Raw genomic sequence first — 56,341 nt, forward strand, 5'->3', positions numbered from 1 at the left:
CGTGCCCCGACGCCGGCGCGGCCACCACGATCCGCGGGAGGTCGGTCACCATTCGATGCCCCGCTGACCCTTCTGCCCGGCGTCCATCGGGTGCTTGACCTTGGTCATCTCGGTGACCAGGTCCGCGACCTCGAGCAGCCGGGGGTCGGCATCGCGGCCGGTGATCACCACGTGTTGCCGGCCGGGGCGGCTGGCGAGGGTGGCGACCACGTCGTCGACATCCACCCAGCCCCATTTCATGGGATAGGTGAACTCGTCGAGCAGGTAGAGGTCGTGCCGCTCGTCGGCCAGGCGGCGTTTGATCTCGGCCCATCCTTCGGCGGCGTCGGCGGCGTGGTCGTCCTCGGTGCCGTCCTTGCGCGACCACGACCACCCCGAGCCCATCTTGTGCCACTCGACGGGCCCGCCCTCGCCGGTCTCGGCGTGCAGGCGGGCGAGGTGTTCCATGACGGTCTGCTCGCCGATGCGCCACTTGGCGGACTTGACGAACTGGAACACCCCGATGTCCCAGCCCTGGTTCCAGGCGCGCATCGCCAGGCCGAACGCGGCGGTGGACTTCCCCTTGCCGGGCCCGGTGTGGACCATGACCAGCGGCCGGTTGCGGCGTTGCCGGGTGCTGAGCCCGTCGTCGGGCACGATCTCCGGCTGTCCCTTGGGCATCAGGCCACCTCGTTCCGGGGGTCGACGCCCCGGGGGCGCGCGGTGCGGGCGCGGGCTGTGTGAACGCCGACCGTGTCGGTGAGTCCCTCGGCGGTGACCTCGCCCAGTGGCACGTGCTCAGCGCCCAGGTGCCCGGCGAGCTCGGAGGCCAGGCCCATCCGGAAGCGGCCGGTCTCGCAGTCCACCACCACCGAGGCCACGCCGAGGGAGGCCAGCCCGGTCGCCGCGGTGCGGGACCGGGCGAGGGCGTCCGGGCCGTGGGTGGCGCGGCCGTCGGTGACGACGACGAGGAGGGCCCGCCGCCGCGGATCGCGGACGCCTTCGATGCGCAGGACCTCGGCGGCGGTGAGCAGTCCCTCGGCCAGTGGGGTCCGGCCGCCCGCCGGGAGTTCCGCGAGGCGGGTGGCCGCGATGTCGACCGACGAGGTGGGCGGCAGGGTCACGTGGGCCGCGGACCCGCGGAAGGTCACCAGTCCCACCTTGTCGCGGCGGCGGTAGGCGTCCAGCAGTAGGGAGAGGATCGCGGTCTTGACCTGCTCCATCCGGGTGCGGGCGGCCATAGAGCCGGAGGCGTCCACGCAGAACAGCACGAGGTTGGACTCGCGGCCCTCGCGCACCGCCGAGCGCAGGTCCTCGGCGGCCAGCCGGAGTCGACCGCCGTTGCGGCCGGCCTCGCGACCCCGGGCGGACTGCTGCGGCGCGGCGGAGCGGATCGTGGCGGGCAGGTGCAGGTCGGCCCCGGTGAACGCGCCCGCGCCGATGCGGCGGCCAGTGCTGGTGATGGCCCTCGACCGGCGGCCGGCCGCGCCCTGGCCGGTACCGGCGACGGCGAGCAGGCGGGTGCGGTACGGCGCCGCGGCCGCGTTGACTGTGCCCGGCTCGGGCGGGATGGGCCCGGGTGCGTCGGACCGCGAGCCGTCGCCGGGGGTGTCCTCCGCGGCGTGTCCGCCGGGCAGCTCGTCGGCTCGGCTGTCGGCGTCGTCGTCCGAGTGGCCGTCCGCCTGGTCGGTGCCCGCGGTGCCGGAGGCGTCGGCAGCGTCGGGGCTGTCCTCGGTCTGCTCGGTCTGCTCGGGTGCGTGCTCGTGCCCGGCGTCCTCGGCCGAGGCCCGCGCCGGGGCGGACTCGGCATCCGAGGTGTCTGCCGACGCGGACTCGTCTGCGGACTCCGACTGTTCGGCGTCCTCGGCCGGCGCGGTCTCGTCCCGGGGGTCGGGATCGGGCTCGTCGTCGTCGCCCAGGAGCCGTTCCAACAGGTCCTCGTCGAGGCCCGGCGCATCGAACGGGGCACGACGGCGGCGGTGGGGCAGCGCCATGCGCGCGGCGACGCGGATGTCCTCGCGGGTGATCCGGGTCCGGCCCTGCCATGCGGCATGGGCGGCGGCGGTGCGGGCGGTGACGATGTCGGCGCGCATGCCGTCCACGTCGAAGCCCGCACACACCCGGGCGATGGTGGACAGCGCCCAGGGGGTCAGTCTCACCCGGTCGAGTACGCGCCGCGCGGCGGCGATCCGCTCGCGCACTGCGGCCTCGTCGGCGGCGTGGGCGGCGACGAATCCCGCCGGGTCGGCCTCGAACGCGATCCGGCGGCGCACCACCTCGGCGCGCGGCTCCGGGTCCCGGGGCGCGGCCACCTCCACGGTGAGGCCGAAGCGGTCCAGGAGCTGGGGCCGGAGCTCACCCTCCTCGGGGTTCATGGTGCCGATCAGCACGAAGCGCGCGGCGTGCTCCACCGAGATGCCGTCGCGCTCCACGGTCACCCGGCCCATCGCGGCGGCGTCGAGCAGAAGGTCCACCACGTGGTCGTGGAGCAGGTTGACCTCGTCCACGTAGAGCAGTCCGCGGTGTGCGCGGGCGAGTAGGCCCGGTTGGAACACGGTCACGCCATCGGCGAGCGCACTCTCCAGGTGTAGTGATCCGGTGATGCGGTCCTCGGACACCCCGATCGGCAGCTCGACCAGGCGGACCGGCCGCCGCTCGGTGGGCGCGTCGTGGGGGATACGCCCGTCCGGGGTCTCGGAACCGCGGTCGTCAGGTGCGGAGGAGAAGCGGTCGCCGGTGACGACCTCGACCTCCGGCAGGATCCCGGTGAGGGCGCGGACCATCGTGGACTTGGCCGTGCCCTTCTCGCCGCGGATCAGCACGCCGCCGACCGCCGGGGACACCGCGGTCAGGGTCAGGGCCAGCGCCATGTCGTCGGAACCGACGACAGCGCTGAAGGGGTAGTGCAGTGGCATGGGGGCTCCCGCTCTCGTCTGCCAGGCTGGTCAGCGCGAGGCCGGTCTCCGGACTTCCCGGCTCATCTCGGATGTGCGCGCGGGGCGCGATCGCCTGAGAGGCCGGGTTACCGTAGCGGGCCCTGTGCCGGATTCTCACCGGCTTCCCTGATTCTCCCCTCCGCCCGCTCTCGCGGTCGTGGGGCACCTCGTGCTGTGGGGTCTGTTCGGTTGTGTGGTGCCGAGGCTAGCCCAACGGCCTGTCCCGGGGCGCCTCAGGTGTCGCGGTAGGGTTCCGCGTCATGAATGCACGGGTGGTGGTCGTCGGCATCGGCGGCGACGGGTGGGCGGGGCTCGACGAGGCCCGCCGTCGCGCCATCATGGGCGCCGATGTGGTGCTCGGCGGCGAGCGTCATCTGGCGATGATTCCGGGCGAGGTGACGGCCGAACGCGTGCCGTGGCCGCGGCCGCTGCGGGACGGGTTGCCGGAGCTGCTCCAGCGGTGGGTCGGGCGGTCGATCGTGGCCCTGGCCTCGGGCGATCCGCTGGTCGCCGGGATCGGCACCACCCTGATCGAGCTGCTCGGCGCGGACGCGGTGGAGGTGCTCCCGGCGGTGTCCTCGGTCGCGCTGGCCCGCGCCAGGATGCGGTGGCCGGCCGAGTCCGTGGCGGTGCTGCGCGACCACCGCGCGCTGCCCCGTGAGCTGGCGCCGGGGCGGCGGGTGCTGGTGCTCTCGGCGGATCGGAACACGCCGGGAGAGGTCGCCGCGACGCTCCGGGGCGCCGGATACGGGGGGAGCGAGATGACCGTGCTCGCCGATCTGGGGAGTCCGACCGAGGCCCGGTTTTCCCGCGCGGCGCGCGACTGGGCTGTCGATCACGAGGCCCCCGCCCTGCACGTCCTGGCGGTTGAGTGCGTGGCCGACGCGTCCGCCCGACCGCTCGGACTGGTGCCGGGCCTGCCCGACGACGCCTTCGAGAACGACGGCCAGCTCACCCGCCGCGACCTGCGGGCTTCCGCCCTGTCGCGGCTCGCACCGATGGCCGGTGATTTGCTGTGGGACGTGGGCGCCGGCGCCGGGTCGGTGGGCATCGAGTGGATGCGCGCCCACCCGTCATGTCGGGCGATCGCGGTGGAGGCCGATCCCGAGCGGGCGGCGCGTGTCGCGCGCAACGCCGTGCGGCTGGGGGTGCCGTCGTTGGAGGTCGTCCACGGACGGGCGCCCCAGGCTCTGGACGGTCTGCCGCGGCCGGACGCGGTGTTCATCGGTGGAGGCGGCACTGCTCCTGGCCTGCTGAGACAGTGCTGGGACGCACTTCGTCCCGGCGGACGGCTGGTCGCGCATGCGGTGACTCTGGAGACCGAGCGCGTGGTGGTCGACGCCCGCGCCGAGTTCGGCGGGGAGCTGACCAGGATCCAGGTCGAGCACGCGGACTCGATCGGCCGGTTCGCCGGCTGGGCCCCCGCCCGTGCGGTGGTGCAGTGGGCGGCCGTGAAGCCATTCGTCGCTGCGGCTGATACTTCGGAAACAGGGGAGAGCTCGTGACCGTTCACTTCGTAGGAGCCGGCCCCGGCGCCGCTGATCTGCTGACGCTGCGCGCGGCTGCGTCCCTGCGCGAGGCCGACGTCTGCCTGTACGCGGGGACGTACCTCGACGACGGTGTGCTCGACCACTGCCGACCCGAGGCCCGGCTGGTGGACACCCAGCATCTGGACCTCGACGGGATCATCGGCGAGATCGTCGCCGCTCACGCCGATGGGCTCGAGGTGGTTCGGCTGTGTTCGGGTGACCCGTCGCTGTACTCGGCTCTCGCCGAGCAAACTCGCCGGCTCGACTCGGCTGGCGTGCCGTGGGACGTCGTTCCTGGTGTTCCGGCCTATGCGGCGGCCGCCGCCGAGCTGGGGGTGGAGCTCACGGTTCCCGAGGTGGTGCAGTCGGTGGTGCTCACCCGCGTTCAGGCTCGGTCGACGGCGATGCCGTCGACGGAGTCACTGGAGAACTTCGCCGCCACCGGCGCCACGCTGGTGCTGCACCTGGCGATCACCCGGATCCGTGAGCTGGCCGAGCGTCTGGTGCCCACGCACGGTGCCGACTGCCCGGTGGCGGTGGTGGCCAACGCGAGCCGCTCGCACCGCGTGGAGCTGCGCGGCACTCTCGCTGACATCGCGGCAGCGGTGGAGGCGGCTGGCCTGCGCCAGGCAGCGGTGATCCTCGTGGGACCGGCGCTGGTGCGGCCGGGCGAAGCGGAATCGTGGTTGTACGCGTCGAGCCCGGAGCGAGAGTCGAAGCGGCGGGGCTGAACGGATAGGCCGAAGGCAGCGGGCAACAGACAGTGTCCTCCGGCCGCCAGGAAGCCCGAACCGACGCAACGGTATCGGCGAAGGGCCGCGTGGCTCGCCAGGAACGCCAGCTGCGAGACCCGTGAGGATCGGAGAGGCTTCAGCTGCGCTCGCCAGCATCGAGGCGTAGTCACGTCCCCTGTGGGGTACACCCTTACGACACGGTCGAGGATTGGGCATTGATGTGGACTTGATCGCTTTGTGGCGGTCTTCTGTGGTTACTTCTTGGCGGCGACGTACCAATCGGGCGTTCTGGCCGGAAGAATTAGAGCGAGTCGGCGGCTCACGGGTGCGTGGTGGGGTTTGCGTCGGTTCTGTCAGAGTCCGAATGCTCCGCCGCTGATCAGGATGAAGGCGCCCAGGCCGATCAGGACAGTCGGGAACAGGATATGTTCCCAGCGCTCTAGTGCTTCGGCGATCGGTCGGCGGGTGGCGACGAACTTGGCCAGGCCCACCAGTCCCGCCACCAGCACCAGGAACACGATGCAGTAGGCAACTACGGCTCCCGTGCCCACGTTGAGAAAGACGGGGACGTAGACGCCGATGTTGTCGCCGCCGTTGGCGAACGTTACGCCGGCCACGGTCCACACGGCGACGTTCTTGCCCTCGATCTTTGCGTCGTCGTCGTCATCATCGTCCCCGCGCCAGGCCTGCCACGCGGCCCGCAGTCCCAAGCCAAGTGGGATCAGCCCGAAGTAAGGGATGGCCCCCGGGGGCAGGAAGGCTCCCGCGCCCAGGGAGACGAGCACAGCGACGCCGAGGATGCCGACGAAGCCAAGATACTGGCCGGCCAGAATGCGTGCGGTGGTTCCGCGTTGGCCTGCTCCGCGGGCGAAAAACAGCGACAGGACGATGATGTCGTCGATATTGGTGGCAATGAACAGGCCGATCGCCTGCAGGGCCGAGGACAGGATCACGCCTGCACCTCCGTGGCGTGACAACCCGGCACTGAGCAGTCGGGCTCCAAGCATGGGGCGTTTTCGTTGACCGCGAGGGTGACCTCGACCAAGGAGGATAGCGACCGCGCCAAGTGCGGGTCTGCGATCTCGTACCGGGTCTGGCGGCCTTCGGGCCCTGCGACAACGATCCCGCAGTCGCGCAGGCATGCCAGATGGTTCGACACGTTCGACCGTGTCAGCTCCAAATCGCGGGCCAGCTCCGCCGGGTAGGCCGGCTGCTGCAGCAAGGTCAGCAATATCCGGGACCGCGTCGGGTCGGCCATCGCCCGCCCTAACCGGTTCATCACATCCACACGCGAAACAATAGTCAGCACTTGCTGAACTATACAGCGTCTGCTGAACTGTTGTGACAACGCCTTAAAAACCTAAAGGTTAATGAGACATCAGGTGGGACCCGATAGCTCGAGACCGTTTCATGGGCCGATGGGCGCCTGTCGCGTCTCGTGAAGTCGTCTCAATGCAAAGTGTCGCAGGGTGGTGCTCGGTAGGGGTTTGTGAGTCATAATCGAGTCATGAGGCTCTTGGGGTACACCCGCGTGAGCACCGCGAGTCAGGACGCGCAATTGCAGTTGGACGCACTCGTGGATTCCGGAGTGCAGAAGCGGGACGTGTTTGCGGATGTGACCTCGGGGAGCCGGACCGCGATTGAACGCCCGGGGATGAAGCGGCTGTTGGACTACGTCGAGTCCGGTGACACGGTCGTGGTGTGGCGCATTGATCGGCTCGGCCGATCCCTGATCGATGTCCTCAACATCGTGAACCTGCTTCGGGACAAGGGCGTGAAGATCCGGTCGCTCTCGGACGGCATCGACCCGGAGACCACTTCCGGTCGGCTGATGCTGGGCATGCTCGCGACTCTGGCCGAGTACGAGCGCGAGTTGATCACCGAGCGAGTCAACGCCGGCATCGCTGCGGCGAAGCAGAGCGGCACCCGCTTTGGCCGGCCACCTGTTGACCCGGCGGTGATTGCGGAGAAACTCGACATCGCCCGAGACGCCCGAGCCAAGGGCCGCACCGCCGAAGAGGCCGCCCGGCTGGTTGGGTGGTCTCGCGCCACGCTGTACCGACACCAGCAAGCTGCCCGCCATCGCGACATGGCCTCCCAACAGGTGTGACATGGACGGGCCGCAGCGGTGGCGCATACTCCGACTTCACGTCGAGGACGGCATCTCGCTGACGACCCTGGCCCGCGATACCGGTACCGGGCTGCGCACTCTGCAACGCTGGCACCAGCTCTACAAGACCGGCGGCATCGCGGCGTTAGAGTCGCGACCACGACGCGATGCTGGGTCCCGGCGCACCCCGACGGAATTGGTTGCGTTCCTCGAGCGCCTTGCGCTTACCCGCCCCCGCCCTGGGATCGCCACCCTGCACCGCCTTGTCGCGGCGGAGGCGGGGCGCTTGGAGTTAGCGGCGCCCAGCTATGCCACGGTCCGGGCCATCGTCCACACTCTGGACCCTGGCATGGTGACGCTGGCCCTGGAGGGGCCAGCTTCCTATCGGGACCGCCACGAACTGGTGTTCCGCCATCGCGCCGAACGCCCGAATGCGACGTGGCAAGCCGATCACACCGAACTCGACATCCTCATCACCGGCGCCAGCGGCACCCCCGAGCGACCCTGGCTGACGGTGGTGATGGACGACTACTCGCGCGCTGCCTGCGGGTACATGGTCTTCACTGGGTCGCCATCGGCGATGAACACTGCATTGGCACTCCGGCAGGCGATCTGGCGCAAGACCGACCCGGCCTGGTCGATGTGCGGATTACCCGACGTCCTCTACGTAGATCACGGTAGCGACTTCACCAGCCGCCACCTCGAGTACACCGCGATATCGCTAAAGATCCGCCTCATCTTTTCCACCGTCGGGCGCCCGCAAGGCCGAGGCAAGATCGAACGGTTCTTCGGCACAGTCAACACCGAGCTCCTGGCTGCCCTGCCCGGACACCTCGCACTAGGGGCAAAGGCACCGGAACCATCTCTGGATCTACTTGCGCTTGATCAAGCGATCGGCGGTTTCATCGCCACCTACAACGAGCGGACCCACCGGGAGATCGGCACGAGCCCGAAGAAAGCGTGGATCGGTGACGGGTGGATGCCACGCATGCCCGAATCCCTCGATGAACTCGACGGATTGCTGTTGACGGTGCCCAAACACCGCACAATGCAACGCGACGGCATCCACTTCCAAGGCCGGCGCTACCTCGCACCAACACTGGCGCCCTTCGTTGGCCGCCCGCTGACGATCCGCTACGACCCGCGCGACATCTCCGAGGTCCGCGTCTACGACCATGACACCTTCCTCTGCGTCGCCATCGACGAAGCGCACCCGAACCAACGGGCAAGCCTGCAAGAAGTTGAGGCTGCACGCCGAGCCCGCCGGCGCCAACTGCGCAAAGACATCAACGACCGCGTCCCACGAGTCGCCGCCCGAACCGAACCGCGCACGACTGCGCCGAGCGCTCGCCGGTCAAAACTGCGCACGTACGAAGAGGACGAATGATGGCTCCAAACTTCATCGTCACCAAAGAGCACCGCAGGTTCGCCGAGTTCGCCAGTGCGGTACGCAAAGAACACACGATCGGCATCTGCCACGGCGACGCCGGCGTCGGCAAGACTCAGTCAGCACGCCGATACGCCCACTGGGACACCATCGAACCGTTCATCACTGAATGGGGACCGCGAAGCGACGATGACGCAAAATACTTCGCCACCGCGAACCGCTCCCGCACGGTGTTCTATACCCCCGAAGTCATCTGCAGACCCAAGATCCTCATGCACGAGATCGACCACCTACAGACCAGAATCGGCATCTGCATCGACGAACACCAGCGCAGCATCGGCAAGGCCACCAACTCCCGAACGTTCAAAGTCAGCAGCTGGGTCGAGCTGCTCATCATCGACGAAGCGGAACGACTCACCGCAACAGCTCTGGAACTACTCCGCGACGAACATGATCGCCGCCACCTGGCAATCATCCTCGTCGGAATGCCAGGCATCGACCAACGCTTCCGCCACTATCCCCAGCTCTACAGCCGCCTCGGCTTCTCACACCGCTACCGAGCACTTGGCAAAGACGAACTCCTCTTCGTCCTCGATCGTCACTGGAAACGCCTCGGCCGCACTCTCGACCCCGACGACTTCACCGACGCCCAAGCCATCGCCGCCATCGAACGAATCACCCGCGGGAACTTCCGACTCCTGGAACGCCTCTTCCCTCAAATCACGCGCGTTCTCAGAATCAACCAACTCGAGACCATCACCGACGACGTCATCGAGGCAGCGGCCAGCATCCTCGTCATTGGCAACTGACTCCAACGACAATCTTCCGACAGGTTCATTCAAACCGTCCCGCACCCAACGAACTGGGACGGTCACCGCGGCACTTGCCTAGCAGGGGCTACCTTCGGATTGATGGAGAAAGAAGACCGGAACGTTTTGATTAGCTCCGGGCTGTCAGTCTTGATGGCTCCGGTAGCGGCGGGCGTGGTGGCTTGGGTGTGGAAGTTCCCGATCGTCATGGTGGGCATCAGCGGCGGCACGGTTGATGATGCGGTCTCCGCGGCGTTCTCGATGTTGCTGTTCATGACGGTGTTCTCGTTCTTTATTGGCATTGTGGTGATCGGCCTGGCGGGAGCCGGGGCGGGTGTCCTAGTGCGACGTGGGGCCGTGTTGGACGCTGTTGCCGCTGGTCTCGCCGTGGGCGTGCTGGCGGCACTGGTGGTCGGATTCGCAGGGGTGCTCCTCGACTGAGTCACTGCGCTCGGGTTCCGTGCTCGGAGAGCCGTCGCGGCGGTCTAACCCCCGTTCCCGTCGCTGACAAGTCCCAGCCCGTGCGGGATACTCTCGGCTGATGCGTGTCTCGACGGATGGAACCTTCCACGGGCTGCGTGCGTCGCACCTGTGTCGTGCGGCGTGCCGGGTTCCCGTAGACCCGGGTCCGTTCAACCGCCGCCTTCTCGCGCTCCACCCGGTCATCAATTACCGGCCTTACATCACCGCCTCCCCTGACGTGTTCCCTCCCGGTCATCCGGGGTACGACCAGGGGGTGGCGGCAGATCTGCAGATTCCGCAGGCTTTGCGCAACGAGATCGAAGACTGGATCGACCAGTTTAAGACTCACTTCCGTCACCTCGGTGACCGTCCGGTTGATCAGCCCGTGTGGACGAACGGCTTCGACGAGATGGACTGGCTCGACCGCGGCCACGCCCTGGCCGAGCGCCTCGGTCAGCACTTTCCGGAGCATTTTGTGTTCTGCTGCGCGGAACAGTATGTGGTGTGCGAGCTCGCCGCCGATCAGCTGGGCTACGTCTGCGCAGTGACCGGTCAGTTTAGACGTGAGCACGGCTGGCGGATGCCCGGCAATGAGCCCGATCCGGATGTGCCGGGGACGCTAAAGCTAATGCCTGAGTACGGGGTCGAGTGGGGCCTGTGGGACGGGTGGCTGCCGTACCACCAGCCCCCTCGGCTCCGCACAGGTCCGGGTCCCGGGGGTTTTCCGACCCCGCGCAGCCTCGGGCTCACCTCGCAGCTCGAGGACCGGCTCCGGCAGTGGAACGAGGAGTGGCACCGTGGCTTCCTCGGCTACGGACGAGATGACGATGGGGCCAGCGCCGATCTCGGCCTGCCAAATGGAGGCTTCGCCTTGCCGGAGTGGGCCGACGATGTGGACCCGGTGGCCTGGTACCGCGAGGGCCACGCGATCGCCGCAAGCCTTGCCGATCAACTCCCGGGGGTCACGGTGCGACTCAGAGCGATCCGATATGTGTGCGCGCCGCGTTTCCTTCACCTCACTAAGGTCTTCGGTGACGACGAGTTCTTCACGCCACTATCGAGGCGACGTTCGACTATGGCTACCGCGACAGGCTATAATTGACCTTACGGCGGCAGCTATGGCTGCCGGGACGCCTAGAGCTACCACGACAGCGAGCCAGGCCCGATACATAGCTGCCACTATTATGGCTGGAGCTAGAATAATCGCGCAGAATACTAGCGCAGTGGTCAGTGCTGTTATCCGCACTGCACTTGGTCGGATGGCAGCTGCTGTCAGTGTGAACCACGACATTCCAACAATGGCAAGCTGTGTAACGTCGAGAAGGCCGAGCTCGGAGTCTCCGACGTCGACTAATGTTGGAAGAACCGTTTGAAGGGTTGCCATAGCGATGGCGAACGCGGCTAACGCCAGCGTGAGTACTCCAAGGGGTGAGCGCTTCGGGGCGCTAGCACGGGAGTGTTCCACCAACCTCATGTCGTGATTGTGTCCCACAGATCCCAAGTAGTTGTCTTCCACAGACCCCTTCCGGCGCGATGACTCTCCGAGGCGCAGGCCACGGCAGTCGGCCCGCGAACCGGCTGCGGGTTGGCTCGTCCCATCGGCGTTGCATAAGACTGTAGGTTTTTAAGGCACATTCACGGCGCCAGGCGGGCCGCCGCGGGAGCCCTCGTCCACCCCGCTGGGGCCGCGGGTTTCAGGCGCAGCATGACGTCGGCATCTGGTTTCGGAAGAGGCCGGCCACGATGCGCAGGCTTTCGCTCATGGTCAGGTACGGCGCCCAGGTGTCGGCCAGATCGTCGACGGTCATGCCGCTTTTGATGGCGTAGGTGGCCGCCAGCATGATCTCCCCGGCCCCGTCCGCCAGAGCGTGCACGCCCAGAACCTTGCCGCTCACGGCGTCGGCGACGAGCTTCACCGCCCCGCGGGTGTCGTGCTGGACGAGCGCCCGGGGGACATCGGACAGGTCCAGGACGCGGCAGTCGCACGCGTGCCCTCGGGTGAGGGCCTCGTCCTCGGTCAACCCCGCCGAGGCCAGCTGGGGCCGGGTGAACACGACCGCAGGAAAGCCGGCGTAGTCGACCCGAGCTGCCGGCGGGTACCTGTCCTCGGTCAGGGCGTTGAGCGCGGCGGCCCGACCGCCGGCGGCGGCGGCGTAGACGTACTGGGGAGCCCCCGAGACGTCACCGGCGGCCCAGACGCGCGGGTTGGAGGTGCGCTGGGTCTGGTCGACCACGACGAAGCCGCGCTCGTCCACGTCCACACCGGCAGCGGCCAGGTTCAGGCCGTCGGTGCGGGGCAGGCGTCCGGTGGCCACCAGGACCTGCGCGCCGCGCACCTGTTCGCCCGAGTCCGTGGTCACCACCACCTCTCCTGCGGGGCCTGGTTCGCGGGCCACAGTGGTCGCGCGCTCTTCGACCACGGTGATGCCGTCGTCGGTGAAGACTTCCCGAAGTCTCTGGGCCAGCTCCGGCTCGGCGTGCGGCGCCAGACGCCCGACCACAGAGACCCGGGTGCCGAGGTGAGCGAACAGCTGGGCCTGCTCCATCCCGACGTACCCGCCACCGATAACGACCAGGGACTCAGGCAGCTCGGTCAGCTGCATCGCGGTGGTGGACGTCAGCCGGTCCACAGAGTCGAGACCGACCACCTCCGGGATGGCGGGGGTGGCACCGGTGGCGACCAGATAGGCCCGGGCCCGCAGCGCCTGGCCGTCGACGGCCAGGGTGTCCCCGTCCAGGAAGCTGGCCTGGCCTGGGCGGACCTGGAAGCCGTAGGCAGCGGCCACATCGGCGTACTTCGCATCACGCAGGCGCTCGATGAGTGCGTCCTTCTGGGCCACCAGATCGCCGAGGTTCACCGGTGCGGCTGACGTTGGGGCACCTTTGAAGGGATTGGTGAGCGCGGCGTGCCGGGCCCCGGCGGCCGCCAGGAGCGTCTTGGACGGCACGCAGCCGATGTTCACGCACGTCCCGCCCAGAACACCGCGCTCAACCAGCACGACGCTCTTACCGGCCTGGCTGGCCGCGATGGCGGCGGACATCGCCGCGCCTCCTGAGCCGATCACGGCCAGATCGACGTCGTAGTCCACACCCATTTGCCCACCTTCCTTCGCGTGACCCCTCTTCAGCGTCCATAGTGGACGTTCCAGCGCAGGGGAAGGTCAAGGCGAACATGGACGAGAGCCGAGAAAGGGGCCACTGTGCGCATCGGTGAGTTGGCCGTGGCCAGCGGCACCACAACCAAGACGCTGCGCTTCTACGAAGAAGCCGGCCTACTACCTGCGCCTGAGCGCACCGCCAACGGATACCGCGACTACACCCCTGCGGCCCTGGCGCGCCTGGACTTCGTTCGCCGCGGCCGCACCGCTGGGCTCACCCTGGCCCAGATTCGCGAGATCCTCGACATCCGCGACGCCGGAGTCGCACCCTGCCAGCACGTGCACGCCCTGCTCGAAGCCCACCTGGGCGACCTGGACCGCCAAATCGCCGACCTGCAAGCACTGCGACACACCGTCGCGCACCTTCACCACAGTGCCACCACCAGCGACCCCACCAAATGCGACACCACGACCGTCTGCCGCTATCTGTGACCAGACCGGTGCTCGCGTGTATCGCCATGAGCAGATGCCGCCACAGAGCGTCGACAGAACCCCGCCATATAACGGCGAAAGCCACAGGCATTGACGCTGTGTCGCAGGGTGGGTATGCCTAATTATGACACGCGGTCCCGTACAATCTAGAGTCTATTGATACACAGACTCGGCGGAGGGGCCTTTTGATAGCGGAGCGGATTGGGACGCTGCGGGGGCGGTCGGGTGACGGTGGCGAAGAGGTCCTCATCGTCAGCCGCGGGAAGGTCCAGACACGGTTCCGTCGCCGAGACGAGTTGGACTGGGGCTTGCGCGTGGAGACGACGGACTCGGAGAACATCGTCGAGGGGAAACAGAAGCCGGCCCGCCGATCGTCACGGCCACGCGGACAGCGGGTGGCGTACGTGCGAGTGTCCGCCGCCGACCAGAACGAAGCTCGCCTGCTCCAAGCGGTGGGGGAGTGCGACCGGATTTATGTAGAAAAGGAGTCGGGGCGATCGCGTACTGGCCGAGAGAAGCTCGCTGAGTGCATCGGGTACCTGCGAGACGGTGACGAGCTTGTTGTTGCTTCGATGGACCGACTCGCTCGCTCCCTGGTCGACCTCAAGCAGATCGTGGGTGAGATCACCGCCAAGGGCGCGAGCGTGGAGTTCGTCCACGAACGGGCCACCTACGCCGCCGGCGGTGGTGCTGGTGCTGTTCATCGCCGCTCACTCGATGCTCGGTAGGTGGCTATACGGACACCCGCCGACCGGCGTGGATCCGGCCAGCGCGCGGATTGGCGCGCAACTGATGTTCTACGGCGGCGAGGTCATCGACTTGGCTCTGCTCATCCTGCTGTTCAGTGGCTGGTATCCGCGAGCGAGCCCTCAACGCGGGCTACTTGTACTGCCCACGCAGGTTGTGTACGCGGTCTGCGGGTGAGGCGCCTCGTAGCGCGGTGTGGCCGCGGTGGAAATTGTAGTGGTGCAGGAATGCGGGTAGGCGAGCCGCGCGGTCGGATTCGCTGACGTACGCGGTGGCGTAGGCCCATTCTTCGAGCATGGTGCGGTTGTAGCGCTCGACCTTGCCGTTGGTCTGCGGGCGGTACGGGCGGGTGCGCTTGTGTGTGATATTGCCTCCGAGGGCCTCGGCGAAGGCGTGGGAGCGGTAGCAGGAGCCGTTGTCGGTCAGCACCCGCCGCACGGTGATCCCGGCGTCGGCGAAGTAGGCGTGGGCCCGGTGCCAGAACGCGGCCGCGGTCTCCTTGCGCTCGTCTTCTAGAAGCTCGCTGTAGGCCAGGCGTGAGTGGTCGTCGACGGCATTGTGGATGTACCAGTAGCCCATCCCGCGTTTGCGGTCACGCTTTCCCTTCACCCGGCCCAAGACCTTGTGCCCGCCTCCGTCGGGGATGCGGCCAAGTTTCTTGATGTCCACATGCACCAGATCGCCCGGCGCCTCGTGCTCGTAGCGACGCGGGCGCCGCGTGTGCGCCCGGACGGGCGCGCCGGTGGCCGGGTCGGTGAATGCCAGCCTGACGCAGCTGTAGCGGGACAGGATCTTGTGCACCGTGGACGGTTGCATGCCCAGGTGGTAGGCGATCCGGGCCGGGCCCCACCGGCGGGATACGCGCAGACCGAGCACGCGGCGTTCCCGCCGCCGCGGCGTCTGGGTCGGGTTGTGGTGCGGGCGGCTGGAGCGGTCGACCATGCCGGCCTTGCCCAGCTGCCGGTACCGGCGGGCCCACTTGCGGGCGGTGGTGACCGAGACACCGAACCGCTCCGCCGCTCGCCGCGGTACCCAATCGTCGACGACGACACACCGAGCCAGACGCAGTCTTCCCGTCGGAGTCAGCGGGGCGTTAGCGTGGGACACGAAGACCTCCGTTGTGGATGTGTTTGCTTGGTCGCTTTCACACCTCACACGGAGGTCTTCCTCATGTCAGCCCGCCATGCCGACCGGTGACACAACGTCCGTGGTCAGTACAGCTACTGTCCCGCAATCCTTCTCGTAGTTATCCCTTCCCACAGGCCCGCATATCCACAGCATCGAAGGAGTGAGCAGTATGACCCAGAACCGAGCAGTCCATGTTGCCCGAGCGGCCGGAACCGGAGCGGTGGCCGGCTTAGTAGGGGCCGGATTGATGGTCATCGGCGAGAAAGCCGAACAGGCGATCACGGGCAGGCCGAACTCGTACGTCCCGGCGCGCGCCCTGCTCACGCTGTTGGGCCAAAAGCCTGGCGACGACGACCGCCCGGACGGGTGGAACCACCTCATGCACTTCAGCACCGGCGCGGCGCTGGGTGCTATTCGCGGCGTGTGGGCGGCCACCGGGATCCGAGGAGTTCATGCGACCGTGTGGCACACCGCCGTCCGGCTGGGATTTGACCAAACCGTGGAAAACGCCACCGGAGTCGGAGCGCCGCCGTCGACCTGGCCCGCGAGTGAGCAGGCCGTGGACATCCTTCACAAAGCCGTCTTCGCCGCCATCACCGGCGCGGTCGCCGAACGGCTGCTACCGCCCACCCTGCAGTCACAGCGTGGACGCATCAGCCACTGACCCCCGCCCTGAAGATGGTGGGTATCGCTAGCCACAGCAGCGCGACCGCCGAGATTCTGCACTCGGGAAGTGACCGCGGTTCTTGCTGACCTTGCGCAGTTTCTCCAGGCACGAGTCAGTGCAGCCGGAAGCCGGACGGGCCACCTATCCGACGCTGTCCCGGTGTGCCGGTGCTGTGGAACTGGCCGTGGTCTTGTGGTCACGCGGAGCAGTGCCCGGGGCAAGGATCGCTAGCAAGACTGCGGCTGCGGCGGTGAGGATTGCCAACGTAAGTGTGGCCTGACTGCTGCCGTTGACAAATGCCTCTTTGGCGTAGTCGACCAATGGTTGCGCCATTGGTCCGGCTTGTGCGGCGATCTCTAGGGCGGCGGCCAGGGAGTCGGAGACCGGACCGCGGGCAGGTTCGGGTAACTGAGGCAGGGCGGGTTGGATGTGGCGGGTGTATCCGGCGGCCAGCACACTGCCGGCCACTGCGATCCCCATCGCAGCGCCGATCTCGCGGGCCGCATCGTTGACTGCGGCGGCGACCCCGTGTTTGCTCTCCGGAGTTTCGGCGATGATCGCGTAGGTCGCTGGGGCTGTGCATAGTCCGAGCCCTGCGCTCATGATCAACAGCGGCCATAGCAGGTCGAGGTAACGTGCATCGACGGTCATCCGGCTGACCAGCATCAGGCCAACTGCGATGGTCGCCAGACCGGCGACGGTCATCACTCGTAGTCCGAATCGCTGTGACAGTCGGGGGGCGATCACAGAGATCACGATCAGGGGGACCGTCATCGGCACCAATCCCAACGCCGAGGCCAGCGGTCCGTATCCCAGGATCAGTTGCAGGTACTGCACCAGGAGTAGGAATACCCCGAAAGTGACCAAGAATTGGATGGCCACCGACAACGAGCCGGCGCTGAAGCCGCGCTTGGCGAACAACCGAACATCCAACAAGGGGGCCGAGGATCGCAGCTCAATCAGGATAAAAAAGGCTGTCGCCAACATGCCGGCCCCGGCGCTGGCGAGAACGATCGGGTCGGCCCAGCCCCGCGCGGGAAACTCGATCGTGGCGAATACGATTCCCGCAACCGCGACTGCAGCTGCCGCCGCGCCCACCCAGTCCACGGGAGGGTGATCATGCTGGCTGGACTCAGCGATCGTGCATGCCAGCGCGGCCAGTAGGGCTCCCGCTGCGGTCAGTCCGACAAATACCGACACCCACGACCAGCGCTCAAGCAGCACCCCGGCGCCGAGGATGCCTAACACTGCTCCGGAGCCGGCGACTCCAGCCCACACACCTACTGCTCGGCCGCGATGAACGGCGGCGAAACCAGCAGTCAGAATCGATAGCGTCGAGGGCATTACCAGTGCAGCGCCCGCCCCGGCAATCGCTCGCGCAGCGATCAACCAGGCCGGGTCAGACAGGAGCAGGGGAAGTGCGGATGCCATGGTGAATATCGCCAGGCCTATTACGAGAACTGCGCGTCTGCCATAGCGGTCACCGATCGCTCCAGCGGGCAGGACCAGGCACGCCAGTACCAGCGTGTAGCCGTCGACGATCCAGGTCAGCTGGGCTTGCGTCGCTCCAGTCTCTACCGCAATCTCCGGTAATGCCGAATACAGCGCGGCCATGGCCGCGACCACCAACGCCACGGCTAGGCACGACACCGTGAGCATCCACCATTCGGCTCGGGTCCACCGGGATGACTCGGTGATGGTCTGTTGGGGTGAGTGCATCGCCGGCCCCTTGCTGTGAGATGGTCGGTCTTGGTCTGAGACAAGTAGTATCACAGTATCCGGCTGGCTGGACAGGTTAGCTTGGACGAGAAGTGACCGTCGGCCGAAGGGGAGAGCGTGAACGACTGGAGTGCTGACCGGCCCGCTACGGACGACGATCAGCTCGATCCGCGACTGCTGCGCTCACGAAAACGATTGCTCGACGCTGCCACGCATCTCCTGAGCACTGGCGGTGTAGAGGCGGTTACCGTCGAGGCGGTCACTCGAATGTCAAAGGTTGCGCGGGCCACGCTCTATCGGCATTTCGGCGGGACCGCCCAGTTGCTTGCGGCGACCTTCGAGCGGCTGTTGCCTCGCGTCGAGGTCTCTGCCGACAGTGGGTCGGTACGCGACCAACTCATCGCGCTTCTCACGGCCCAAGCCGACCTGATTGACCAGGCGCCGCTGAACATTACGACTCTGGCTTGGCTGTCAATCGGATCAGTCGGCGGCGATCCTGCCGATTCGGCCGCGATCACCTCACTGCGTAGTCGAGTCATCGAGGAGTACCGGCAGCCCTTTGACCGCATCCTCACACATCCTGACGTTCGAGCACAGCTCGGCAACGTCGACACCACCTTCGCGATCGTTCAACTCCTGGGTCCCGTCGTGTTCGCTCGCCTTACTGGGCTCTGCACGGTCGACCACGACGGATGCGTGCAACTCGTTGATGATTTTCTTGCTGCCCGCAAGCAGGGAGGCGAACCCATCCAGGCCGAGTTCGGCCACGATCTGAACCGCCCTGGCGCCGTCGGATCTCGCTAAATCGGGGCTTCTTCTTGTCGGATGGGTGTGACCGCTCGATCGCCGAGGTCGCCGGGGAGGTGGCGAGGCAACCCTAGAGCCCGGTCGTTTCGGTGCGAGCGGCGGCGAGCCATCCGCTGCAGTCTGAGTGCGGCCGGAACTTCTACCGTCCAGTTTTGACTTCCCGATTAGTCAGGCTGCTGCAAGCGATCGCGAAGCTGACTCCAGAGCTTCAGCCAGTTGAAGCTCGAGCGTGGGCAGGAGGCTAACCGCCGAAGCCACACGTTCCAGCCGAGTACGCACATCGACCTCGTGCTCGATCCCGGCTCGGCCGGCCTCCGTCCATGTCTGTGCACAGTGTCTGGCGGCTACGGCGAGATCTTCGGTCGCGAGGTCACCGGTCAAACGTGCCACGTCCGCGCAGCCGTCAGCGAGCAGCTTTCGGAACAGGCCGCCACCGGTGCCGGCCTTCTCGATGAAGGCGCTCAAGCTGAATAAGAGGATCTCGAGTTCGTCAGCCGGTAGATGGGACCAAGTCCGGACATCAGCGGCGAGCTGGGCGACCGCTGCTAAGCCTTCGGAACCGCTCACCGCGGTCGTGAGATCAACGACTCCTGGCGGAGTTGGGTGGCGCATGTTCGCTGCCGATTGACGGAAAGCCGCTGCGGCAACCTGCGCAAGGTCTGGTAACTCATGCGGCCAGGCGATGCGGTACGTGGTGTGACGTGTCGGTTGTGGGAATGACATCGACGACCGTGCTCGAGCGAGAGCGTCGAACGGAACCTTTTGGACCTCGGCACGGTCGTTGTCAACAACGAAGGCGATCCTCTCCGCCTCGTCGTAACCAATTACCACGATATCGTGGCGACTCATTTGGAGCCGAACCCGCAGGTAGGGCAACTCCGCGATGTCGCCCCATATCAGGGCTGGCCTTCCGGCATCGACCTCCTGGCTAATCCACGACCATCCTTCTCGGGGATCGTCGGTCGTGAGCACTTGGACCTGTGCGCCCAGTAGATGGGGGAGATTTACTTCGAAATCGGAGTCTCTCCCTACCAGATAAAGCGGCGGGAAGAGGTCGCTCGAGCGCAAGTAGGACAGGCCAAGTGACCCCCCGAGGGTGAAGACGAGACCTTCATCGGGCGGTTCTTCCCAGCCGAGGCCTTGCCAGTGCAGGAGGTCTCGCATCGCGGCTGAGCCGCAGTGCCCCCCGACCCGATGTGGATAGTTCTCGATGAGCGTCTGGCGAGTCATCAGAGTTCCTTTCTGAACGGCAGGCGGGCACGAACCGGGCTCTCTTGCTGCGCCAGTGGGATGTCAGCGCCGTTCGTCGAGGCTCCGCCGCTGACCGTGCGAGTCTCGCTCGGGACTGGCTTACCCATTGCGCAAGGAATCGGGAGAACCCGTATGGGCGAAATCGGTCCGGACGAAAGGACGCTGCTGTGTGATGACCTGTTTGCTGAGCATGAAATCACGGGGACGATTGATGCAGTCTGCAGCAAGGAGTTCGCCATCACGGAGGTAGAAGCAGCTGAAGTCGCGGTCCCGGGTGGGGTCACCGCTGAGGACGACTTCGTCGTAACCGGTGTTGAGACCGGCGATCTGCAGCTTGAGATCGTATTGATCTGACCAGAACCAGGGCAGCGACACTGCGCTCTTGGACTTCCCGCAAAGGGTAGCCGCGGCGAGTTTCGCCTGATCGGTTGCTCCGGGTACGCACTCCAGCCGGACTCGGCGACCGTATCGAGAGATGTACTTGCTGGCACAGTCTCCGGCGGCAACGATGGCTGGGTCACTGGTTCGGGCGTGCTCGTCGATCACCACACCATCGTTCAGGGTCAAGCCCGCCGCCTCGGCGAGTTCTGTTCTCGGTTCAACACCGATACCCACGATGACCAGATCAGTCGGAATCGACTCGCCAGTAGATAGTGTGACCTCCCGGACGCAATCGTCTCCGACTAATGCTGCGACTTTGGCGCCCGTTCGGATATCGATGCCCTCCTCTCGGTGGATCCGCTCGAAGAACGTTGATACGTCGGGAGCAGTGACCCGCTCGAGGACGCGAGTGGTCGCCTCGAGCACGGTGACTTCCAGGCCCAGTGCCCGTAGTGAGGCGGCCGTCTCAAGTCCGATGTAGCCGCCCCCGACGATCACCACCCGCCGCCCGGGGGCGGCGGACGTGCGGATCAACTCGACGTCTGCGGCGGTACGAAGGTAATGGACCCCGGCGAGATCGGCCCCAGGAACGCGGAGCTGACGAGGGCGGGCTCCCGTGCACAGCGCGAGCTTGTCGTATGTCAGTGTGTCGCCGGTGCTCATAACGATGTGCCCAGCCGAGCGGTCGATCGCCTCCACGTGCGCGTTGAGAAGCTGGATTCGCTGCTTGGAGTAGAAGTCCGAACTGCGGATGGTGATCTCGTCGAGGGTGGTTTTCCCGGCGAGATACGCCTTCGACAGTGGCGGGCGCTGGTAGGGCACCGTGGGCTCCTCGCCGATGAGGACGATCTCACCGCTCCACCCGTCCTGCCGTAGGCTCGCCGCGAGTTGGGCTCCGGCATGGCTGGCACCGATGATGAGGGCTCGCTGCGATGTCATGTGCCGGATTTCGGGGTGAGGCGCACCATCATCTTGCTGATACCCCGCACGAAGTTGGACTGCACGTACTCGGGTTCGCCGACGACCTCGATGTTCTCGAAGCGGGGGAGCAGCTCTTCCCAGAGGATCCGCAGCTGCATTTCGGCCAGTCGGTTGCCCATGCACCGGTGTACGCCGAACCCGAAGGAGATGTGGTTGCGGACGTTGGCCCGGTCGATGATGAAGTCATCGGGCCGCTCGAACACACGCTCGTCGCGGTTGCCTGAGGCGTACCACATCACGACCTTGTCACCCTTACGGATGAACTGACCGTTCAAGATAGTGTCAGTCTTGGCGATTCGGCGCATGTAGGCCAGCGGCGTTTGCCACCGGATTATCTCGGAGACCATGTTGGGGATCAGGTCAGGGTTGGACTTGAGCTTTTCGAACTGGTCTGGGAACCGGTTCAGCGCCAGAACGCCACCACTCATCGAGTTCCGGGTCGTGTCGTTCCCTCCGACGATCAACAGCACAAAGTTGCCCATGAATTCCATCGGGCGGTCGATCAGATCCTTGGTGTTCTCGTTGCTCTGCAGCATGGTGACCAGGTCGAAACCGGGTTCCTCCCCCTCTGCTAACCGAGCCTTCTTGTCGTACCACAGAGAACTCAGACCGCTCGCCATCTCGCGCATTCCGTCGAACGTCTCGTCGAGGTCCGCAGGACCACCGTTCGCTTCCTCGAACGAAGTTGCAATATCTGACCAGTACACGAGTTTGTGACGTTCCTCGTATGGGAAGTCCAAGAGCGTCGCGAGCATTCGAGCTGTCAGTTCGATCGAGACAGCCTGGACCCAATCGAACGGCTGATTCACCGGCAAGTCGTCTAGTACCTCGCGAACCCGAGACCGAATGAGCGTCTCCATCTCGCGCAGGTTCTTCGGCGCCACCACCCCCTGCACAGCTGCTCGCTGCACGTCGTGGCGCGGTGGGTCCATCGCGATGAACATCTCAATATCGAGAAAACGAGGCGGGGCCCCGATCACTATCATCGGCTCGGCGGAGAAGACCTCATGGTTCTTATCGACCGCGATGATGTCTTCATGTCGGGTCACTGACCAGAACGGCCCGAACGCACTGTTGGGCTGAAAGTGGACCGGAGCCTCGTTTCGCAGGCGCTCATAGTAGGACTGCCAGCGGCCTTGGCGATAGAGAAAGGGATTACTGAGGTCGATGTCGGCGAGCTCGACATCCTCGACGGGAGGAATGGGACTCTCTACGAAGAGCTTCTTCCCATTCGTCCTTGTCACCCAGCGCCGAGTCCTGTCGTACAGATGGGCGCCCCGGATCTGAAGATCCATCGGGATGGCCGACCGGATTCTGTCCCCGACTTCTACATGATTGCTTGACACGACTCTTGATCCCTTCGTCGTTACATCTGGAACTCTGGCACCTGGACGACCAGGCCGTCCCAATCCGCGGACGCGGTCATCTGGCACGACAGTCGAGAGGTCGGCAGCCTTTCCGGGTTCATTGCGAGCATTTCCTCTTCACTTGCTCCCGAGAGGCCGACCTGTTCGGACCACTGCGGATCAACGATGACATGACACGTGCCGCACGCGGCTTCGCCTCCGCAGTCAGCGTCAATCCCGGGCACCGCGTTGTTGACGGCGATCCGCATGAGTGACTGCCCCTCCTCTAAGGGCACCACGTGCTTCTCTCCCTCATGTGAGACGAAGGTTACGACTGTCATCGCTGGCTCCTGCATGGTTGTTCGGGTAATAGCTGCTCACAGCATTGCTAACAACGACGACTGCGGCTAGGTTGATTGAGGGCAGAAGCTTGTTAATTTGGCTCAGAAGGCGGGGGCGATGAATCTTGATCGCGAGGGCGTGCCACCGCTCGTGTTCGCGCAGTTACTTGAGAGCCCAGTTCTGGAGCAAGACGCCGTTGCACGGTTTCGCGAGATCATGGATCGTGAGCGAAGCGACGTCGAGTCACTTCTCGCCATCAACGCCCAAGTTCCCCTGCGGTGGATCAGGGAAGCCTTGCCCGACCTCGACGTTGACCAAGCAACGACCCTCGGTTTGGCGTTCGCCCAGCATGCTCATCTGACGTCCTTCGGACCATTAAGCGTCCCACTGGTAAGCGCAGGTTCCGCAGGCGAGATATTGGAATTGCTTGTCTACCTGCCGCTAATAACCCCAGCCCTGAGTGCGCAGTTCTACGCAGGTGGACACGGAGTGTCTGTCGCGCTCAATGGGCAGACGGGCGATCGAGTCCTAGACTCCCTAGTGGTCACCTACTGTGGTGCGGTCCTGCTGAGGCTGCTGAATATACTCGTTGGCGATGCACCAGACATCACACTCTCACTGGGTTGGCCCGCTCCGGAAGGTCTGCCCGTGGATCAGGATCGGTTAGCTGGTCGCCTGGTATTTGACGCTTCACTGTCCATTCTGCATTTTCCCGTTGACGCGGTCAATCACGTCTGCCGGTTCTCTGACCCCGTGGCGTATCGACTCGCTATCAGTGACTTGCAGCGAAGGCTCGACGAGCGGAGTAAAATCGCCTCGTATTCGGACAAGGTGAGACGTCTGATAGAGAAGCGTCCCGCAGATTGTGGAAGTCAGTGGATTGCAGACGAACTCTCCATCTCTACGAGCACACTTAAGCGGCGCCTCTCTGAGGAAGGGATGACCTATCGCGGACTGCGCCAGTCGGTCATTCGTGAGTACGCGATTCTTCGTTTACTGGACGGATCTGTGTCCGCGAGCGAGATCGCCACGGACCTCGGATATAGCGACCTCGCCAGCTTTTCACACGCTTTCAAGCACTGGACCGGCCACCCGCCGACGGGGTTCCGTCGTAGGTAGCGCTGCCACTTGGTTGACTCGTACAGGGCAACTGGCAATGCACGGTGCCTTCAGCTTCGCCCTTTCTTTGGGCGTGGCGTTCAATAGCTTCAGGCTCCGCCGACACCCTCGACGTATTCGGGCCTGGTGCTCGCGGCGGTGAGTTTGGCCTAAGTCCTCGAGTTTCTCTGTGACTGCAAAAAGTGTTCAACCTCGACCACGATGAACAGGGCAGTGGCAGTAATAACAGTGCGGCCCTCTGCATCCTCCATCGTGGACTTGAGGTCCAATTTCCGGCCATCGCGAGACCGAACTGCAGCGCGCAGGATGTAGGGGGTGTCGAGTAGTGCTGGCGCAAGATAGTCGAGCTCGAGACGGCGCGTCACGGCGAGCTCGCCGACCGAATACAGCAAGAAGCCGAATAGGTCGTCAATCACGGTCGCTACCGCGCCGCCGTGTGCAATGCCCGGTGCCCCGACGTGGCGCTGGTCGAACTGGTGGTGTGCGACGACGCCGTCTCCGTCACGCCGTACCGAGAGGAAGTGACCATTCGGGTTCTCTGGTCCACAGCCAAGGCAGTTGGGGTGGTGGGGAGGAAGCTCGGAGGAACCGGATTCCATGCGCGTGAACGAGGCCACCCAGTTGTCGATATCGGTACCTATCGGCTCGCCGGCCTTGTCGCGAAATGTGTCCATGTCCAGACCTTCCTGTCGATGAAGTTGTACTGGGTGCGATACCTCGGCTTGTGGCGACGGAGATATCGCCGACACCCGCACGTCCGACCCGTGACCCAACCTTTGACCGGGACGTCCAAGGGGCCCTGAGGCCCGATGCGGGTGGCCTGAGCAACTGGCTGTCGACGGCACGATAGTCAGGTCGACAAGGCCGACTGAGCCGGGACACCTTGTACTGTACGAACATACAGTAAGCGGTACCGACGTATAGTCTAGTTTGGGGTCCGTAGGCTCGACCGCAACTGAAGGGGAACCGCGTGAATCGTTCCGCACCAGGCGCCGCGGGCCAGGATCTCACTGCCAAGGCGCGCATCCGCAACGCCGCACTGGATCTCTACGCCGCCAACGGCGAGGACGGCACTTCGTTGCGAACCGTGGCAACCGCGGCCGGAGTGACGGTGGGTCTCGTGGTCCATCACTACGGCACGAAGGACGGCCTTCGCGAGGCGGTCGAGCGACTGGTCGTAGAGCATTTCGCTACCGCACTTGCCTCGGCGCCCGTGGACATCCCAGGCGCCGACATCGCCCGGATCCGCAACGACGCGGTTGCCGACATGCTGGTCAGGCGTCCCGAGGTGGTGAACTACCTGCGCCGCGCGTTGCTAGATCCCGGCGGTCAGCGAGGTGAGTTACTCGAGCGACTCACCGAGCTGACACACCGGGAAGTGGCGGCTATGCGGGAATCTGGCGCGGCGTCTAGGGTCCGCGCCGATGCTGTTCAGGTGGTCGACGTCATCGTCACTCAGCTGGGCCGTTTGTTCCTCCAGCCGCTCGTGGACTCGATGTGGTCCCATCTCGGGACATACACCCACACCGAAGGCCACGACAAGCCGGAACTGAGTGTTCGCGTCACCGAGACATTGGCACCGCAAGGAACGCCGCAATGACCTTGGTCATGGAAAGTCGCTGGTTTCGAGGCCGGACGATGCCGCGAGCCGCCGAGAATCGTTGCCGCGTGACGGCCACAGTGGACTCCACTTTTAGGGGCAAGAAAACGAGATCCTGTGGCACGCCGTTGACTATCTGTCGCAGGCGAACCCGCCAGACGACGATATACCCGTGTGGGGCAAGAAGGTCGGCTGGGCGCTGATGATCGCGGGCCTGGCGTGGCTGATCGCGGTGCTGGTGGCGTGGCGATTCCGGCAGCTACGAACGTGGTGGCTCGGGGCCCCTCCGGCCCTTTTCGTGGCTGGTGTGGCCGTGGTGCTGGCGATTGGAGCAGCGGTCCCAAAAGGGTTCGATTCCTCTCGCTCAGAGATGGAGAATGCTGTTGCGCAGGCTCGCTCCCATCCGCCGGGTTGGTCGGAGCACTACGGCTTCGACACCCCACGGCAAGTAGGGCACGTGGAGGTCTGGAAGCTCAGCCACCGAGAGGACGGGGTGGTCGTGGTCAGCGATGCCGACTTCGTCTTCGGATTTCACATGCGCGGGTGGGCACATTCCCTATAGGGGCCTCCCACGTTCGAACCTGGAGTAAAAGATCTGCAGGTAGAGCACCTCGGAGGGCCGTGGTACTCCTACAGCTACGTGCTGTAGCCGCCGTCCGGAGCGGGCCGAACGAAATTCGTGCCGGTTCGCGGACGAGAGGAGTGGCGACCTTCCAGACGTGACTCAGCCTGGTCGGGTTGACATAAAACCTGGATATCGGCGGGTGGCCCAGCCTGGTCGATTGTCGTGCGACCGACCAGGCCGGGCAATGATCGTTAGCTGATCGCGGACAGGAGTTCGGTGCAGGCCTGTTCGCATTTGCGGCAGGCTTCGGCGCAGACTCGACAATGCTCATGCATGTCCTCGTGCTTCCTACACTCGGTAGCACATTCTGCGCATGCTGTCCGGCATGCCTCGAGCGCGGTCTTGACCGTGGCGAGGTTCTGCCCAGTGCGACGGCTGAGGATATTGCCGGTGGTTGCGCAGAGATCGGCGCAGTCAAGGTTGAGGCGAATGCAGTTCCGTAGGTCTGCGACCATCTCTTCGGCCAGGCAGGCATCAGCGCACGAGGTGCAAGTCTGTGCGCATTCGAAACACGCAGCGATGCAGTCGGCAAGCTTCTGCACGTCTATGCCGGAAGCGTCGTTGGGGTGGGTTTCGATCATTGAAGTGATGTGAGACATCGATGTGCTCCCTTCTTCTCCGAGTCGTCGCTGGAGGCGCCCAGCTGACGCCGACGCTACTGATGCGCAGTGCTGGCTACAGTCCCTCGGGCCGACCTTCGCAGAATCTTTGTAATAGCAAGCGTCCAGTACCCGTTGTAGCTGCTTTTGGCAGGGGGGCGGATCATTGTTCCGAGCGGTGACGCACGGTGAGCCACTGCGCTGCGATGATGACTAGGGCCACGATGGCGGTGATGCCCAGCGTGAGCGGGTCTGATTGCGCCTTGAGGAGGAGGAAGGGTACGAGCACTGCGACGTCGAGGACGATCGCGACCCACGGGATCCACGCCTTGGCATTGACGTCGTCCTTGAGGCGTCGGACGATCCCGTAATGGATGGCGATGTCCATTGCCAGGTACAAGATCGCCCCCAGGGAGGCGATCTGTGACAGGTCGAAGAAGGCTGCCATGAGGATCGCCAGGCCGGCTGTGATGTAGAGCGACTGGTGTCCGCCAGCCCCGGGTAGTCCCGGCACCTGGCCCATGTCGCGGAGCATGTCGTAGAGCTTGGAGACAGAGAACAAGCTCGCGATGAGTCCTGACAGCGTCGCCACCACCGCGATGATCACGGTCAGCGTGACGCCCCAGGATCCGAACATCGGCTTGGCAGCCTCGGCGAGGGCGTAGTCGCGGGCCCCGATGACCTGCGGAACGGTCAGGCTGGCGGTTACTGCGACGGTGATCAACAGGTAGAGGACGGTGCACAGGGCGATGGAGATCATGATGGAGCGGCCGATGTTGCGCTCCGGGTCCCGTAGGTCCGCGCCCTGGTTGGTGATCGTGGTGAAGCCCTTGTAGGCCAGGATGCACAGGGTCACCCCGGCCAGAAAGCCCATCCAGCCGTGCTCCGGTGGGGTGCGTTCGGCGACGGTGAACAGTCGGCCCAGCGAGGACACGCCCGCGGCCAGGATGCCGGCGATCGCCAGCACCGCGATGCCCACGATCTTGAGCGCCGCGGTGGCGGTGGCTGACCGCTCGACCCACTGGTTGCCCACCAGGTTGACCAGCGCGGCGGCGGCGATGGCGAACACTGCCAGCACCGGCACCCACAGGGAGGAGTCCTGCATGCCGAACGGCCGCAGCACGTAGGTGCCGAAGGTCCGCCCCAGCAGGGACTCGGCGAGGATCATCGACACGTACATGAACAGGGAGAACGTGCCGGCCGCCACCCCGGGCCCGTAGGCGGCTTTGAGCAGCATCGCGATCCCGCCCGAGGACGGGTTGGTGGCCGAGTACCGGATGTAGGAGTAGGAACTGAACGCCACCACCACCGCGCCGGCGAGGAACGCCCACGGCACCCAGCCGCCGGCCAATTCCGCGACCTGGCCCACCAGGGCGAAGATGCCGGCTCCGATCATTACCCCGGTTCCCAGCGCGACGGATCCGGTGAGAGTGAGCTTGTCTTGGGACTGTGTGCTGTGGTCCATGCTGACCGCACTACCTTCCTGCCGGTGGGTGGCCGCGTCGGTGGCGATATCGGCGCGAGTGGGGATGTCAGGCGAGTTGCATAGTGGTCAGGCAGGTGAGGTCGTCGTCGCCCGTGGAGATCGGAGCGGTGGCCGTTCTGCCGTCGTGGTCGATGGTGAGCGTGGCCGTGATGCCTCGCGGTAGCCAGAGCCCGAGGAAGCCGTTGTCGTAGGTGGTGCGCGGTTCGTCGATGAGGGTGTCACCGGAGGCGTTATCGGTGACTGTGACGTGCACCTGTTCGTTGGCGATCTCGCCGAGGCAAGTGGTCAGGCTGTGGAATCGGCAGGGGTGGGTGCTCGTGTAATACGGAGCCACTGACAGATAGAACTGGTCCTCTGGAATAGGAATCGTCTCGAGGCTCTCATCGCCACTGGTCAAGACCAGCTCTGTCGGCTGCACCGAGGCGATCAGATCGTTCGGCCTGTCGGCCACCGGCATGGTGTCGAGCGTGTTGATGATCTGGGGTGCGTCGAGGCCGGCGAGGTCGTAGTGCTCCAACGACGCGGGAGGCCAGTTGGGTACTGCATTTTCGGCGGGCCCGGGCGAGCAGCCGGTCAGGGTCAGGGCAGCGGCGGCAACGAGCGCGATCGCGGCTCGTCTCCGAGTGGAGTGGGTGGTGTTCATCGGATTCATCCTCGTTGCATCGCTGTGGTGACGGTGTCCGGGCGGAGGTCGAGACGGCGCAGCAGCTGCGCGTTGAGAGCAACGACGACGGTGGAGGCGGACATGAGGATGGCGCCGACGCCCATGGGCAGTACGAATCCGATCGGGGCCAGGACACCTGCGGCCAGGGGCACGGCGGCGAGGTTGTAGCCGGCGGCCCACCACAGGTTCTGCTTCATCTTGCGGTAGCTCGCCCGGGAGAGTTCGATGACCGAGAGCACAGAGCGGGGATCCGATGAGGCCAGGATGACGCCGGCGGAGCCGATCGCCACGTCGGTCCCGGCGCCGATGGCGATGCCGACGTCGGCTTGGGCCAGTGCGGGCGCGTCGTTGACCCCGTCGCCGACCATGGCGACCTTCTTGCCTTCGGACTGCAGTTCGGCGACTTTGGCGGCCTTGTCTTCTGGCCGGACCCCGGCGAAGACCCGGTCGATGCCGAGTTCGGCGGCGACGGTGTCGGCCACGGCGCGAGCATCGCCGGTGATCATGACGACTTGGGCTCCGGCGGCATGCAGGGCGTCGACGGCGTCCCGGGATTCCGGCCGGATCTCGTCGGCCAGCCGCAGCGCGCCGATCACCCGGCCCTCGGCGAGGATGTGCAGGATGATCGCGCCCTCGCCTCGCCACTGGTCGGCGATGGGGAGTTCATTGCGTCCGTGCTGATCGAGCAGGTGGGGGCCGCCGACTTCGACCACGGTGCCGTTCACCGTGGCCTTGACGCCCACGGCCGGGGAGGAGGAGAAGTCGGTCGCCTTCGACACGGTCAGGTCGCGGGTCTGTGCGGCCCCGACCACGGCTCTGGCCAGCGGGTGCTCACTGTCGGACTCGGCGGCTGCAGCCAGGGCAAGCACCTCGTTGGCGGTGTGCCCGTCTATTGATTCGATTCCGGTGACGGTGGGTTCGCCCTTGGTCAGGGTGCCGGTCTTGTCGAACAGGACGGCGTCGACGGTGCGCATCGACTCGAGCGCGAGGCGGTCCTTGATCAGTACGCCGCCGCGGGCGGCGCGTTCGGTGGCGATGGAGACCACCAGCGGGATCGCCAATCCCAGCGCGTGGGGGCAGGCGATGACCAGCACGGTGATCGTGCGCACCACACCCGCGTCCGGCAACCCGAGAGCGCTCCAGATGATCGCGGTGATCACGGCCGATGCGAGGGCGAACCAGAACAACCAGCCGGCCGCGGTGTCGGCGATGCGCTGGGCCCGCGAGGAGGATGCCTGTGCGTCGGCCACCAGCTTCTGAATTCCGGCCAGAGCGGTGTCGTCCCCTGTCGCCGAGACCTTCACGCGCAGGCCGGAGTCAGTGGCCACGGTGCCTGCGACGACCTGCTCGCCGATGCCGCGGCGGACCGCCTTGGATTCGCCGGTGACCATGGATTCGTCCATGCTGGCCGAGCCGTCGATGATCGTGCCGTCGGCGGGCACAGAAGCACCGGGGCGGACGATCACCACGTCGCCGACCACCAGGTCGGCCGGGGAGACGATGACGACGTCGTCATCGTCGACCTTCTCGGCCTCATCCGGCAGCAGCGCCGCCAGGGAGTCGAGCGCGGAGGTGGTCTGCGCCAGGGAGCGCATTTCGATCCAGTGGCCCAGCAGCATGATCACCACCAGCAGGGCCAGTTCCCACCAGAAGTTCAGCTCATGATCCAGGATGCGCAGGGTAGCGCCCCAGGAGGCGATGAACGCCACCGTGATCGCCAGGCCGATCAGGAGCATCATGCCGGGCTGGCGAGCGCGGAGCTCGGACAGCGCGCCGGTCAGGAACGGCCGACCGCCCCAGAGATAAATCACCGTGCCCAGGGCGGGGGAGACCCACCACACCCAGCCGGCCTCCGGCAGCTGGTAGCCGATGAGGTCGGCGAACATGTCATTGAAGCCGACCACCGGCACTGCCAAAACGAGCATGATCCAGAACAGCCGCCGGAACTGCCCGACGTGGTCTGCGTGCCCCGCATGACCGCCGTGGTCTTCATGACCGGAGTGATGCTGTCCGGTGTGGCCGTGGCCCGCCGCGTCGTCAGCTGCGCCCGGGTGATGATGTTCGGCTACCGAGGTGGCCATCTCGTCGGGGCGGCCGGCCGAACCGTCACCGGGTCCGCCGCGGCGATCATGGTGGTGGTGATCGTGTGGCTGACTCATTTGGCTACTTTCGTGTGAGCGCCGGCGGCCACGGCGGCGTCATCGTCAGCCTGCGGACGGCCGGTGGCGGCGATTCGTTCTAGGTCCGTGGGCGTGGAGCAGCACGAACACGCTTCCTTGACGGCCGTGAGCGGGAGCGCAGAGCGCGTTGTGGAGAACATGGATTTTCCTCTCCGCGTGGTGTGGTGTCTCGGGTGTCGTTCCGGGCCGGTGTGGCCCATGGCGATCGGGTGGTTAGAGCGAGGTGAGCAGGTCGCGCATGGTGTCGATCTCCTGCTGCTGGGTGTCGATGATGGTCTGGGCCAACTCGACCGCAGGCTGGTAGCGGCCACCTTCGACCTCCTCCTCGGCCATGGCGATGGCGCCCTGGTGATGGGCGATCATCTGCTCCAAAAACATCCGGGCGGCGTCGGCTCCCTGTGCGTCGGACAGCTGTTCTAGTTCGTCGTCGGAGAGCATTCCCTCCATCATGGACATGTCGTGACCGCCGTGACCATCCTGCGGTTCGGTCGCCTCGCCCCACTGCTCCAGCCAGTCGGTCAGCTGCGCGATCTCGGGGCCCTGGGCAGCCTTGATCTCCTCGGCGAGCGCCGCGACGTCGGCGGGGATGTCGTCCTTGGCCAGGATGATGTCGCTCATCTCGATCGCCTGCTGGTGGTGCGGGAGCATCATCTGCGCGAACATCACGTCGGCCTGCGAATGCTCCTCGTCCTGGCCAGAGGCAACGGTGCCGGCCACGGATGTGGTGGCGCCGGCCACGGTGGTGGGCGCGGCGGGCGAGGCTTCGGTGCTGTCGGTGCTGTCGGTGCAGGCGGACAGCGTCAGGGCAACGGCGGTCAGGGCTGCGGGCAGGAGCAGAGTGGTGCGGGTCATCGTGGTCGATGTCCTTTCGGGTCGGCGTCAAGATCGGGTGGTGTGTCGATCGGGTGGTGGTCAGGCGAGGTAGGACAAGGTGGTCATCATTCCGGCTTCCTGGTGGTAGGCGTTGTGGCAGTGGAAGGCCCATTGGCCGGGGTTGTTCGCGTCGAACTCGATCTCGATAGTCCGCATGGGGCGGATCGTGACGGTGTCTTTGCGCAGCCCGCTGTCGGCGAGGGCGAAGGTGTGACCGTGAAGGTGCATCGGGTGGGCCATGTCGGACATGTTGCGCAGCCGCATCCGGACCCGGTCGCCGCGGGAGACCTCCAACGGCGTGGTGTCGGGGTGGGTTTGCCCGTTGAGTGTCCAGCGATACGGCATCATGCTGCCGCCCATGTCGACGCTGAGGTAGCGGTCGTGCCCTCGGCCGGGCAGTCGAGAGTCCGGCGCTGGGGTCAGATCCGCGGCCAGCAGCACCGGTCCGTCGAGTTCGCCGGGGCGCGGGTCGGCGGGTAGCTCGCCGGCCCCGGTGCGCACGAGGGCGTACCCGTACCCGTTCTTGCCTTCTGCCTCGGCGAAGAGGGGAAACACCCCGTCTGTCAGCGTGACCACGGCGTCGACCCTCTCGCCCATCCCGAGCAGGATCGCCTCCGTCTCCTGGGGAGCGGTGGGAAAGCCGTCGGTGTCGGTGACGGTCATCGTGTGTCCGCCGAGGGCGACGCGGAAGAACGTGTCCGCCCCGGCGTTGATGATCCGGATCTTCGCGCGTTGGCCCGGGCTGGCAGTCCACGAGACCGGATCGGCCGGGACTCGGCCGTTGACCAAGTAGTGCGGATAGTGGACGTCCCCGGCGACACCGAGCAACCGGGAGGTCATCATCGGGTTGCTGGACCGTGCGCCCCCCATCTGGCCGTGCCCCATTCCGGCCATCGGCCGGCCCCGAGCGCCGGGGGCATCCATGCCCACTCGCCCGGCGGCGTCCTCGGGCGTGCCGTCGATGCCGTCGATCCAGTCGTCGAGGACGACGATCCATTCGTGGTCATAGTCCCCGGGGTCGGCGGGATCGTCGATGATCAGCGGACCGTACAGGCCCCGGTCGAGCTGCAGCCCGGAGTGTGAGTGGTACCAATGAGTCCCGGCGTGGGGGACTGTGAAGTCGTAGGTGAACCGGGCGCCCGGATGGATCGGGTCCTGGGTCAGACCGGGCACTCCGTCCATATCGTTGCGCAGGGCGATGCCGTGCCAGTGCACGCTCGTCTCCTGGTCGAGCTGGTTATCCACCTCGACTTGCAGCAGATCTCCTGCCCGGGCCCGCAGGACCGGACCCGGAACAGTGTCAGCAAATGCCCAGGTCGACACCACGAGACCACCGAGATCGACCTCCACCGGGCGCGGGGACAGCCGAGCGTTCACCACCTGCTGGCCTGGTCGCTGGCGCTCGGCCTCCAGGTCCCGGATCGCCGGATCCGACGCCGACACCGGCACCCCCGAGGGCGCCGGCTCGCTGCAGGCGGTCACCGCACCCGCGCCGGCCAGGACCGAACCGATGAGAAATGCCCGCCGTGACAACTCCTTCACCGGTCGTCCGCCGAGGGCGACGGCCCGAACAGGGCAGTGACCAGGAGCAGGGTCGACGCCCACAGTGCGGTGACGACCACGGCGCCGACCGACAATGCGACCCATCCGAGCATGAGGTACCTCCCGTGTCCGACTCGACCGCCCATGGTGACCGGCCACCCGAGCGTTCTGGATGGAGATCGTGTGAAGATTCGGTCAAGGCGCCCACTCGGGTGAAGGATTTCCAGGAGTTGCGGCGAAGATGGCCTGCATGCCCCCTTCCGTTTCTGGCGCTCGCAGTTCGCATCCCCAGCAGCACGCCGGTCCGCGGGCGCTGGTGGTCGATGACGAGGAGCCCCTCGCCGACCTGGTCGGGTCCTATCTCGAGCGCGACGGGTTCGATGTCACGATCACCGGGGACGGACAGGAGGCGGTGGGTCTGGCTCGTCGAATCGATCCCGATGTCATCGTTCTCGACCTGGGGCTGCCCGGGCTGGACGGGATCGAGGTATGCCGTCAGGTCAGGACGCACTCCGACGCCTACATCGTCATGCTTACGGCCCGGACCGAGGAGGTCGACACGCTGATCGGCCTGTCCGTCGGCGCGGATGACTACATGACCAAACCGTTCAGCCCGCGCGAGCTCTCGGCCAGGATCCAGGCGATGATGCGCAGACCTCGAACCGGCGCCACCGAAATCGACCACGGCAGGTCGCCGGAGCAGGTACGGACCGTCGGCGACCTGACTATTGACACCGCGGGCCGAGAGGTCACCGTCGGCGGCGCCGATGTCGCGCTGACCCGCACCGAGTTCGACATCCTCGCCGCGCTCGCCCGCGACCCTGGGGTCGTCTTCAGCCGAGCCCAGCTGATGGCCGCCGTGTGGGGCCCGAACTGGGTGGGTGATGACCACTTGGTAGACGTCCACATCGGTCACCTTCGCCGCAAGCTGGGCGACGATGCCTCCCGAGGCCGTTTCGTACGCACGGTCAGAGGAGTTGGTTACCGCATGGGAACCGGCCAGTGAACGACATACCATCGCCGGACGCGACTGAAACTCGGCCCCGCACCAGCCGACGCGTCGCTGGGTTCAGCTTCGGAACCCGCCTGCTTCTGGCCATGTCCAGCGTGGTCGTCGGGTGCGCGGTCAGCGCGTGGCTCGTCGCCTCCGCCCTGGCCCCGGGCATTTTCCACGACCACCTCGGTCAAGCCGGCATCGACCACGATTCGAACGAAGCAGCCCACGTCGAAGAAGCCTTCACGGTCGCCATAGTCCTTGCTTGGGGGCTGGCGGTGGCCATCGCGGTCCTGGTGGCCTTGCTCACCAGTTGGTACCTCACCCGCCGGGTCCAGCGCTCGGTCACCATGGTTACCACTTCGACGGCAGACATAGCGCGTGGGCACTACGAGACCCGGATGGCGAGTCCGAAACTTGGCCGGGAGTTCGACGATCTGGCGACCAGCGTCAACGAACTGGCCAGGCGTCTCGATGCGACAGACGCCACCAGGCGAAGGATGCTCGCGGATCTGGGCCACGAGCTGCGCACCCCGCTGGCCACCATCGACTCCTACCTCGAGGCCGTGGACGACGGAGTCCGTACCTTCGACGACTCCACAAGGCAGGTGTTGTGGGCGGCCACCCGGCGGCTCGAACGCCTCGCGTCGGACATTGTCGACGTCTCCGATGCAGAAGAACACCTCACACGACTGCAACCAGCCCGAACCACCACTAAAGCTCTGGTGGAAACGGCAGTCAACGCAGCACGCGAACGCTACTCGGACAAAGGTGTCCAGCTGCACATGGGTGAGATCGAACCAACCGACGTCACTGTGGACGTCGAGCGAATAGGACAGGTACTGGGAAACCTCCTCGACAACGCCCTACGACACACACCGACCGGAGGGACCGTCACCCTCAGCGCTGTTCGTTCGAGAACGAACACAGCCGCGATCACCGTCTCCGACACCGGGGAAGGGATCGCCGCACAGCACCTAGATCATCTCTTCGACCGCTTCTACCGAGCCGATCCCGCCCGAGGCCGAAACGCGGGCGGCACCGGAATCGGCCTGGCGATCACCCGAGCACTGGTCGAAGCACACGGAGGACGAATCCGAGTAAGCAGCCGCGGCACAGGCCACGGAGCACAATTCACCCTCGAACTCCCCTGCACGGCAGAGACGCCAGGAACGAAACTGCTTTAGCAAACTTGCACCTCCCCGTCATCTGTCCGCCCAACCCCGCTGCACTCCCCGCGCACGTCAGTGCTTGAGTGGTCGGTCTAGTCCCAGGGTGTCAGTCTCGCGGCCGCGGACAGCGATTCTCCGGTGTGGTGGCAGCAATCAAGCTGAGCCTGCGGCGGCGCTGCGGAGCGGGAGTGCGGAATGGTTGGTCAGCTCGAGAACGGTCTCGCCGCTGGTGTCGGCGAGTTCTGCGGTTATGGTGACTTTCGCATCGCCGCGTTCGGGTCGTGGAGTCGTTTCTTGCATTGTCAGGTGTCCGGTCAATGTGGTGTCCGGCCGCACCGGCCGACGGAACTGAATCTCGAAACTGCGTCCCACCCCTCCCGTGAAACGGGACCAGAAGGCGGGCACGGCCAAGCGCTGGTAGATCGCCAAGGTGTGTAGTCCACTGGCGATGACGCCACCGAGCGGGGTTGTCGCGGCCGCGGTCGGGTCGGTGTGGATGAACACCGGATCCCACTGTCGTGCGTAGGTGACGATCTCCTCCTCGGTGATGGTGTAGCTCCCGAGTGGGATTAGTTGGCCGGGTTCGAGATCGTCCGCGTAGTAGATGTCGGTCATGTCGCCCTCCCAAGTAGTCGGCCCAAACCGGCCTCAGATCGCGGGAGGCCTCCATGACTTCCGAGCTTTGGCGAGCCAATACTGGCTTCGGGTCTAGCCGATGCCCGAGTGATCAGAGTTCACGACGTCACAAACCTCGGACTCCACACGCGTCCCGACTCCGTGACCCGGGTCCCAGAGGCGCCCACGATGAGCAGGCACTTCATGTCGACGGAGTCGCAGTCGAGGTCGGCGAGAGTCGTCACGGTGAGGGATTCCTCGGTTCGCCCAACATCACGGCCCACGATCACCGGCGTGGTCGGGGAGCGGTGGCGGAGCAGGACCTCGCGGGCGTCGGCGACCTGACGGGTGCGCGAGCGCGAGGCCGGGTTGTAGACGGCCAGCACCAGGTCGGCCGCCGCGATCGCGTCGAGGCGGCGCTCGATGACCTCCCACGGCTTGAGCCGGTCGGACAGGCTCATGACGGCGAAGTCCGCGCCGATGGGGGCCCCGGCCCGCGCAGCGACCGCCTGCACGGCCGAGACGCCGGGCGCGACGCGGATGTCGATGTCGGCGAAGCGGGGATCGTCTGCGGCCTCGAAGACCGCCGAGGCCATACCGAACACCCCGGCGTCGCCGCCCGAGACCACGGCCACTTGCTCACCCGCGCGGGCCACCTCCAGTGCCAATGCAGCCCGGTCGACTTCCACGGTGTTGCCCGAGCAATGGCGACGCAGCCCGGGCCGCTGCGGAACCCTGGCGACGTACGGCGCGTAGCCGACCACGTGGTCGACCTCGGACAGGATCTGCGAAGCCTCCGGGGTCAGCCACTCTGTCGGGCCCGGGCCCAGACCGACGACGTGCACGACGCCGCGCGATGCTGGGGACTGCTCCTCAACCGAGCCGGCGGTACGCCCCGGGGAGGGCTCCTCGGGTGCAGAGAGCTGCGCGGGCCGGCGGCCGGTGGGGTCGGAGTGCTGAGAGTCGCCGGGGACGACGATGAGCGAGAAGTACGGCACGGAGTCCGGGTCGACCTCGCTGACCGGGTGATGTGCCTCCGCGTCGGTTGACGCCCGCTCCACATAGACCGCGCCGTCGAGCCGACCGGCCGCCTCGAGGGCCCGCCGGACGGCGGGGAAGTTGCGGCCGAGCTTCATGATGATCGCGCCGTCGGTGTCTGCAAGTCGTCGGGCGAGCTCGGGCTCGGGCAGGGTGCCGGGCAGGACGGTAAGGACGTCGGTCTGCCGGACCAGGGGAGTGGCGGCCGCGGCAGTGGCGGCGGCGAACGCGGGGATGCCCGGGACGATCTCGGTCTCGAACCTCGGCGAGAGCCGGTCGTGCATGTACATGAAGGACCCGTAGAACAGCGGGTCTCCCTCCGAGAGCAGGACCACGTCCCGGCCGGCGGCCAGATGCTCGCCCAGCCGCTGCGCGCTGCGCTCGTAGAAGTCCGCGATCGCGCCCGCGTACCCGCCCGGGTGGTCGGTGACGCCCGTGGTCACGGGGTACTCCAGCCGCTCCTGGATCGCGCCAGAAGGGATGAGGTCGGCGGCGATCCGGCGAGCGTTGGACTCCTTGCCGCGGCCGGCGTGAAAAGCCACGACGTCGGCGGCGCCGACGAGCCGGGCGGCCTTGAGCGTGAGCAACTCGGGATCGCCCGGTCCCACGCCGACGCCGTAGAGCCGACCGGGGGCCACACCGGCCGCGGGCGATCCGGCGCTCACTCCGCGTCCTGGGCCAGGGCGTTGACGGCAGAGGCGGTCATCGCGGACCCGCCGCGCCGGCCGTGCACGGTGACAAAGGGGATGTCGATGCCGTGGTCGTCGGCGAACTCGGCGAGCGCTGCCTTGGACTCGGCGGCTCCGATGAAACCCACGGGGCAGCCGACGATCGCGGCGGGCCGGGGAGCACCGTCGAGCAGCATCTCCAGGAGGTGGAACAGGGCGGTGGGGGCGTTGCCGATCGCGACGACGGCGCCGTCGAGACGATCGCCCCACAACGCCAGCGCCGCAGCGGATCGGGTCGTGCCCATTCGCGCGGCCAGGTCGCGAACGTCGGGATCGGACAGGGTGCACACCACGTCGTTGTCGCGGGGGAGCCGGGCCCGGGTGATCCCCGAGGCGACCATGTGGGCGTCGCACAAGATCGGCGCGCCGGCGTCGAGCGCCGACCTCGCCGCGATGACCAGGCCGGGATGCACCTGCAAGTCGTCGACGAGGTCCGTCTGGCCGGTGCCGTGGACCATCCGCACGGCGAGTCGCTCGGCGTCGGCCGGAACGCGGGACAGGTCGGTCTCGCCGCGGATGGTCGCGAAGGAGTCGACGTAGATGGCGGGCCCGTCGTCGACGTAGTCGTAGCGACGCGGCGGCCTCAGGGCAGCACTCATGGGGTCCTCCTCGGGGTTCTCGCCCCGGTGTGAGAAGTCGCAGCGACGCGGTGGGAGCGCGCTGATCCCCGGTGAGTATCTGGCTGGGCCCATCGGCTCGACGGGCCTCACAGTGGCGGAACCGCCCCGGACTTGCACCGGGTTCCTCGCCGTGGGACAGCCCGCAGCCTACTCGCGGACGGCCAGCACCCCGCGCCACGGGGTCACGATGAGCTCGTCGACGTCGCCGCCGGTGAGCCGGGCGATGAGGTGGCGGTCGAGGATCCCGTCCGGCGCTTCGACGTGCTCGATCCGCCCCGCCGACCCCGCGACCGGCCCATACGGGAGCGCCGGGGCCGGGCTCGGGAGCCGGTCGTCCACGGGGTGGGCGGCGGCGAGGGGGGTTGGCAGTTCCCGCACGTGCCACGGGGCGTCCGGCCCGGTGCCGCGGGCGTCGACGAACTCGCGGGCCAGCTCGACCAGCCGCTCGGCGGCGTCAGTCAGCGGCACGACGTCCGACCACTGCTCACCCACCCGCAGCTGCGCGATGTCGGCATCCAAGGCGACCAGGCCCAGATCGCAGGAGCGCTCGAGCAGGTCCCCGCGGCCGTCGTCCAGGACGAACAAGAACCGGCCCGGCAAGCCGCCGAGCGCGGGATCGGCCAGCAGCCCGGCGTCCAGCGCCTCGGTCACCGGCCGCAGGTCCGCGCGGCCCCGGGCCTGCCCGCCGAACGACTCGCCCAGGCCCGTCAGCGGCGAGACGAGGACGTTGCGCACCAGCTCGTGCCCGGGCGCGGGGAGCAGGCCCGTCTCCGCGATCGCCGCCACCACCTCGCCGGGCAGCTGCCCGTCCGGACCGATCGGCAGAGCCCGCAGTTGCAGGTTCGCGCGTGTCGTGACGTGCACGTTGTCGTCGTCGCCGTATCTCACGGCGACCCCGTGCAGGGCGGACAGGGCCGCTGGCGACACGCGGCCGCCCGGCACGCGCAGCCGGACCAGGGCGCCGTCGGAGGCCGGCCACGGCCGCAGGACGCCCGGGCACAGGTCGCCACGGGTCCGGCGGGTGGGTTCGCTGATGCTCACGACGGCCATTGTGGCAGCCCATCGAGGGTGTACTTTTCCCAGATGGCAGATGGTAAGTTTTTTCTTCACAACTGAAGAAACGGAGCTCCAGCGTGACACCTCGCCGCGTACCCACCCTTCTCGCCTCCGCCCTCACCGCAGTCGCACTGGTCGCGGCCGGGTGCTCGTCGGACGCCGCCACCGAACCCGCCGCCGCCGAAGCGGCCACCACCACCACGGCATCACCGGCCGCCGGGTCCGTCGCTGGGGTGACCGTCCCGGACGCGTTCACCGCGATCACCGTGGTCCCCATCGGGAGCCCGCCGCTGCCGTTCAAGGGCACCGACGGCAAGTACCACGTGGCCTACGACCTGCAGCTCACCAACGCCACCAAGGTGCCGGCGAGCGTGGACAAGATCGACGTGGTGGACGGCGCCGATCCCACCAAGGTCATCGCCAGCTTCTCCGCCGCCGCTCTCGTGGACCCGGACTGCGTCTTCGGCGACTGCAACCGCCTACGGGACCTGCCCGCCGGGTACGTCGACACCGCGCAGATCCCGCCGCAGGAGAGCCGGGTCGTGTTCATCGACTTCACCCTCGACTCGCTCGACCAGGCCCCGGACGCGGTGCTGCACCACCTCTACGGGACCGGCGCCGCCTCGCCGGCGTTCGGGGAGCCAGGGCCCATCGACTACCTCACGACGCCGGTCGCCTTCTCCACCCGCACCGTGCCGGTCATCGCTCCGCCCGTGCGGGGCGAGAACTGGGTGGCCCTCAACGGATGTTGCGAACCGGGCTTCCCGCACCGCAGTTCGGTGATGTCGGTCAACGGCAAACTCAACAACAGCCAGCGCTTCGCGATCGACTGGAAGCGCACCAACGACCAGGGCGAGTTCTACACCGGCGACAGGAACCACAACGAGAGCTACGTGGACTACGGCGCCGAGATCCTCGCCGTCGCCGACGCCACCGTCGTCTCGGTCCTCGACGGTATGGAGGCCAACGCGCCGGGGGTCCTGCCCGCGAGCAACCCGGACCTGGCCTCGAAGCTCACCGTCGAGAACGTGGACGGCAACCACGTGGTGCTCGACCTCGGCGACGGCGTGTACGCGATGTACGCACACATGATCTCCGGCTCGGTCACGGTGAAACCCGGCGACACGGTGACCGAGGGCCAGGTGCTCGGCAAGCTCGGGAACACCGGCAATGCCAACGCCTCGCACCTTCACTTCCAGCTCATGGACGGGCCGAGCCTGCTCGAGGCCGACTCGCTGCCGTACGAGCTGAAGGGGTTCGACTACGCCGGGCAGGTCCCGCCGCAGCGGATCGCCGACGCCGACGACTTCCTGTCCGGCACCTTCGTCGACGAGGCGACCCTCTCGCCGGAGCCGCGGAGAGGCGAGCTGCCGCTCAACCTCGCGGTGGTGGACTTCCCCTGACCGGGATGGCCGTCCCCGGCTGACGCGAGGCAGCCGGTCGGGGCGCTCCTGGGCCTCGCGCGGCAGCCGGGCGGCCACGGGCGGGGTGCGCCGGATAGGCTCGCCCGTGCCGTGGTGTTCGGGAAGCCGGAGGAAAAGCCGGCGCGGCCCTCGCCACTGTAGTCGCGGAGTCGCGCCCCCTCGTCCGTCCCTCACGGGGCGGAGACCACTGGATCCACGGGTCCGGGAAGGTCGGTCGCGCGGCATTGATGCGGAAGCCAGGAGACCGGCCACGGCGACATGTTCCACGAGGGTTTGGAGAAGAACATGCGCCCCGACCGGCGTTCGGCGTCCCCTGATGACGCCTCGGCACAGCACGACGTGCCCCGCATCACCCTGTTGTCCACCTCCGACACGGACCTGCTCTCCGCGCGGGAATCCCGCGCGGATTGGTCGCTCGGCAACCCGTCCCGACTCGACGTCGAGGCGAATCTGCCCGAACTGCTCGACGGCGCCGACCTGGTGGTGGTCCGCATCCTCGGCTCGCGGCGATCGTGGGAGGCCGGGTTCGCCGCCGTGCTCGGCGCGGGCGTCCCGGTGGTGGTCCTGGGTGGGGAGCAGACCCCCGACGCAGACCTGATGGAGCTGTCCACGGTCCCGATCGGCACCGCGGCCGAGGCGCACCGCTATCTCGCCGAGGGCGGCCCGGGCAACCTCGCGCAGCTGCACGCGTTCCTGGCCGACACCGTGCTGCTCACCGGCGCCGGGTTCGAGCCGCCGGTCAGCGTGCCGGTGTGGGGGATGCCGCCGCGGCCGGACACGACGGAAGCCCCCGGCCTGCCCCGCGTGGGCGTGCTCTACTACCGCGCCCACGAGGTGAGCGGGAACTCCGGATTCGCCCACTCGCTGGCCGACGCGATCGACGCCGCTGGCGCGGTGGGAGTGCCGGTCTTCGCCGGCTCCCTGCGCTCGGCCCCCGACGAGCTGTTCGACGCGCTCGGCTCACTGGACGCGCTGGTCGTCACGGTCCTCGCCGCCGGCGGCACCACGCCCGGTGCGGTGAGTGCGGGCGGCGAGGACGAGACGTGGGACGTCGAGCGCATCGCCGCGCTGGACATTCCCGTCCTGCAGGGCCTGTGCCTGACGTGGAGCCGGGAAGACTGGGCTGCCTCAGACGACGGCGTCAACCCGCTGGACTCCGCCAACCAGATCGCGATCCCCGAGTTCGACGGCCGGATCATCACCGCGCCGTTCTCGTTCAAGGAGATCGACGCCGACGGCCTGCCCCGCTACGTGGCCGATCCGGAGCGGTGCGCGCGCGTCGCCGGGATCGCCGTGGCCCACGCGCGGCTGCGCCATGTGGCGCCCGCCGACCGCAAGGTCGCGCTGGTCCTGTCGGCCTATCCGACCAAGCACTCCCGCATCGGCAACGCCGTCGGCCTGGACACCCCGGTCTCGACCATCCGCCTGCTGCGCCGGATGCGCGACGAGGGCTACGACCTGGGCCCGGACGACGGCCCCATCGCCCGGTTCCTGGACACCGCCGGGGACTACGCCGACGACACCGCCGCCGGCGACGCCCTTATCCACGCGCTCATCGCCGCGGGCGGGCAGGACGAGGAGTGGCTCACCAGCGCCCAGCTCACCGACAGCCACGTGCGGATCTCCACCGACGACTACCTGCGCTGGACCGCGGACCTGCCCGAGACGCTGCGCGCGGAGATGGTCGAGGCGTGGGGGCCCGCGCCGGGCGAGCTGTTCGTCAACGACGCCGGAGAGATCGTCCTGGCCACCATCCAGGCCGGCAACGTCGTCCTGTTGATCCAGCCGCCCCGCGGATTCGGCGAGAACCCGGTCGCCATCTATCACGACCCCGAGCTCGCGCCGTCCCACCACTACCTGGCCGCCTACCGCTGGCTCGCCCGCGGTTTCGGGGCGCACGCGCTGGTGCACATCGGCAAGCACGGCTCGCTGGAGTGGCTGCCGGGCAAGAACGCCGCGCTCTCGGCGGACTGTGCCACCGACGCGGCGATCGCCGACCTGCCGCTGATCTACCCGTTCCTCGTCAACGACCCCGGCGAGGGCGCGCAGGCCAAGCGCCGTGCGCACGCGACGATCGTCGACCACCTGGTCCCGCCGATGGCCCGCGCGGAGTCGTACGGAGACATCGCCCGCCTGGAGCAGCTGCTCGACGAGTACGGGAACATCGCGTCGATGGACCCGGCCAAGCTCCCGGCCATTCGCGCGCAGATCTGGACCCTCATGCAGTCCGCGCACATGCACGAGGACCTGGGCCTCGAGCAGCGGCCCGACGACGAGGAGTTCGACGACTTCCTCCTCCACGTCGACGGCTGGCTGTGCGAGATCAAGGACGTCCAGATCCGCGACGGCCTGCACGTCCTTGGCCAGGCGCCCGCGGGCGAGGCGCGCGTCAACCTGGTGCTGGCGATCCTGCGGGCCTCGCAGGTGTGGGGCGGCGAGTCCGGGGCGGTTCCGGGCCTGCGTCGCGCACTCGGGCTGGCCGAGGGCGCGCCGACCGAGGAGGTCGACCGGGTCGAGGCGCTCGCCAAGGCGCTGGTCGAGGGGATGGACGCGCGGGAGTGGGACGTCGCCGCGGTGCCCGACGTCCTCGCCGCCGCGGGCCTCACCGCGGGTGGGGCGGGCGACGGCGCGTCCGAGGGCGACGACGACAACGACGACGACAACGACGACGGCGACAACGACGACGAGGTCGCGCAGGTGCTCGAGTTCGCCGCCCGTGAGGTGGTGCCGCGCCTGGCCGCCACTGTCGACGAGCTGGACGCCGTCATGCACGCCCTGGACGGCGGGTTCATCCCAGCCGGGCCCTCGGGATCCCCCCTTCGGGGCCTGGTCAATGTGCTGCCCACGGGCCGGAACTTCTACACGGTGGACCCGCGCGCCGTCCCGTCGCGGCTGGCGTGGGAGACCGGTCAGGCCATGGCGGACTCGCTGCTGGACCGGCACGTCGCCGAGACCGGGGAGTACCCGAGCTCGGTGGGGCTGTCGATCTGGGGCACCTCGGCCATGCGCACCTCGGGCGACGACATCGCCGAGGTCCTGGCCCTGCTGGGCGTCCGCCCCGAGTGGGATGAGGCCTCCCGCCGGGTCACGGGTCTGGAGGTGGTCCCGTCCGAGGAGCTGGGCCGCCCGCGCGTCGACGTGACCGTGCGCATCTCGGGCTTCTTCCGCGATGCGTTCCCGCACGTCATCGGGATGCTCGACGACGCCGTGCGGATGGTCGCCGAGCTGGACGAGCCCGACGAACACAACTTCGTCGCCGCCCACACGCGGGCCGATCTGACCGAGCACTCCGACCACCGCCGGGCCACCACCCGCATCTTCGGCTCCGCACCCGGCTCGTACGGCGCCGGGATCCTGCAGACCATCGAGGCGGGCAACTGGCGCGACGACCGAGACCTGGCCGAGGTCTACACCCGCTGGGGCGGGTACGCCTACGGCCGCGACCTCGACGGAGTCCCCGCGGCCGACGACATGCGCACCAACTACCGGCGCATCGCGGTCGCCGCGAAGAACATCGACACCCGCGAGCACGACATCGCCGACTCGGACGACTACTTCCAGTACCACGGCGGGATGATCGCCACCGTCCGCGCGCTCACCGGCGCCGAGCCGCGCGCCTATGTGGGCGACTCGACCACGCCTGATGCCGTGCGCACCCGGTCGCTGGCGGAGGAGACAACGCGGGTATTCCGCGCCCGCGTGGTGAACCCGCGGTGGATCGCGGCCATGCAGCGGCACGGCTACAAGGGGGCGTTCGAGCTGGCGGCCACGGTGGACTACCTCTTCGGGTTCGACGCCACCGCCGGCGTGGTCCACGACTGGATGTACGACTCGCTCGCCCGCGAGTACGTCCTGGACGAGACCAACCAGGAGTTCCTGCGCCGGTCCAACCCGTGGGCGCTGCGCGGGATGATCGAGCGGCTCTCCGAGGCCGCCGACCGCGGGATGTGGGCCGAGCCCGACGCGGACATCATGGATCGGATGCGGCAGGTCTACCTCGACGTGGAGGGCGATCTCGAGGAGTCCCACGGTGACTGAGTTCCCCACCGGCCGCAGGCGGGTGCGGGTCGTGGGCATCGGCTCGGGCGGGCTCGACCAGATCACGGTCGAGGCCGCCCGGGCCCTGCGCGCCAGCGACTACGCCCTCGCGGCCGTCAAAGGCCCGGCCGACCCGTTGGTCGATCTCCGCGCGCAGCTGCTCGCCCGCCACGCGCCGGGCGTCGAGTTGGTGGGTGTGCCCGATCCGGAGAGGGACCGCTCGTCGTCGTCGACCTCCTCCGACGCCGGGTATCGCGGGGTGGTGACGGACTGGCACGAGGCCCGCTCCCTGGCCTGGGAACGCGTCGTGGCCTCCCGGCCCGGCGATGTGGCGATCCCCGTGTGGGGCGACCCGGCGTTCTACGACTCCACGCTGAGGATCCTCGACCGGATCGCCGAGCGCGGTGCGCTGGACCTGGAGGTGGAGGTCGTGCCCGGGATCTCCGCGCTCCAGGTCCTGGCCGCGCGCCACCGTCTGGTCCTGCACGAGATCGGCGGCACGGTCACCGTGACCACCGGTCGCCGGCTGCGCGAGGTCGTGGCCGCCGGCGCCGACAACGTGGTGGTGATGCTCAACGGCGACCTGCCGCTCGATGACCTGGCCGACTGGAACATCTGGTGGGGCGGGAACCTCGGCGACGCCGGCGAGACGCTCGTCGCGGGCCGCGTGGGCGACGTCCTGCCGGACCTGCGCGCGCACCGCGAGCGGCTGCGCGACGAGCACGGCTGGGTGATGGACGTGTATCTACTGCGACGCGGAGAAGGGACGACGGCCCGATGACGGCTGAGAAGGACACCGCCGGGGCGACGGCCGGGACGACCGGCGGGAAGGACAGCGCCGGCGCCACGGTCGCGCGGGACTGCGCGGGCCGGGTCGTGCTGGTCGGCGGCGGGCCGGGGGACCCGGGGCTGATGACCGTGGCCGGCCTCGACGCCGTCCGCACCGCCGACGTGGTGGTGACCGACCGCCTGGGACCGGTGTCGATCCTCGACGAGCTCGACCCCGGCATCGAGGTGATCGACGTGGGCAAGGTGCCCTTCGGTCCGGCGACCCCGCAGGAGGAGATCAACCGGATCCTCGTCGAGCACGCGCGGCGCGGGCGCACCGTCGTCCGACTCAAGGGCGGCGACAGCTTCCTGTTCGGCCGCGGCGCCGAGGAGCACCTCGCGTGCACAGCGGCCGGGGTGCCCGTCACCGTGATCCCGGGCGTCACCTCGGCACTGTCGGTTCCGGCCCTCGCCGGCGTCCCGGCCACCCACCGCGGGCTCTCGCAGGGCGTGTCGGTGATCTCCGGCCACGTCCCGCCCGACAGTCCGCACTCGACCCTCGACTACGGCGCGCTCGCCCGATCCGGGACCACGCTCGTGCTGCTCATGGCGGTCACGACCCTGCCCGCCATCACCGCCGAACTCCTGGCCGAGGGGATGCCCGGGGACACCCCGGCTGTGCTGGTCGAGAACGGCTCCACCCCGGCCGAGCGCGTCCTGCACGGGACGCTGGCGACGATCGCGCGGCAGGCGGCCGAGGCTCAGGTCGCGCCGCCCGCGATCACCGTGATCGGGGCGGTCGCCGGGCTGGCAGGGCAGATGATGGCCCACGCCTGAGCGGTGTGGGCGGCGACGGATCAGGCCCCGCCGCCGCCGTCGATGGACGCCCTCCCGCGCCGATCCGCACGCGGGAGTTCATCGACAGGAGCGTGCGACCACACCCAGCACGGCCAGCACGGCGGTGACCGCCTGGACGCGGTCGTGCAGGAGGATCGCGCGGCTGATGTCGTCGGCCCGGACCGACCGGCCGTCGCCGAGGACCGCCCGGTCCTCCATCCCGTACGGGTAGGGCGTGGGCCCGCCGAGCCTGACCCGGAGCGCGCCCGCGCACACGGCTTCGACGACCCCGGCGTTCGGGCTCGGGTGCGCCGGTGCGTCACGGAGCCACGCCCTCAGGGCGCCGGCGGGGCTCCCGCCCACGGTCGGGGCGCAGACCACCCCGAGCGCGCCGGCCACCCGGGCCGGCAGGAACCCCAGCACGTCGTCGAGCCGAGCGGCGGCGGTGCCGAAGTGGCGGTACCGCTCCGAACGGTGACCCACCATCGCGTCGAGCGTGTTGGCCGCGCGGTGGACGGCGGCGCCGGGCGAACCCGCCACCGCGGCCCAGAACAGCGTCGCCACCGCCGCATCGGAGGTGTTCTCCGCGACCGACTCGACGACCGCTCGCGCGAGATCCTCCGGGCCGAGCGCGGCCGGATCCCGTCCGCACAACCACGGCAACAGGTCCCGGGAACCCGCGTGATCGCCCCGGACGAGAAGGTCACCCTGCCGCCGCGCGACCGCGAGCAACGAGGACCCGCCCAGGCACGACCACACCACGGCCGCGTCCCACACCACGGCCGCCGCGAGGTTCCTCCCGGCCAGACGGCGGACGACCGTCACCGTCGCAGCCGTGCCCCCCACGAGGACGCCGGTGAACAGCAGGCCCGCCGCTCTCTGGGCGTTGGCCGTCCGGCCGGGTCGCAGGAGTCGCGACTCCACGGCGAGCGCGACCCGGCCGAAGCCCGCGACGGGGTGGAACCGCCCCGGGTCGCCGACGAGGCGGTCGAGGGCGAACCCGGCCGCGATGCCTGCCGCGCGGGTAGGCATCGCGCTCGCGCGGCCCCCGCGACGCGCACGCGGGTCAGCGCGCGAGATAGCGGACATGCGCCCCCCGCCCGTCGTGGGTCACCTCGGCCTCCACTCCGTACACCTCCCGGATCAGGTCGGCGGTGAGCACCTCGTGGGGCACGCCGCCGGTCACGAGTCGCCCACCGGACAACACGATCAGATGGTCGCAGAACGTGGCCGCCAGAGTGAGATCGTGCAGGGCCGCGATCACCGTGGTGTCCGTGGCGCGGACCAGGGCCAGCAGGTCGAGCTGGTGGCGGATGTCGAGGTGGTTGGTCGGCTCGTCGAGGACCAGCACACCGGGCTCCTGGGCCAGGGCCCGCGCGATCTGCACCCGCTGCCGCTCGCCGCCGGACAGCGTCGCGTACCGCTGGTCCAGGCGGTCGCCGAGGCCGGTCGTGGCCGCCGCGCGCCGCACCACCCCGTCGTCCCCGGGACCCGGACCCGACCAGGCCGCGCGATGGGGGATGCGGCCGAGTTCGATGACCTCCCGGACCGTGGGGTTCTGGTCGGTGGTCGCCTCCTGCGCCACCAGGGCCACGCGCCGGGACAGGCGTTTGCGGGGGATCGACCGGATGTCCGTGCCGTCGAGGTGCACCGATCCGGTGTCGGGCCGGAGCAGGCCCGTGAGGATGCGCAGGAGCGTCGACTTGCCGGATCCGTTCGGCCCCAGCACCCCGACCATCGTGCCGGGGGCGGGAGCTACGGTGACGTCGTCGAGGATGGTCCGGCCGCGCACGGACCACGAGACACAGCGCGCCTCGAGCGTCGACGGGGCGGCGGTCATCGGCCGTGTCCCCGTCGCAGGAGGAGCCCGACGAAGGCCGGGACGCCGATGAGTGCGGTGGCCACCCCGATCGGCAACTCCTGGGGCGCGATCACGGTGCGGGAGACGGCGTCGATCCACACGACGAACACGGCGCCCATCAGCGCCGCGGTCGGGACGAGGACCCGGTGCCGGCCCCCGACCAGGGCGCGCGCGGCGTGCGGCAGCACCAGCCCCACGAAGCCGATCGCCCCGCAGGTGCTCACGATGACGGCCGTGACGAGCGCGGTCACCACCATGAGCACCAGGCGGGTGCGGGCCACGTTGACGCCGAGGGCGGCCGCCGCGTCCTGGCCGAAGGTGAACGCGTCGAGGCTGGAGGTGTGCAGCAGGCACGCCACCACCCCGAGCAGGACCACGGCGCCGCACACCGCCACGTCCGACCAGCGGACGGAGGCCAGCGAGCCGAGCAGCCAGAACAGCACGCCGCGGGTCTGCTCGGCGTCGGCGGCGATGTAGACGACGAACGAGGTCACCGCGGAGAACAGCTGGGTCGCCGCGACCCCCGCCAGCACCACCCGGTCGGGCGTCCCGCCGGACGCGAAGGCCAGGACCAGGACGAAGCCGAACGCGGCGAGCGCTCCGACGAACGCCCCCGTGGTGAGCCCGACCGCGCCCGCGCCGACCCCGAGCACCACCACGAGGACCGCCCCGGTGGAGGCGCCCGAGGAGATGCCGAGGATGTACGGGTCGGCCAGCGGGTTGCGCAGCAGCGACTGCAGGATGACGCCGCACAATGCGAGCCCCGCCCCGGCCAGGGCCGCCATGAGGGTGCGCGGAAGCCGCAGGTTCCAGATGATCCCCTCCTGGATCCGCGTGAGCCCGGAGTCGGAACCGGTGAGGCGGGCCAGGGCGGACTGGACGACGTCGGTGGCGGTGAGTCCGGACGGGCCGATGGTGATGACGAGCGCCGTCGACACCGCCAGCAGCCCCAGGCCACCGAGCCACAGGGTGACCAGTGCGGACGGTCGCCGCAGGGGCGGCCGCCGGCGCGGTGGCGCCGGGACCACCGGGGCGGTGGTCCTCTCGGGTGCGAGGGTCATCGGGTCAGTTGGCCGGGTCCGGCGCGCCGGCCCCCGGCGTGATGAGGCCCAGCTCGGTGAGGCCCGCCGCGACGGTCTCCACCCCGTAGATCGTGCGCAGCGACGGGTTCATCTCGGCACCGGTGATGTCGATGAATCGCTTCTCCCGGACCGCGGCCATCTCCCGGGTGACGGGGTTGGACTCGAGGTAGGCGATCTTGGCCTCCGCGGTCTCGGCGGTCTGGCTCTTGCGGGTCAGGTCGCCCACGACGATCACGTCCGGGTCGCGCTCGGCCACGACCTCCCAGCTGATCTGCGGCCACTCCTGGGTGGTGTCGTCGAAGGCGTTCTCCAGGCCCAGGGTGGTCGAGATGAGGCCGGGGGCCCCGCAGCAGCCGGCCAGGTACGGGGACTCGGAGTTGGCGAACCAGTACATCGCGGAGACACCGCGGGCGTCGACGCTCTCGACGGCCTCGTCGAGCCGGCGCTGCAGGTCCGCCACCAGCTCGTCACCGGCCTGCTCCACGTCGAAGATCCGGGCGAGCTCGGCGATCTCGCGATACAGCAGGGACGGGGTGTAGGGCGTTTCGCGGACGCCGTCCCCGGAATCGGCGACCTTGCCCACGCAGTCGGCCGGGGACAGGTAGGTGCCCACGCCGAGCTCGTGGAACTGCTCGCGGGCCGCGACCCCGCCCTCCCCGAGGGTGCTGCCGAAGGAGGCGGTGACGAAGTCCGGCTCCACGTCGAGGACGGCCTCCATCGACGGCGCGTTGTCGGCCAGGCGGGGGACCGACCTGTTCACCTCGGCGAACTCGGGCAGGACCGGGTCGGTCCAGGTGGCGGTGCCGACCACCCGGTCGCCGAGGCCGAGGGCGTACAGGATCTCGGTGGAGCTCTGGTTGAGCGAGACCACCCGTTCGGGCGGGGCCTCGACCCGCACCTGCTCCCCGCAGTTCTCGATCGGATCGGCGCCCGCGCCGGCGATCGCGGCCGGGTCGTGGGCGGTGCAGGAGGTCAGGGTGAGAAGGGTGACGCCGGCGAGGGCGACCAGGGTGGACGAACGCATGGGTGTGCTCCGAGGTCGCGGGCCTGGAACGCGAAGCCCGGTGATGACCTGGCGGTTGTCACCGCGAGGGCCAGCCGGTATTCGGACTCGGGATCACCTGGACGGAGCGCCTTCCCAGACCGTGCGGCCCAGTGGCATAGTGCCCCGCCATCACCCTCACCGCTGCGCGTCAGTTCCGGATTCGCACCGGATTCCCGCGACCGATCGGTCTCGCTGGCGATCACAAGGTAACACGGGTGGCGAGGTCAGTACGCCAGCCCCATCCGCATCGCGCCCACCGCCTCGGACAGCGCCGAGCGCGCGAGCGGGGTGGCCCCGACGGCGTTGACGAACGGGTGGACCAGCGTCTCGTGGCGGCGCAGCGAGACCGGGACACCGGCGTCGGCCATCTTCCGGGCGTACGCCTCGCCCTCGTCGCGCAGCGGGTCGAACCCGCCCGTGGCCACGTGGGCGGGCGGCAGTCCCGAGAAGTCCTCCGCCAGCAGGGGGGAGGCGCGGGGGTCGAGCCGGTCCTCGTCGGACCGGATGTAGGTCTCCTCGTACCAGTCCATGTTGGCTCGGGTGAGGAAGAAGCCGTCGCCGAACATCTCGTACGAGCGGGTCCGCGCGGACATGTTGGTGGCGGGGACGAACAGCAGTTGGAAGGCCGGCATCTTCTCCCCGGCGTCGCGCGTCTGCTGGCAGACCACCGCAGCCAGGTTGCCGCCGGCGCTGTCACCGCCCACCGCGATGCGCGTCGGGTCCACGCCGAGTTCGTCGGCGTGGTCGCGGACGTACCGGAACGCGGCGATCGCGTCGTCGACCGCGGTGGGGAACCGGAACTCGGGTGCCAGCCGGTAGTCCACGCTGATCACCTTGAGCCGGCCCGTCTTGGCGATGTAGCGGCAGGTCGCGTCGTGCGAGTCGACGCTGCCGAGCACCCATCCGCCGCCGTGGAAGAACACCAGTGCGGGCAGCGTCTCGTCACCGTGGACCGGCGAGTACAGGCGCGCGGGCAGGTCGGCCCGGTCCGGGTCGGTGCCGCCGAGAGGGAGGACGATGTCGGTGACGACGTCGAGGTCGATCTTCTTCCCCGAGACGGTGAACGCCGACCGCTCGACGGCCGAACGTGCCTTCTCGATGGTCAGATCCTCGTATTCGCCCTCGGACGTCATCGAGATGACCCGGAGCCCGGCCTGGAAGTGCGGGTCGAGGACCTGGCCGTCCATCCGTCGCGGGGTCCCGCCCACGAGTCGGAGTAGCGGGCCGGGCAGGAATCCGGCAGCGGTCATGACGGCCTTGGTCAGGCGATCCGGGATCGACGGGGAAAAGACACGGTGGCCGGACATGGGAGAGCGCATGGCCACATTGTGACGCGGATCCCTGGGATGATCGGGGTAATCGGACGAAGGAGCTGATCATGCGTTCAGAACACGAGAGCGTGGTGCGGGTCGAGGGCCTGGTCAAGACCTTCGGCCGCGCCCGGGCCCTGAACGAGCTGGACCTGGACGTGCGCCGCGGCGAGGTCCACGGGTTCCTCGGACCCAACGGGTCGGGCAAGTCCACCACCATCCGGATCCTGCTCGGGCTCATGCGCGCCGACTCCGGGCGGGCGACGGTGTTCGGCGGCGACCCGTGGCGCGACGCGGTCGAACTCCACGCCCGGCTCGCCTACGTCCCCGGCGAGGTGACCCTGTGGCCGCGGCTGACGGGCGGCCAGTGCATCGACCTGCTCGGCCGGGCGCTCGGGGGACTGGACCCGGGCCGTCGGGACGAGCTGATCGAGCGTTTCCGGTTGGACCCGACCAAGCGCACACGTGACTACTCGAAGGGCAACCGGCAGAAGGTGTCGCTGATCGCCGCGCTGGCCTCCGACGCCGAACTGCTCGTGCTGGACGAGCCCACGTCCGGCCTGGACCCGCTCATGGAGCAGACGTTCCAGGAGTGCGTCCGCGAGGCCGTCGACGGCGGCGCCACCGTGCTGCTGTCCAGCCACATCATGGGCGAGGTCGAGACCCTCGCCGACCGCGTGAGCATCATCCGCGACGGCCGCACCGTCACCTCGGGGACGCTGGCCGATCTGCGGCGTCACACGACGACCGAGGTCCACGCCGTCACCGACGCCGATCCGGGTTCACTCGGGCGCGTGACGGGGGTCGACGGCCTGCGGATCGAGGAGGCCGCCGACGGTCGGTTCGAGGTCCGCTGCCACGTGCCGGCCCCGCAGCTGGGGGAGGTCACCGGCCTCCTTCACGCGGCCGGCATCCACACGCTCACCGCGACCCCGCCCAGCCTGGACGACCTGTTCCTCAACGCCTACTCCGGGGCGGGTGCGGCCACCGGGGGCGAGGAGCGGACAGGGGACCGGCGATGACCTCGCCGTTCGCCGGCACCGGCCTGCTGGCACGCATCGCACTGCGCACCGGGTGGCGGGCCGCGGCCGCCTGGGTCCTCGGCCTGGCCGCGCTGTACCTCGTCACCGGGCTGTCGATCGCAGCCCTCTACGACACCCCGCAGGAACTCGCCACGTACGGCGCCTCGGTCGGCGAGTCGATGATCATGCTCACCGGCCGGGTGGCCGGGCTCGACACCCTCGGCGGCGTGATGATGAACGAGTACTCGTTCATGGTCGCCTTCGGCATCCCCGTCATGGCGATCGCCCTGACCGCGCGCGCCACCCGCAAGGAGGAGGAGTCCGGACGGTCCGAACTCCTCCTGGCGGGCCGGGTCGGCCGGCTCGCCCCGACGGCGGCTGCCCTCGTCGTCGTCGCCGGGGTCTTCACCGTGCTCGGTTTGGCGCTGTGGGCGGCGACCCTCACCGTCGACCTCGACCTCGACCGCGCGGGCGCGGCGCTGTACGTGGCCTCCATCGTCGCCGCCGGCTGGGTGTACGCGGCCGGCACCGCCGTCCTCGCGCAGGTGTTCGCCCACAGCCGGACCGTGTGGGCGGCGGCGATGTCCGTGGCCGGACTGACCCTGATCACACGCGGGATCGGCGACGTCAACCGCAACTGGTTGAGCTGGACCTCGCCGCTGGGCTGGCACGGCCTGACCCGGCCGTTCGGCGAGTCCTCCGTGGTGCCCCTGTTCGTCGCCGTCGTCGCCGCGGCCGGGCTCGCCGCGGCCGCGCTGTGGCTCGCCGCGCGCCGCGACGTGGGCCAGGGGATGGTCCCGGCCCGGACCGGCCCCGCCACCGCGTCCCGGTGGCGGGCGTCCCGGACCGGGACCGCCGTACACCAGCACCTGGGCGCGCTGACGGGCTGGACGATCGGCGTGGTGGCACTGATGGCCATGTACGGCGCGCTGATGAACGTGGTGGTCGAGACGATGATGTCCAACCCCGACCTCGCCGTGTTCCTCGGCGATTCGGGCACCGTGGTCGATTCCATCGTGCAGATGCTGGTGGCGTTCAGCGGATTCCTCGGGGCCGGGTTCGCGTTGCAGACCCTGACCGGGTTGCGCGGCGAGGAGACCGCCGGGCGACTCGAGATGGAACTGTCCACGGGGCGTTCGCGGTGGTCGTGGCTCGCCGCCCACACCGCGGTCGTCACCGTCGGCACCGTCGTCGTGGTCCTCGCCGGCGCCGCCGCGTTCGGGATCACCGCCGCCGCCGTGCTCGACGACCCGGACCTGGCGGGACGCATCATCGGCGCCGGGGCGTGGTATGTGCCCGCCGCGCTGGTGTTCGGCGCGATCTCGATCGGCCTGTTCGGCGCATCCCCGAGACTGCAGGTCCTGGCCTGGGCGCCGTTCGCCCTCGCCGTCGTCGTCACCCTCATGGGGCCCACGCTCCGGCTCGACGAGGACCAGATGCGCCTGTCCCCGTTCGGCGCGGTGGGCACCGCGCCCGTCGGCCCCGTCAACGCGATCGGCGTGGCCGTGCTCCTCACGGTGACGGTCGTGCTGGTCGCCGTGGGGCTGGCCGGCTTTCGGCGTCGCGACGTGCCGCGGACCTGACCGCGGCACCCGACACGACCTGACAGACTGGCTCGCACGGCCGCCACGCCTCACCGGCGCGGCCGTCACGGACACCGGCGCCGCCGGTCGCAGGCGAACCAGGGAGGAACCGATGTCGGACGAGTTCGATCGAGACAGGCTCTCCACCGCGCTGTCGGTGGTCACGGACTGGCCGGTGGGCACCGTCTCGGCCGCGGTGGTCGGCCCCGACGGCGCCCTCGCGGTCCACGGCGACGACACCCGCGTGTACCGCCTGGCCTCGGTGACCAAGCCCCTCGTCGCGGTGGCCGCGCTCCTGGCCATCGAGGAGGAGGCCATCGGCCTCGATGACCCCGCAGGGCCCGAGGGGTCCACGGTGCGTCACCTGCTCGCCCACGCCTCGGGGCTGGACTTCGCCGACCGCGACAAGGTCCGCGCCGAGCCGGGGGAACGGCGGATCTACTCCTCGGCCGGGTTCGAGGTGCTGGCCGACCACATCGCCGACGCCACCGGGATCGCGTTCGGCGACTACCTCCACGAGGCGGTGTGTCAGCCGCTGGGCATGGAGTCCACCACGCTCGAGGGCTCCGCCGGGCACGGGGCCTCCGCCAGCCTGGCCGACCTCATCGCGTTCGCCCGCGAACTCGTGGCCCCGCGGCTGCTCGCGCCCGAGACCCTCGAGGAGGCCGTGACCGAACAGTTCCGCGGCCTCGACGGGATCGTGCCCGGGTACGGCATGCACAAGCCGTGCCCCTGGGGGCTGGGCTTCGAACTCCGCGACGCCAAGCACCCCCACTGGACCGGGCAGCACAACTCGCCCGCGACCTTCGGGCACTTCGGGCAGTCCGGGACCCTGCTATGGGTCGAACCGGAGATCTCCACGGCGCTGATCGTGCTCACCGACCGCGACTTCGGCGACTGGGCCAAGCCGCTGTGGCCGGAACTGTCCGACCGGGTGGTCGATGCGGCAACCCGGCGTTCGCGCGAAGAGGACTCGCTCGGCGGGTGAGTCCGCCACCCGCGACACGCCCGCACTCGTGCCGGGCGCGGGAATCACCGTGCTGTAACTTTGCTGAGAGTCGAGAAGTGTCGCTGGTGTAATTCGATCACTTCAGGCACAGTGTTAACTACAAGCAACAGAAGCAACATCATTCACACGATTTCGTGAGGTCGTTGGGGAAGACGTCCCTCAGTGAGTCGGGAGTGAAGTGATGTCTGACCATAACTATCTCGCGGATACGACGACCGGCGTGGTGTTCATCCATGCCGCGCCTACCGCGTTATGCCCTCACGTCGAGTGGGCTCTCGCAGCCACGCTCGACGCCAACTCAGCCATGCGCTGGGAAGACCAGCCGGCCCAGCCGGGCGCTCGCAAAGCGATCGTCGACTGGATCGGCCCGGTCGGCACCGGCGCGCGTCTGGCCGATTCGCTGGCCAAGTGGTCGATGCTGTCTTTCGAGGTCACCGAGGACCCGAGCGACCTCGTCGACGGCGAACGCTTCTCCCACACACCCGAACTCGGGATGTGGCGGGGGCAGACGGGCGCCAGTGGCGACGTGGTGCTCAGCGAGAACCG

At 68.2% G+C, this 56,341-nt stretch carries 53 protein-coding genes and 4 riboswitches (2 of these 57 only partly in view); of the genes, 25 read left to right on the plus strand and 28 right to left on the minus strand.

The features are described 5' to 3' along the window. The 3 genes in view from AB5G72_RS06370 to AB5G72_RS06380 are tightly spaced (each overlapping or abutting the next) and all read right to left on the minus strand, a layout consistent with a single transcriptional unit that may run on beyond the window. A protein-coding gene (locus tag AB5G72_RS06370; RefSeq protein ID WP_440221264.1) for a cobyrinate a,c-diamide synthase crosses the window boundary here: on the minus strand, positions 1–52 show its start. 1,484 nt of this gene lie to the left of the window's left edge; only the first 52 of its 1,536 coding nucleotides appear in the window; the start codon lies at positions 50–52; its stop codon lies beyond the left edge, outside the window. Then, the gene (gene cobO, locus AB5G72_RS06375; RefSeq protein ID WP_440221265.1) at positions 46–660 is read right to left on the minus strand and encodes a cob(I)yrinic acid a,c-diamide adenosyltransferase; all 615 of its coding nucleotides are present in this window, start codon (positions 658–660) and stop codon (positions 46–48) included. Before cobO ends, AB5G72_RS06370 begins: the two co-directional genes overlap by 7 nt. After that, complete coding sequence (locus AB5G72_RS06380; RefSeq protein WP_440221266.1) at positions 660–2,894, minus strand: VWA domain-containing protein; 2,235 nt, start codon at positions 2,892–2,894, stop codon at positions 660–662. The genes cobO and AB5G72_RS06380 overlap by 1 nt, the downstream gene beginning before the upstream one ends. A gap of 22 nt (positions 2,895–2,916) precedes the next feature. Then, a riboswitch (cobalamin riboswitch) is annotated at positions 2,917–3,100 on the minus strand. A 75-nt stretch (positions 3,101–3,175) separates the two neighbouring features. Between AB5G72_RS06380 and cbiE the strand changes: the two genes are divergently transcribed. Together cbiE and AB5G72_RS06390 are read left to right on the plus strand one after the other, a co-directional pair. Then, positions 3,176–4,420: a precorrin-6y C5,15-methyltransferase (decarboxylating) subunit CbiE gene (gene cbiE / locus AB5G72_RS06385; RefSeq protein WP_120283022.1), complete on the plus strand. Its 1,245-nt coding sequence runs from the start codon at positions 3,176–3,178 to the stop codon at positions 4,418–4,420. Beyond that, entirely contained in the window at positions 4,417–5,175 is a 759-nt protein-coding gene (locus tag AB5G72_RS06390) for a cobalt-precorrin-4/precorrin-4 C(11)-methyltransferase (RefSeq protein ID WP_120283019.1), read from the plus strand. Before cbiE ends, AB5G72_RS06390 begins: the two co-directional genes overlap by 4 nt. Before the next feature lie 356 nt (positions 5,176–5,531). Here the strand turns inward: AB5G72_RS06390 and AB5G72_RS06395 are convergent, their stop codons facing one another. Then, the gene (locus AB5G72_RS06395; RefSeq protein WP_120283016.1) at positions 5,532–6,131 is read right to left on the minus strand and encodes a cadmium resistance transporter; all 600 of its coding nucleotides are present in this window, start codon (positions 6,129–6,131) and stop codon (positions 5,532–5,534) included. Continuing rightward, complete coding sequence (gene cmtR / locus AB5G72_RS06400) at positions 6,128–6,487, minus strand: Cd(II)/Pb(II)-sensing metalloregulatory transcriptional regulator CmtR (RefSeq protein ID WP_440221267.1); 360 nt, start codon at positions 6,485–6,487, stop codon at positions 6,128–6,130. Before cmtR ends, AB5G72_RS06395 begins: the two co-directional genes overlap by 4 nt. Positions 6,488–6,685: 198 nt before the next feature. Here cmtR and AB5G72_RS06405 point away from each other — a divergent pair, with 198 nt between their 5' ends. The 5 genes from AB5G72_RS06405 (at position 6,686) to AB5G72_RS06425 (ending at position 11,048) form a co-directional block, all read left to right on the plus strand. Continuing rightward, positions 6,686–7,288: a recombinase family protein gene (locus AB5G72_RS06405; RefSeq protein ID WP_119193479.1), complete on the plus strand. Its 603-nt coding sequence runs from the start codon at positions 6,686–6,688 to the stop codon at positions 7,286–7,288. A 1-nt stretch (position 7,289) separates the two neighbouring features. Then, positions 7,290–8,675 (plus strand): Mu transposase C-terminal domain-containing protein, encoded by a 1,386-nt coding sequence (locus tag AB5G72_RS06410; RefSeq protein ID WP_179526392.1) that lies wholly within the window; start codon positions 7,290–7,292, stop codon positions 8,673–8,675. Continuing rightward, positions 8,672–9,484 carry an AAA family ATPase gene (locus tag AB5G72_RS06415; protein WP_440221268.1) on the plus strand — a complete coding sequence of 271 codons (813 nt, stop codon included), beginning with the start codon at positions 8,672–8,674 and terminating at the stop codon, positions 9,482–9,484. Before AB5G72_RS06410 ends, AB5G72_RS06415 begins: the two co-directional genes overlap by 4 nt. Positions 9,485–9,586: 102 nt before the next feature. Further along, positions 9,587–9,925: a hypothetical protein gene (locus AB5G72_RS06420; protein WP_179526390.1), complete on the plus strand. Its 339-nt coding sequence runs from the start codon at positions 9,587–9,589 to the stop codon at positions 9,923–9,925. Between the two features lie 100 nt (positions 9,926–10,025). After that, the gene (locus AB5G72_RS06425; protein WP_440221269.1) at positions 10,026–11,048 is read left to right on the plus strand and encodes a hypothetical protein; all 1,023 of its coding nucleotides are present in this window, start codon (positions 10,026–10,028) and stop codon (positions 11,046–11,048) included. Positions 11,049–11,640: 592 nt separating this feature from the next. Here the strand turns inward: AB5G72_RS06425 and merA are convergent. Continuing rightward, positions 11,641–13,041 (minus strand): mercury(II) reductase, encoded by a 1,401-nt coding sequence (gene merA, locus AB5G72_RS06430; RefSeq protein WP_017838447.1) that lies wholly within the window; start codon positions 13,039–13,041, stop codon positions 11,641–11,643. A 105-nt stretch (positions 13,042–13,146) separates the two neighbouring features. Between merA and AB5G72_RS06435 the strand changes: the two genes are divergently transcribed. Together AB5G72_RS06435 and AB5G72_RS06440 are read left to right on the plus strand one after the other, a co-directional pair. After that, positions 13,147–13,536 (plus strand): heavy metal-responsive transcriptional regulator, encoded by a 390-nt coding sequence (locus AB5G72_RS06435; protein ID WP_007928756.1) that lies wholly within the window; start codon positions 13,147–13,149, stop codon positions 13,534–13,536. 404 nt (positions 13,537–13,940) lie between these two features. Beyond that, positions 13,941–14,264 (plus strand): recombinase family protein, encoded by a 324-nt coding sequence (locus AB5G72_RS06440; RefSeq protein ID WP_372504398.1) that lies wholly within the window; start codon positions 13,941–13,943, stop codon positions 14,262–14,264. Between the two features lie 151 nt (positions 14,265–14,415). Here AB5G72_RS06440 and AB5G72_RS06445 read toward each other — a convergent pair whose 3' ends face one another. Continuing rightward, positions 14,416–15,390 carry an IS481 family transposase gene (locus AB5G72_RS06445; protein WP_120283059.1) on the minus strand — a complete coding sequence of 325 codons (975 nt, stop codon included), beginning with the start codon at positions 15,388–15,390 and terminating at the stop codon, positions 14,416–14,418. Between the two features lie 190 nt (positions 15,391–15,580). Here AB5G72_RS06445 and AB5G72_RS06450 point away from each other — a divergent pair, with 190 nt between their 5' ends. Beyond that, complete coding sequence (locus AB5G72_RS06450; RefSeq protein WP_120283057.1) at positions 15,581–16,075, plus strand: hypothetical protein; 495 nt, start codon at positions 15,581–15,583, stop codon at positions 16,073–16,075. A gap of 144 nt (positions 16,076–16,219) precedes the next feature. Here the strand turns inward: AB5G72_RS06450 and AB5G72_RS06455 are convergent, their stop codons facing one another. Further along, complete coding sequence (locus tag AB5G72_RS06455) at positions 16,220–17,797, minus strand: MFS transporter (protein WP_031264631.1); 1,578 nt, start codon at positions 17,795–17,797, stop codon at positions 16,220–16,222. A 117-nt stretch (positions 17,798–17,914) separates the two neighbouring features. On the opposite strand from AB5G72_RS06455, the gene AB5G72_RS06460 reads away from it, so the two are divergent. Beyond that, positions 17,915–18,601: a TetR/AcrR family transcriptional regulator gene (locus AB5G72_RS06460; RefSeq protein WP_120283053.1), complete on the plus strand. Its 687-nt coding sequence runs from the start codon at positions 17,915–17,917 to the stop codon at positions 18,599–18,601. A gap of 171 nt (positions 18,602–18,772) precedes the next feature. Here the strand turns inward: AB5G72_RS06460 and AB5G72_RS06465 are convergent, their stop codons facing one another. The 4 genes from AB5G72_RS06465 to AB5G72_RS06480 form a co-directional block, all read right to left on the minus strand. Continuing rightward, positions 18,773–19,834, minus strand: a complete 1,062-nt coding sequence (locus tag AB5G72_RS06465) for a BtrH N-terminal domain-containing protein (protein ID WP_063972865.1) — start codon at positions 19,832–19,834, stop codon at positions 18,773–18,775. Positions 19,835–19,954: 120 nt separating this feature from the next. After that, complete coding sequence (locus AB5G72_RS06470; RefSeq protein WP_120283051.1) at positions 19,955–21,175, minus strand: NAD(P)/FAD-dependent oxidoreductase; 1,221 nt, start codon at positions 21,173–21,175, stop codon at positions 19,955–19,957. Next, complete coding sequence (locus tag AB5G72_RS06475; protein ID WP_067718083.1) at positions 21,172–22,512, minus strand: cytochrome P450; 1,341 nt, start codon at positions 22,510–22,512, stop codon at positions 21,172–21,174. Before AB5G72_RS06475 ends, AB5G72_RS06470 begins: the two co-directional genes overlap by 4 nt. A 71-nt stretch (positions 22,513–22,583) precedes the next feature. Then, positions 22,584–22,904 carry a 2Fe-2S iron-sulfur cluster-binding protein gene (locus AB5G72_RS06480; RefSeq protein ID WP_067718080.1) on the minus strand — a complete coding sequence of 107 codons (321 nt, stop codon included), beginning with the start codon at positions 22,902–22,904 and terminating at the stop codon, positions 22,584–22,586. Positions 22,905–23,022: 118 nt separating this feature from the next. Here AB5G72_RS06480 and AB5G72_RS06485 point away from each other — a divergent pair, with 118 nt between their 5' ends. Next, positions 23,023–24,024: an AraC family transcriptional regulator gene (locus AB5G72_RS06485; RefSeq protein ID WP_120283061.1), complete on the plus strand. Its 1,002-nt coding sequence runs from the start codon at positions 23,023–23,025 to the stop codon at positions 24,022–24,024. Positions 24,025–24,173: 149 nt separating this feature from the next. Here AB5G72_RS06485 and AB5G72_RS06490 read toward each other — a convergent pair whose 3' ends face one another. Then, a complete protein-coding gene (locus tag AB5G72_RS06490) occupies positions 24,174–24,698 on the minus strand; it encodes a PaaI family thioesterase (RefSeq protein ID WP_120283049.1) in 525 nt (174 codons plus the stop codon). 296 nt (positions 24,699–24,994) lie between these two features. Here AB5G72_RS06490 and AB5G72_RS06495 point away from each other — a divergent pair, with 296 nt between their 5' ends. Next, positions 24,995–25,624, plus strand: a complete 630-nt coding sequence (locus AB5G72_RS06495) for a TetR/AcrR family transcriptional regulator (RefSeq protein WP_120283047.1) — start codon at positions 24,995–24,997, stop codon at positions 25,622–25,624. 172 nt (positions 25,625–25,796) lie between these two features. After that, the gene (locus tag AB5G72_RS06500) at positions 25,797–26,186 is read left to right on the plus strand and encodes a hypothetical protein (RefSeq protein WP_120283045.1); all 390 of its coding nucleotides are present in this window, start codon (positions 25,797–25,799) and stop codon (positions 26,184–26,186) included. Between the two features lie 254 nt (positions 26,187–26,440). Here the strand turns inward: AB5G72_RS06500 and AB5G72_RS06505 are convergent, their stop codons facing one another. The 4 genes from AB5G72_RS06505 to AB5G72_RS06520 all read right to left on the minus strand — a co-directional run bounded on the left by AB5G72_RS06505 (position 26,441) and on the right by AB5G72_RS06520 (position 30,923). Beyond that, positions 26,441–26,830, minus strand: a complete 390-nt coding sequence (locus AB5G72_RS06505) for a four-helix bundle copper-binding protein (RefSeq protein ID WP_243699844.1) — start codon at positions 26,828–26,830, stop codon at positions 26,441–26,443. 181 nt (positions 26,831–27,011) lie between these two features. Beyond that, positions 27,012–28,313 (minus strand): APC family permease, encoded by a 1,302-nt coding sequence (locus tag AB5G72_RS06510; protein WP_131886704.1) that lies wholly within the window; start codon positions 28,311–28,313, stop codon positions 27,012–27,014. Positions 28,314–28,380: 67 nt separating this feature from the next. Further along, the gene (locus AB5G72_RS06515; protein WP_206473584.1) at positions 28,381–28,977 is read right to left on the minus strand and encodes a CueP family metal-binding protein; all 597 of its coding nucleotides are present in this window, start codon (positions 28,975–28,977) and stop codon (positions 28,381–28,383) included. Positions 28,978–28,982: 5 nt separating this feature from the next. Beyond that, entirely contained in the window at positions 28,983–30,923 is a 1,941-nt protein-coding gene (locus AB5G72_RS06520) for a heavy metal translocating P-type ATPase (RefSeq protein ID WP_096905717.1), read from the minus strand. Between the two features lie 39 nt (positions 30,924–30,962). Here AB5G72_RS06520 and AB5G72_RS06525 point away from each other — a divergent pair, with 39 nt between their 5' ends. After that, the gene (locus tag AB5G72_RS06525) at positions 30,963–31,175 is read left to right on the plus strand and encodes a hypothetical protein (RefSeq protein ID WP_143337690.1); all 213 of its coding nucleotides are present in this window, start codon (positions 30,963–30,965) and stop codon (positions 31,173–31,175) included. A 216-nt stretch (positions 31,176–31,391) separates the two neighbouring features. On the opposite strand, the gene AB5G72_RS06530 is transcribed toward AB5G72_RS06525, so the two are convergent. Further along, a complete protein-coding gene (locus tag AB5G72_RS06530) occupies positions 31,392–32,030 on the minus strand; it encodes a DUF305 domain-containing protein (RefSeq protein WP_120285756.1) in 639 nt (212 codons plus the stop codon). Positions 32,031–32,090: 60 nt separating this feature from the next. Then, on the minus strand, positions 32,091–33,593 hold the full coding sequence (locus tag AB5G72_RS06535; RefSeq protein ID WP_120285757.1) for a multicopper oxidase family protein: 1,503 nt from the start codon (positions 33,591–33,593) through the stop codon (positions 32,091–32,093). 313 nt (positions 33,594–33,906) lie between these two features. On the opposite strand from AB5G72_RS06535, the gene AB5G72_RS06540 reads away from it, so the two are divergent. Together AB5G72_RS06540 and AB5G72_RS06545 are read left to right on the plus strand one after the other, a co-directional pair. After that, the gene (locus tag AB5G72_RS06540; protein ID WP_096907287.1) at positions 33,907–34,599 is read left to right on the plus strand and encodes a response regulator transcription factor; all 693 of its coding nucleotides are present in this window, start codon (positions 33,907–33,909) and stop codon (positions 34,597–34,599) included. Between the two features lie 92 nt (positions 34,600–34,691). Then, complete coding sequence (locus AB5G72_RS06545) at positions 34,692–35,774, plus strand: sensor histidine kinase (RefSeq protein ID WP_120285758.1); 1,083 nt, start codon at positions 34,692–34,694, stop codon at positions 35,772–35,774. A 138-nt stretch (positions 35,775–35,912) separates the two neighbouring features. On the opposite strand, the gene AB5G72_RS06550 is transcribed toward AB5G72_RS06545, so the two are convergent. The 4 genes from AB5G72_RS06550 to AB5G72_RS06565 form a co-directional block, all read right to left on the minus strand. After that, positions 35,913–36,374, minus strand: a complete 462-nt coding sequence (locus tag AB5G72_RS06550) for a MaoC/PaaZ C-terminal domain-containing protein (protein ID WP_120285759.1) — start codon at positions 36,372–36,374, stop codon at positions 35,913–35,915. 119 nt (positions 36,375–36,493) lie between these two features. Beyond that, complete coding sequence (locus AB5G72_RS06555) at positions 36,494–38,077, minus strand: precorrin-2 C(20)-methyltransferase (protein ID WP_244200845.1); 1,584 nt, start codon at positions 38,075–38,077, stop codon at positions 36,494–36,496. Further along, the gene (locus AB5G72_RS06560) at positions 38,074–38,739 is read right to left on the minus strand and encodes a precorrin-8X methylmutase (protein ID WP_120285760.1); all 666 of its coding nucleotides are present in this window, start codon (positions 38,737–38,739) and stop codon (positions 38,074–38,076) included. The genes AB5G72_RS06555 and AB5G72_RS06560 overlap by 4 nt, the downstream gene beginning before the upstream one ends. Before the next feature lie 73 nt (positions 38,740–38,812). Beyond that, a riboswitch (cobalamin riboswitch) is annotated at positions 38,813–38,887 on the minus strand. Between the two features lie 20 nt (positions 38,888–38,907). Then, positions 38,908–39,801, minus strand: coding sequence for a nitrite reductase (locus tag AB5G72_RS06565; RefSeq protein ID WP_120285909.1), 894 nt, complete (start codon positions 39,799–39,801; stop codon positions 38,908–38,910). Positions 39,802–39,893: 92 nt separating this feature from the next. On the opposite strand from AB5G72_RS06565, the gene AB5G72_RS06570 reads away from it, so the two are divergent. The 4 genes from AB5G72_RS06570 (at position 39,894) to cobA (ending at position 46,883) form a co-directional block, all read left to right on the plus strand. Next, positions 39,894–41,219 carry a M23 family metallopeptidase gene (locus AB5G72_RS06570; protein WP_120285761.1) on the plus strand — a complete coding sequence of 442 codons (1,326 nt, stop codon included), beginning with the start codon at positions 39,894–39,896 and terminating at the stop codon, positions 41,217–41,219. A gap of 95 nt (positions 41,220–41,314) precedes the next feature. Next, positions 41,315–41,507, plus strand: a riboswitch (cobalamin riboswitch). A gap of 72 nt (positions 41,508–41,579) precedes the next feature. Further along, the gene (cobN, locus tag AB5G72_RS06575; RefSeq protein ID WP_440221474.1) at positions 41,580–45,278 is read left to right on the plus strand and encodes a cobaltochelatase subunit CobN; all 3,699 of its coding nucleotides are present in this window, start codon (positions 41,580–41,582) and stop codon (positions 45,276–45,278) included. Next, positions 45,271–46,059, plus strand: a complete 789-nt coding sequence (gene cobF / locus AB5G72_RS06580) for a precorrin-6A synthase (deacetylating) (RefSeq protein ID WP_132061904.1) — start codon at positions 45,271–45,273, stop codon at positions 46,057–46,059. Before cobN ends, cobF begins: the two co-directional genes overlap by 8 nt. Next, entirely contained in the window at positions 46,056–46,883 is an 828-nt protein-coding gene (gene cobA, locus AB5G72_RS06585) for a uroporphyrinogen-III C-methyltransferase (protein ID WP_317470714.1), read from the plus strand. The genes cobF and cobA overlap by 4 nt, the downstream gene beginning before the upstream one ends. A 78-nt stretch (positions 46,884–46,961) precedes the next feature. Here the strand turns inward: cobA and AB5G72_RS06590 are convergent, their stop codons facing one another. From AB5G72_RS06590 to AB5G72_RS06610, 5 genes are all read right to left on the minus strand, one after another. Then, positions 46,962–47,915, minus strand: a complete 954-nt coding sequence (locus AB5G72_RS06590) for a cobalamin biosynthesis protein (protein WP_317470715.1) — start codon at positions 47,913–47,915, stop codon at positions 46,962–46,964. Between the two features lie 34 nt (positions 47,916–47,949). Further along, positions 47,950–48,723, minus strand: a complete 774-nt coding sequence (locus tag AB5G72_RS06595) for an ABC transporter ATP-binding protein (protein ID WP_120285763.1) — start codon at positions 48,721–48,723, stop codon at positions 47,950–47,952. Continuing rightward, complete coding sequence (locus AB5G72_RS06600) at positions 48,720–49,805, minus strand: FecCD family ABC transporter permease (RefSeq protein WP_317470716.1); 1,086 nt, start codon at positions 49,803–49,805, stop codon at positions 48,720–48,722. The genes AB5G72_RS06595 and AB5G72_RS06600 overlap by 4 nt, the downstream gene beginning before the upstream one ends. Positions 49,806–49,809: 4 nt before the next feature. After that, positions 49,810–50,850 (minus strand): ABC transporter substrate-binding protein, encoded by a 1,041-nt coding sequence (locus AB5G72_RS06605; protein WP_440221270.1) that lies wholly within the window; start codon positions 50,848–50,850, stop codon positions 49,810–49,812. 55 nt (positions 50,851–50,905) lie between these two features. Continuing rightward, positions 50,906–51,083: riboswitch (cobalamin riboswitch) on the minus strand. A 12-nt stretch (positions 51,084–51,095) separates the two neighbouring features. After that, positions 51,096–52,190, minus strand: a complete 1,095-nt coding sequence (locus tag AB5G72_RS06610; protein WP_317470718.1) for an alpha/beta hydrolase — start codon at positions 52,188–52,190, stop codon at positions 51,096–51,098. Positions 52,191–52,249: 59 nt separating this feature from the next. Between AB5G72_RS06610 and AB5G72_RS06615 the strand changes: the two genes are divergently transcribed. The 4 genes from AB5G72_RS06615 to AB5G72_RS06630 form a co-directional block, all read left to right on the plus strand. Continuing rightward, positions 52,250–53,203, plus strand: coding sequence for an ABC transporter ATP-binding protein (locus AB5G72_RS06615; protein WP_317470719.1), 954 nt, complete (start codon positions 52,250–52,252; stop codon positions 53,201–53,203). Continuing rightward, the gene (locus tag AB5G72_RS06620) at positions 53,200–54,786 is read left to right on the plus strand and encodes an ABC transporter permease (RefSeq protein ID WP_440221271.1); all 1,587 of its coding nucleotides are present in this window, start codon (positions 53,200–53,202) and stop codon (positions 54,784–54,786) included. Before AB5G72_RS06615 ends, AB5G72_RS06620 begins: the two co-directional genes overlap by 4 nt. A 112-nt stretch (positions 54,787–54,898) precedes the next feature. After that, the gene (locus tag AB5G72_RS06625) at positions 54,899–55,774 is read left to right on the plus strand and encodes a serine hydrolase domain-containing protein (RefSeq protein ID WP_317470721.1); all 876 of its coding nucleotides are present in this window, start codon (positions 54,899–54,901) and stop codon (positions 55,772–55,774) included. Positions 55,775–55,976: 202 nt separating this feature from the next. Next, positions 55,977–56,341, plus strand: partial view of a DUF3145 domain-containing protein gene (locus AB5G72_RS06630; protein WP_067714234.1) — the 5' portion only. The gene runs 145 nt beyond the window's last position; the window shows 365 of its 510 coding nt (coding positions 1–365); it begins with the start codon at positions 55,977–55,979; its stop codon lies beyond the right edge, outside the window.

Source organism: Dietzia sp. MNB45 (assembly GCF_051994785.1).
Lineage (GTDB): Bacteria > Actinomycetota > Actinomycetes > Mycobacteriales > Mycobacteriaceae > Dietzia > Dietzia kunjamensis.

Bases quoted from the DNA above. Each gene is read 5' to 3' on its own strand.
- AB5G72_RS06455 (WP_031264631.1), bottom strand. From the start codon at position 17,797: ATGCACTCACCCCAACAGACCATCACCGAGTCATCCCGGTGGACCCGA.
- AB5G72_RS06480 (WP_067718080.1), bottom strand. From the start codon at position 22,904: ATGACAGTCGTAACCTTCGTCTCACATGAGGGAGAGAAGCACGTGGTG.
- cbiE (WP_120283022.1), top strand. From the start codon at position 3,176: ATGAATGCACGGGTGGTGGTCGTCGGCATCGGCGGCGACGGGTGGGCG.
- merA (WP_017838447.1), bottom strand. From the start codon at position 13,041: ATGGGTGTGGACTACGACGTCGATCTGGCCGTGATCGGCTCAGGAGGC.
- AB5G72_RS06600 (WP_317470716.1), bottom strand. From the start codon at position 49,805: ATGACCCTCGCACCCGAGAGGACCACCGCCCCGGTGGTCCCGGCGCCA.
- AB5G72_RS06610 (WP_317470718.1), bottom strand. From the start codon at position 52,190: ATGCGCTCTCCCATGTCCGGCCACCGTGTCTTTTCCCCGTCGATCCCG.
- AB5G72_RS06550 (WP_120285759.1), bottom strand. From the start codon at position 36,374: ATGACCGACATCTACTACGCGGACGATCTCGAACCCGGCCAACTAATC.
- AB5G72_RS06380 (WP_440221266.1), bottom strand. From the start codon at position 2,894: ATGCCACTGCACTACCCCTTCAGCGCTGTCGTCGGTTCCGACGACATG.
- AB5G72_RS06405 (WP_119193479.1), top strand. From the start codon at position 6,686: ATGAGGCTCTTGGGGTACACCCGCGTGAGCACCGCGAGTCAGGACGCG.
- cobA (WP_317470714.1), top strand. From the start codon at position 46,056: ATGACGGCTGAGAAGGACACCGCCGGGGCGACGGCCGGGACGACCGGC.
- AB5G72_RS06485 (WP_120283061.1), top strand. From the start codon at position 23,023: ATGAATCTTGATCGCGAGGGCGTGCCACCGCTCGTGTTCGCGCAGTTA.
- AB5G72_RS06470 (WP_120283051.1), bottom strand. From the start codon at position 21,175: ATGACATCGCAGCGAGCCCTCATCATCGGTGCCAGCCATGCCGGAGCC.
- AB5G72_RS06590 (WP_317470715.1), bottom strand. From the start codon at position 47,915: ATGCCTACCCGCGCGGCAGGCATCGCGGCCGGGTTCGCCCTCGACCGC.
- AB5G72_RS06425 (WP_440221269.1), top strand. From the start codon at position 10,026: ATGCGTGTCTCGACGGATGGAACCTTCCACGGGCTGCGTGCGTCGCAC.
- AB5G72_RS06530 (WP_120285756.1), bottom strand. From the start codon at position 32,030: ATGACCCGCACCACTCTGCTCCTGCCCGCAGCCCTGACCGCCGTTGCC.
- AB5G72_RS06560 (WP_120285760.1), bottom strand. From the start codon at position 38,739: ATGAGTGCTGCCCTGAGGCCGCCGCGTCGCTACGACTACGTCGACGAC.
- AB5G72_RS06625 (WP_317470721.1), top strand. From the start codon at position 54,899: ATGTCGGACGAGTTCGATCGAGACAGGCTCTCCACCGCGCTGTCGGTG.
- AB5G72_RS06420 (WP_179526390.1), top strand. From the start codon at position 9,587: ATGGAGAAAGAAGACCGGAACGTTTTGATTAGCTCCGGGCTGTCAGTC.
- AB5G72_RS06415 (WP_440221268.1), top strand. From the start codon at position 8,672: ATGATGGCTCCAAACTTCATCGTCACCAAAGAGCACCGCAGGTTCGCC.
- AB5G72_RS06520 (WP_096905717.1), bottom strand. From the start codon at position 30,923: ATGCTCGTTTTGGCAGTGCCGGTGGTCGGCTTCAATGACATGTTCGCC.
- AB5G72_RS06475 (WP_067718083.1), bottom strand. From the start codon at position 22,512: ATGGATCTTCAGATCCGGGGCGCCCATCTGTACGACAGGACTCGGCGC.
- AB5G72_RS06595 (WP_120285763.1), bottom strand. From the start codon at position 48,723: ATGACCGCCGCCCCGTCGACGCTCGAGGCGCGCTGTGTCTCGTGGTCC.
- AB5G72_RS06450 (WP_120283057.1), top strand. From the start codon at position 15,581: ATGACCCAGAACCGAGCAGTCCATGTTGCCCGAGCGGCCGGAACCGGA.
- AB5G72_RS06545 (WP_120285758.1), top strand. From the start codon at position 34,692: ATGTCCAGCGTGGTCGTCGGGTGCGCGGTCAGCGCGTGGCTCGTCGCC.
- AB5G72_RS06615 (WP_317470719.1), top strand. From the start codon at position 52,250: ATGCGTTCAGAACACGAGAGCGTGGTGCGGGTCGAGGGCCTGGTCAAG.
- cobO (WP_440221265.1), bottom strand. From the start codon at position 660: ATGCCCAAGGGACAGCCGGAGATCGTGCCCGACGACGGGCTCAGCACC.
- AB5G72_RS06505 (WP_243699844.1), bottom strand. From the start codon at position 26,830: ATGATCGAAACCCACCCCAACGACGCTTCCGGCATAGACGTGCAGAAG.
- AB5G72_RS06510 (WP_131886704.1), bottom strand. From the start codon at position 28,313: ATGGACCACAGCACACAGTCCCAAGACAAGCTCACTCTCACCGGATCC.
- AB5G72_RS06515 (WP_206473584.1), bottom strand. From the start codon at position 28,977: ATGAACACCACCCACTCCACTCGGAGACGAGCCGCGATCGCGCTCGTT.
- AB5G72_RS06490 (WP_120283049.1), bottom strand. From the start codon at position 24,698: ATGGACACATTTCGCGACAAGGCCGGCGAGCCGATAGGTACCGATATC.
- AB5G72_RS06620 (WP_440221271.1), top strand. From the start codon at position 53,200: ATGACCTCGCCGTTCGCCGGCACCGGCCTGCTGGCACGCATCGCACTG.
- AB5G72_RS06410 (WP_179526392.1), top strand. From the start codon at position 7,290: ATGGACGGGCCGCAGCGGTGGCGCATACTCCGACTTCACGTCGAGGAC.
- AB5G72_RS06465 (WP_063972865.1), bottom strand. From the start codon at position 19,834: ATGACTCGCCAGACGCTCATCGAGAACTATCCACATCGGGTCGGGGGG.
- AB5G72_RS06605 (WP_440221270.1), bottom strand. From the start codon at position 50,850: ATGCGTTCGTCCACCCTGGTCGCCCTCGCCGGCGTCACCCTTCTCACC.